The organism is Streptomyces sp. NPDC102274 (assembly GCF_044766385.1).
Taxonomy (GTDB): Bacteria; Actinomycetota; Actinomycetes; order Streptomycetales; family Streptomycetaceae; genus Streptomyces.
In genome coordinates, this window is record NZ_JBIWLW010000013.1 from 170,340 (window position 1) to 212,575 (window position 42,236).

General features: G+C 73.2%; 6 protein-coding genes (1 of these 6 only partly in view). 3 read left to right on the forward strand and 3 right to left on the reverse strand.

The window, feature by feature from the left end; translation table 11 throughout:
- The 3 genes from ACIRQP_RS19935 to ACIRQP_RS19945 all read right to left on the reverse strand — a co-directional run.
- Positions 1-435, reverse strand: partial view of a metallophosphoesterase family protein gene (locus ACIRQP_RS19935; protein ID WP_403891583.1) — the 5' portion only. It extends 414 nt beyond the left edge of the window; 435 of the gene's 849 nt are visible here — the first part of the coding sequence; its start codon is at positions 433-435; its stop codon lies beyond the left edge, outside the window.
- A gap of 64 nt (positions 436-499) precedes the next feature.
- Complete coding sequence (locus ACIRQP_RS19940; RefSeq protein WP_403891586.1) at positions 500-2,374, reverse strand: ABC transporter ATP-binding protein; 1,875 nt, start codon at positions 2,372-2,374, stop codon at positions 500-502.
- Positions 2,343-4,109: an ABC transporter ATP-binding protein gene (locus tag ACIRQP_RS19945; protein ID WP_403891588.1), complete on the reverse strand. Its 1,767-nt coding sequence runs from the start codon at positions 4,107-4,109 to the stop codon at positions 2,343-2,345. Before ACIRQP_RS19945 ends, ACIRQP_RS19940 begins: the two co-directional genes overlap by 32 nt.
- 275 nt (positions 4,110-4,384) lie before the next feature.
- Between ACIRQP_RS19945 and ACIRQP_RS19950 the strand changes: the two genes are divergently transcribed.
- The 3 genes from ACIRQP_RS19950 to ACIRQP_RS19960 all read left to right on the forward strand — a co-directional run.
- Positions 4,385-5,416, forward strand: coding sequence for a GDP-mannose 4,6-dehydratase (locus ACIRQP_RS19950; protein ID WP_382880216.1), 1,032 nt, complete (start codon positions 4,385-4,387; stop codon positions 5,414-5,416).
- A gap of 184 nt (positions 5,417-5,600) precedes the next feature.
- Positions 5,601-34,202 (forward strand): type I polyketide synthase, encoded by a 28,602-nt coding sequence (locus tag ACIRQP_RS19955; protein ID WP_403891591.1) that lies wholly within the window; start codon positions 5,601-5,603, stop codon positions 34,200-34,202.
- A gap of 22 nt (positions 34,203-34,224) precedes the next feature.
- Positions 34,225-42,236, forward strand: an 8,012-nt coding sequence (locus ACIRQP_RS19960; RefSeq protein ID WP_403891594.1) for an SDR family NAD(P)-dependent oxidoreductase, incomplete at its 3' end; no start/stop codon positions are given.

A 42,236-nucleotide genomic window follows, 5' to 3' on the forward strand; every position in this document is an offset into this window, starting at 1 on the left:
ATGGGCCAGCCGCAGCGACTCCTCCGTCGTGGTGGCACCGGGCGCCCGGAACGAGTAGTCGTAGAGCACGAACAGCGGAGCGACCGCCACCGGCCCCCCGGCGCCACGCCAGACGGGATAGGGGTCCTCCGGAGTGGCGATGCCCAGCCCCCGGCACAGCTCCACCAGGTGGAGATAGCGCTTCTCGCCGCGCAGATCGCACGGATCCTGCGGATGGGTCCACAGTTCATGATTGCCCGGAGCCCAGATCACCTTCGCGAACCGCTCACTGAGCAGCCGCAGAGCCCACTCGATATCGGTGTATTTCTCGGCGACATCACCCGCGACGATCAGCCAGTCGTCGTCCGAGGCCGGGCGCAGTTCCTCGACCAGTGCGCGGTTCTCGTCGTACACGACATGCAGATCGCTGACGGCGAGGAGTTTTCCGTCGGGCACAATACCGTCCTTATCGGTCGGGCTCGAACGCCGGTGGTCGGACCGGTGCGCTGACCCTTCGAGACTACGCGGAAGCGGGCGGCGACGAGTCGGCCACCGGCAACCGGCCGCTCACCTTTGGCGGCCGGCCTGGGGAGCCATGGGCGCGGGCGGCGTGCAGCCGCGCGTAGGCGCCCTGTTCCCGGATCAGTTCGTCGTGGGTGCCGCGCTCCACGATGCGCCCCGACTCCATGACGACGATGACGTCGGCGTCGCGGATGGTGGACAGCCGGTGCGCGATGACGAAGCTGGTCCTGCCCGCGCGAAGGGTGTTCATCGCGCGCTGGATCAGTACTTCGGTACGGGTGTCGACGGAGCTCGTCGCCTCGTCGAGCACCAGCACGGCGGGCTGGGCGAGAAACGCCCTGGCGACCGTGATCAGCTGCTTCTCGCCCGCGCTCACGCCGGCCGACTCGTCGTCCAGCACGGTGTCGTAGCCGTCCGGCAGCGTACGGATGAAGCGATCCGCGCAGGTGGCGCTCGCGGCGGCGACGATCTCCGCACGGGTGGCCCCGGCGTGGCCGTACGCGATGTTCTCGGCGATCGTGCCGCCGAACAGCCAGGTGTCCTGGAGCACCAGACCGAACTGCGCGCGCAGATCGTCGCGGGTCATCGTCGCGGTGTCCGTGCCGTCGAGCAGGATCCGGCCCTCGTCCACCTCGTAGAACCGCATGAGGAGATTGCCCAGTGTGGTCTTGCCGGCCCCGGTCGGGCCGACGATCGCGACCGTACTGCCGGGTTCCACGGTCAGGGAGAGATCCTCGATGAGCGGCGTCTCGGGGGAGTAGCGGAAGCTCACACGGTCGAATTCCACCCGTCCGGTGACCCGTTCGGGCCGGACCGGATGCTTCGGGTCGGGCCCCTGTTCCTCCGCGTCGAGCAGGGTGAAGACGCGCGCGGCGGAGGCGATTCCGGACTGCAGACGGCCGGCCACACTGGCGACCTGCACGATCGGCTGGCTGAACTGCCGGGAGTACAGGATGAACGCCTGTACGTCCCCGAGCGTCAGCGTGCCGCTCACCACCTTCCACGCGCCCGCCACCGCCACCGCCACATAGCCGAGGTTGGCGATGAACATCATGGCGGGCTCGATGGTGCCCGAGGCGAACTGGGCCTTGGCGCCCGCCCGGAACAGCGCGTCGTTGTGCGCGTCGAACCGCCGCTCGGCCTGCTCGCGCCTGCCGAAGCCCTTGATCAGTGAGTGGCCCGTATAGACCTCCTCCACCTGCGCGTTCATCGAGCCGGTGGCGGCCCACTGCTCGGTGAACCGGGGCTGGGCGCGCTTGCTTATCCACGCGGCGAGCACCCCCGACACCGGCACACTCGCCAGCATGATCAGCGCCAGGGACGGCGAGATCACCAGCATCAGGATGAGCATGGTGACGATGGAGAACACCGAGGTGATCAGCTCGGCGAGGGTCTGCTGAAGGGTCTGCTGGAGGTTGTCGACATCGTTGGTCGTACGGCTCAGCACCTCGCCCGCCGGATTGCGGTCGAAGTAGCGCAGCGGCAGCCGTCCGAGCTTCTCCTCCGCCCTCTCCCGCAGATCGAAGACCACCCGCTGGACGACGGCCGCGACCAGCCTGCCCTGCGCCAGCATGAACAGTGACGCCGCGACATACAGGACGAGCAGGAGCAGCAGTACCCGCCCGACCGCGCCGAAGTCGACGCCCGCGGTGGCGACCCCCGGCGACGCGTCGCCCGAGCCGTCCAGCAGGCCGTCCACGATCAGGTCCGTGGCCCTGCCGAGCAGGAGCGGACCGAACGCGTTGAGTGTGATCCCGCCGATGCCCACCAGGAGGGCGACGGCGATCCGGGGGCGGTGCGGCCGGAGCAGTCCGAGGAGCCGGCGGCCGGGCCCGCGGGGTTCAGTGGGGCTGGGACTGGCCGGCGAGACCATGAACGGTCTCCTCCTCGGTGAGCTGGGAGAGAGCGATCTCGCGGTAGGTGGCGCTGTCGCGCAGAAGTTCGTCATGGGTGCCGGTGCCGCCGACGCGTCCGCCGTCGAGGACCACGATGCGGTCGGCGTACCGCACGGTGGCGACCCGCTGCGCGACGGTGATCACGGTCGACGCCGCGATCTCCGGCGCCATCGCGGTGCGCAGCGCGGCGTCCGTGGCGTAGTCCAGCGCGGAGAAGCAGTCGTCGAAGAGATAGACGGCGGGACGGCGCAGCAGGGTGCGCGCGATGGCGAGCCGCTGGCGCTGGCCGCCCGAGACATTCGTGCCGCCCTGGGAGATCTCGGCGTCCAGCCCGTCGGGCATACGCGCGACGAACTCGGCGGCCTGGGCGATCCGCAGGGCGTGCCACAGCTCGTCGTCGGTCGCGTCCGGGTTCCCGAAGCGGAGGTTGGTCGCGACGGTCCCGGAGAACAGATACGGCTTCTGCGGTACGAACCCGACGGCCCCGCTGAGGACGTCGGGGTCCAGCCGCCGTACGTCGACGCCGTTGACCCGTACCGACCCCTCGGTGGCGTCGAACAGCCGCAGGACGAGATTGAGCAGCGTCGTCTTGCCGCTGCCGGTGGAGCCGAGGATCGCCACGCTCTCCCCGGGGCCCGCGGTCAGATCGATCCCCTGGAGCACCGGCTTCTCGGCGCCCGGATAGCGGAACTCCGCCCCGCGCAGCTCCAGTCGGCCGACGGCGTCCGGCGCGGCCCCCACCGGCTCGGACGGTGGGGTGACACTCGTCGGCGTCGCCAGGATCTCCTGGATACGCCCGGCTGAGACCTTCGCGCGCGGTACCGACAGGAACACGAACGCGACCATCACGACCGACATGAGAATCAGCGAGAGATAGCTGAGGAAGGCGCTGAGCGCGCCGATCCGCATCGCCCCGCTGTCGATCCGGTGGGCACCGACCCAGAGGATGGCGACCATGAACCCGTTCATCAGCAGCAGCACCACGGGCAGCATCGACGCGATGAGCCGGCCGACCCGCCGCGCGACCTCGAACAGCTCCGTGCTCGTCCGGGCGAACCGCTCGCGCTCGTAGCCGTCCCGTACGAAGGAACGCACCACGCGCACGCCGGTGATCTGCTCCCGCAGCAACCGGCCGAGCCGGTCGAGATACGTCTGCATCCGCTCGTAGAACACGCCCATCCGGGCCAGCAGCAGCCCGAACGCCACGGCGACGACCACGACGAGGACCACCAGGATCAGCGCCAGTGGAACGTCCTGCTGGAGCGCCAGCACGACGCTGCCCAGACACATCAGGGGCGCGGCCACGACGATGCCGAAGCCCGACTGCGTCAGCGTCTGCACCTGCTGCACGTCGTTGACCGTCCGGGTCAGCAGCGACGGCGTACCGAAGCGGCCCACCTCCCGGGCGGAGAAGTCCAGCACCCGGCGGAAGACGACCGAGCGGATGTCGCGTCCCATCGCCATCGCGGTACGGGAGGCCAGGAACGCCGCGCCGATCGCCGCGGCGACCTGGACCAGCGCCACCGCGACCATGACCATCCCGAGCCGCGAGACATAGCCGCTGTCCCGTGCGACGACACCGTTGTCGATCAGGGCGGCGCCGAGCGTCGGCAGCAGCAGTGTGCCGAGGATCTGGATCAGTTGCAGGAGGACCAGCAGGGCAGCGGCTCGCCGGTACGGGCGCACATGGGTACGAAGAAGTCTGAACAGCACGGAAAGACGCTCCGGTTGACAGAGCCGGCCCGAACGCCGACGCACACAGTGCACCGCATCGCGGTCCCGAAAATTACTAGTGTTCCGCCTCTCCGCGCCTTCCTGACGGGTCTCTGACTCGGGAATTCCCTAGTAAGCACGGGTTTTCTTGACACCGTGGTCGGAGGCTTGCGAGCGTGCCGATGTCTATCGTCCGGACAGAAGCGTATTCGATGCAAGGTCGTCGACCGGGCTCTGCGTTTGGGCGGTCTCTCCGTGGTCGAGAAGGGGTTGGTATGACCAAGCGTGCGCTGATCACCGGAATTACCGGGCAGGACGGTTCTTATCTGGCCGAGCATCTCCTGTCACAGGGCTACCAGGTTTGGGGATTGATCCGAGGACAGGCCAACCCGCGAAAGTCCCGGGTCAGCCGGCTCGTCTCCGAACTCTCGTTCGTGGACGGGGACCTGATGGACCAGGGCAGTCTGGTCTCCGCCGTCGACACCGTGCAGCCGGACGAGGTGTACAACCTCGGCGCGATCTCGTTCGTGCCGATGTCCTGGCAGCAGGCCGAACTCGTCACCGAGGTCAACGGCATGGGCGTGCTCCGCGTCCTCGAGGCGATCCGGATGGTGAGCGGCCTGAACAGCTCGCGCACCGCGGGAAACGGCCAGATCCGCTTCTACCAGGCGTCTTCCTCGGAGATGTTCGGCAAGGCCGCCGAGACTCCGCAGCGTGAGACGACGCTGTTCCACCCGCGCAGCCCGTACGGCGCCGCGAAGGCGTACGGGCACTTCATCACCCGCAACTACCGTGAGTCCTTCGGGATGTACGCCGTTTCCGGGATGCTCTTCAACCACGAATCCCCCCGCCGCGGCTCGGAGTTCGTGACCCGGAAGATCTCCCTCGCCGTCGCCCGGATCAAGCTCGGACTCCAGGACAAGCTGCACCTCGGAAACCTCGACGCGGTACGTGACTGGGGCTTCGCCGGCGACTATGTGCGCGCCATGCACCTCATGCTCCAGCCCGACGAGCCGGACGACTACGTGGTGGGCAGCGGCACCATGCACTCGGTGCGGGACGCGGTGCGCATCGCCTTCGAACACGTGGGCCTGGACTGGCAGGACTACGTCGTCATCGACCCCGAGCTGGTCCGCCCCGCCGAGGTGGAGATCCTCTGCGCGGACAGCGAGCACGCCCGTACCAAGCTGGGCTGGAAGCCCAGCGTCGACTTCCCCGAACTGATGCACATGATGGTCGACGCCGATCTGAATCAGGTCTCCCGGGAACACGAATACGGGGACCTTCTGCTGGCCTCCAACTGGTAGTGGAACGAAGGGCCGCGGAGAACTAGGGAATTCCCGTAGCGGTCCGTACGACACTCGCCACATGGCTTCCCGCTAAATGGCTGCGAAGCCATGTGGCTTTCTATTTTTCGCATTGCACGGCGAGCGCGAGATGCCCCGCGTGATTCATGTTCGGCCGCTGGCTGTCGAGATGGGTTGAGTTGAGATGGACAACGAACAGAAGCTCCGGGACTACCTCAAGCTTGCCACCGCCGATCTCCGAAGGACGCGGCAGCGGGTCAATGAGCTGGAGACGGCGGCCCAGGAGCCGATCGCCATCATCGGTATGACCTGTCGCTACCCCGGCGGTGTCAGCAGCCCGGAAGACCTCTGGCGCCTGGTCGAGGCCGGTGAGAACGGCATCACGGCGTTCCCCACCGACCGCGGCTGGGACGCCGAGGCGCTCTCCTCGTCCAGCACCTCGTCCGGCGGATTCCTGCACGACGCCCCCGACTTCGACGCCGACTTCTTCGGTATCTCGCCGCGCGAGGCCGTGGCGATGGACCCGCAGCAGCGCGTCGCACTGGAGTCCGCCTGGGAGGCGTTCGAACGCGCGGGCATCGACCCGACCTCGGTCAAGGGCAGCCAGACCGGTGTGTTCATGGGCGCGATGGCCCAGGACTACCGGGTCGGTCCCGCCGACGGCGCCGAGGGGTTCCAGCTCACCGGCAACACCGGCAGCGTCCTGTCCGGACGTATCTCCTACACCTTCGGTACGGTCGGCCCCGCCGTCACCGTGGACACCGCCTGTTCCTCCTCGCTCGTGGCCGTCCATCTCGCCACCCAGGCGCTGCGCGCGGGGGAGTGCACCCTCGCGCTGGCCGGCGGCGTCACCGTCATGTCGAGCCCCGGCACCTTCATCGAGATGGGCCGTCAGGGCGGCCTCTCCGCGGACGGCCGCTGCCGCTCCTTCGGGGACACCGCCGACGGCACCGGCTGGGCCGAGGGCGTCGGCATCCTCGTCCTGGAACGGCTCTCCGACGCCCGCCGCAACGGCCACGAGATCCTCGCCGTGGTGCGCGGCACCGCCGTCAACCAGGACGGCGCGTCGAACGGACTGACCGCGCCCAACGGCCCCTCCCAGCAGGAGGTCATCCAGCAGGCCCTGATCAACTCCCGGCTCTCCGCCGCCGAGGTCGACGCCGTGGAGGCACACGGCACCGGCACCACGCTCGGTGACCCGGTCGAGGCCCAGGCCCTGCTCGCCACCTACGGCCAGGGCCGCGACAAGGACCGGCCGCTGCTGCTGGGCTCCGTCAAGTCGAACATCAGCCACACCCAGGCCGCCGCCGGTGTCGCGGGTGTCATCAAGATGGTCATGGCGATGCGCCATGGAGTACTGCCCCGGACCCTGCTGGCCGACGAGCCCTCGTCGCATGTCGACTGGTCGCGGGGCGCGGTCCGGATCCTCGACCGGAACGCCCCCTGGCCCGAGACCGGCGCGCCCCGGCGCGCGGGCGTCTCCTCCTTCGGCATCAGCGGCACCAACGCGCACACCATCGTCGAGCAGGCCCCGGCCGCCGACGGGGCCGATGACGCTGCCGACGCCCCCGCGGACGGCGCCGGCATCGAGCCGGGCACCGTACCGCTGCCGGTCTCCGGACGGACCCGTGAGGCGCTGCGCGCCCAGGCCGCCGGGCTGCTGGCCGCGCTGGAGGCCGACCCCGCCGCGAGCGTCCTCGACACCGCCTACTCACTGGCCACCACCCGCGCGGGCTTCGAGCACCGCGCCGTGCTCCTGGCCGCCGACCGCGACGGCGCGCTCGCCGCGCTGACGGCGCTGGCCGAGGACCGGGAGACGGCCGGCCAGGTGCGGGGCGCCGTCCAGGGCGCCACCCAGGGCGACGGCAAGCTGGCGTTCCTCTTCACCGGCCAGGGCTCCCAGCGCCTCGGCGCGGGCCGTGAACTCCACACCAGATTCCCGGTGTTCGCCCAGGCACTGGACGCCGCCTTCGCCGCGCTCGACCCGCTGCTCGACCGGCCGCTGCGTGATGTGCTCTGGGGCGAGGACGCCGACGCGCTGAACCGTACCGAGTACGCGCAGCCCGCGCTGTTCGCCGTCGAGGTCGCGCTGTACCGCCTGGTCGAGTCCTGGGGCGTCAAGCCGGACTATCTGACCGGTCACTCGATCGGCGAGATCACCGCCGCCCATGTCGCCGGAGTGCTGTCGCTGACCGACGCGGCCGCCCTTGTCGCCGCCCGCGGCCGGCTGATGCAGGCGCTGCCCGAGGGCGGCGCGATGATCGCCGTACAGGCCACCGAGGACGAGGTCACCCCGCTGCTGGCCGGCCACGAGGACGCGGTGACGATCGCCGCGGTCAACGGCCCCTCCGCGCTCGTCCTCGCCGGTGAGGAGAGCGCGGTCGCCGGGATCGCCGCCCGCCTGGCGGACGGGGGCCGCAAGACGAAGCGGCTGACGGTCTCGCACGCCTTCCATTCGCCGCTCATGGAGCCGATGCTCGACGAGTTCCGCGCCGTGGTGGCCGGCCTGTCCCTCCAGGCCCCGCTGCTGCCGTTCGTCTCCAACCTCACCGGCGAGCCCGCCACGGTCGCGCAGGTCACCTCCACCGACTACTGGGTGGATCATGTCCGCCGGGCCGTACGGTTCGCCGACGGCGTCGGCTGGCTCGCCGGCCACGGCGTCACCACCTTCCTCGAACTCGGCCCCGACAGCGTCCTGTCCGCGATGGCCGAGGACTGCCTCGACGCGGCGGACGCGGAGGGCCACGCCGCGCTGCCCGCGCTGCGGGCCGGCCGCCCCGAGACCGACACCCTCACCACCGCGCTGGCCGGACTGTACGTACGGGGCGTCACCGTCCGCTGGGCGGAGTACTTCGCGGGCACCGGCGCGCACCGTCACGACCTGCCGACCTACGCCTTCCAGCGCCGCAGGTACTGGCCCAAGGGCGGCGCCCAGAACCAGTCGGCCGATCTGCGGGCCGCCGGGCTCGGCGCGGCGCACCACCCGCTGCTCTCCGCCGCCGTCTCCCTCGCCGACTCCGAGGGCGTGCTCCTCACCGGCCGGCTCTCGCTCCAGTCCCACCCATGGCTCGCCGACCACGCGGTGCGCGCCACCACACTGCTTCCCGGCACCGCCTTCCTCGAACTCGCCCTCCGCGCGGGCGACGAGGTCGGCTGCGACCTGGTCGAGGAACTGACCCTGGCCGCGCCGCTGATCCTCCCGGAGCGGGGCGGTGTCCAGGTCCAGCTGTGGATCGGCAACCCCGACGACTCCGGCCGACGCACCGTCAACGTCTACTCACGCCCCGAGGGCGGCGACGAGACGGCCTGGACGCGGCACGCCACCGGCGTACTGGCCGTCGACGAGCGGGCCGGGGAGCGGGGCGCCGGGTTCGACGCCGCCGTGTGGCCCCCCGCCGGGGCCGAGCCCGTCGCCGTCGAGGGCGTCTACGACCGGCTGGCCGACGACGGCTTCGCCTACGGTCCGGTCTTCCAGGGGCTGCGGGCCGCCTGGCGGCGCGACGGCGACGTGTACGCCGAGGTCGTGCTGCCCGAGGCCGGCGAGGCAGACGCGGACGCGTTCGGTCTGCACCCCGCGCTGCTGGACGCGGCGCTGCACGCGGCGTCCTTCGTCGAACTCGGCGCCGACAGCCGCGGCGGACTGCCCTTCTCGTGGGAGGGCGTGTCGCTGCACGCGAGCGGAGCCTCCGCGCTGCGGGTACGGCTCTCCCCGGCCGCCGAGGACGCGGTCTCGATCACCGTCGCCGACACCTCCGGCGCGCCGGTCGTCTCCGTCGAGTCGCTGGTGCTGCGCGCGGTCGCGGAGCGGGAGCTGGACAGTGCCGCCACGGCCGCCCGCGACGCGCTGTTCGGTCTCGACTGGGTTCCCGTACGGCAGGGTTCGAACGTCCCCGCATCCATTGCCCTGGTGGGACCCGACGCGTTCGGACTCGCCGGGCACGAGGCCCTGGCGGGCACGGTCGTGGTCCATCCGGATCTGGCGGCGCTGGCGGCGGGCGAGGATCCGGTGCCCGCTGTCGTCCTGGTGACGGTCGGCGGTACGGGCGACGCGGACGCGGCGCGCTCCGCCCACGCGCTCACCGCCGAGGTCCTGGCGGCGGCGCAGGGCCGGCTCGCCGAGGAGCGGTTCGCCGGATCACGGCTGGTGTTCGTGACACGCGGCGCCGTGGGCGGCGCCGATGTGGCGTCGGCCGCGGCGTGGGGTCTGGTGCGCTCCGCGCAGTCGGAGAACCCCGGCAGCTTCGGACTGGTCGACCTGGACCCCTCGGGGCCCGTCACGCTCCCGCTCCGGGCCCTGGGCACGGACGAGCCCCAGCTGATCATCCGGGACGGCGAGATCAGGGCCGGGCGGCTGGTGCGCAGGGCGCTCGGCGAGATCGGGGCCGGGCCGGTCTGGGACGCCGACGGCAGCGTGCTGATCACCGGTGGTACGGGCGGTCTGGGCGCGGTCGTGGCGCGGCATCTGGTGGTCGGGCTCGGCGTGCGCCGGCTGCTGCTGGTGAGCCGCCGGGGCCCGGACGCCGAGGGCGCCGGGGCGCTGACGGACGAGCTGACGGAGCTGGGCGCCGAGGTCACGGTCGAGGCGTGCGACGCGGCCGACCGCGACGCGCTGGCCGGGCTGCTGGCCCGCCACACCGTCTCCGCCGTGATCCATGCGGCGGGTGTGCTGGACGACGGACTGGTCGGTTCGCTCACTCCGGAACGGCTGGACACGGTCCTGCGTCCCAAGGCGGACGCGGCCTGGAACCTGCATGAACTGACGCGCGGTCAGAAGCTCGCCGCCTTCGTGGTCTTCTCCTCGGTCGCCGGAGTCATCGGCAGCGCGGGACAGGGCAACTACGCGGCCGGAAACGCCTTCCTGGACGCGCTCATGGCGCGCCGCCGCTCCGAGGGCCTGCCGGGCGTGTCCCTCGCCTGGGGCCCCTGGGACCGTACCGGCGGTATGACGGGCTCCCTGGCGGAGGACGAGGCGGAGCGGCACGCGCGCTCGGGGGTACCCGCGCTCCCGGTCGAGCAGGGCGTGGCGCTGTTCGACGCGGCGCTGACCACGGGCGAGGCCGCCGTCGTACCCGTACGGCTGGACCTGCCGGTGCTCCGTGCCCAGGGAGAAGTACCGCCGCTGCTGCGGTCGTTGATCCGCACCCGCGTCCGCCGCGCGTCGTCCGTCGCGGGGTCGGGCACGGCCGGCGGTCTCGTCCAGCGGCTGAGCAGGCTGGACGCGGCCGAGCGTGCCGAACTGCTGCTCGATCTCGTACGCGGACAGGTCGCCCTCGTCCTGGGCCACGCCAGTGGTGCGGACATCGACGCCGGGCGCGCCTTCCGTGAGCTGGGCTTCGACTCGCTGACGGCGGTGGAGCTGCGCAACCGGCTGGGCACCGTCACCGGACTGCGGCTGCCCGCCACACTGGTCTTCGACTACCCGACCGTGCGCGCCCTGGCCGCCTACCTCCTCGACGAACTGCTCGGCTCCGACGCGGCGGTGGCCGTTCCGGCCGCCACGCGGACCGCCGCGGTGGCCGACGAGCCGATCGTGGTCGTGGGGATGAGCTGTCGGTATCCGGGCGGGGTGGCCTCGCCGGAGGATCTCTGGCGGTTGGTCACCGAGGGCGCCGACGCCATCTCCGGCTTCCCCACCAACCGCGGCTGGGACGTCGAGTCGCTCTACCACCCGGACCCGGACCACGCCGGTACGGCGTACACCCGCTCGGGCGGATTCCTGCACGAGGCGGGCGAGTTCGACCCCGCCTTCTTCGGGATGAGCCCGCGTGAGGCGCTCGCCACCGACTCGCAGCAGCGGCTGCTGCTGGAGGCCTCCTGGGAGGCCGTGGAACGGGCGGGCATGGACCCGACGACGCTGCGCGGCAGCGCGACCGGTGTGTTCGCCGGAGTGATGTACAGCGACTACGGCGCGGTGCTGGCCGGCCCGGAGTTCGAGGGCTTCCGGGGCGGTGGCAGCTCGGCGAGCCTGGCATCCGGCCGGGTCTCCTACACGCTGGGCCTGGAGGGCCCGGCGGTGACGGTGGACACGGCGTGCTCGTCGTCGCTCGTCGCGATGCACTGGGCGATGCAGGCACTGCGCAGCGGTGAGTGCTCGCTCGCGCTGGCCGGCGGTGTGACGGTGATGTCGACCCCGTCGGTGTTCGTGGACTTCGCCCGCCAGCGCGGACTGTCGCCTGACGGCCGCTGCAAGGCGTTCTCCGACTCCGCCGACGGCGTCGGGTGGTCCGAGGGCGTCGGCATGCTGGTCCTGGAACGCCTCTCGGACGCCAGGCGCAACGGCCACGAGATCCTCGCGGTGGTCCGGGGCTCCGCCGTCAACCAGGACGGCGCCTCCAACGGTCTGACCGCCCCCAACGGCCCGTCGCAGCAGCGCGTCATCCGTCAGGCGCTCGCCAGCGGCGGACTCGCGGCCGACGACGTCGATGTGGTGGAGGCGCACGGCACCGGCACCACGCTCGGCGACCCGATCGAGGCGCAGGCCCTGCTCGCCGCGTACGGGCGTGACCGCGACCCGGAGCGTCCGCTGCTGCTCGGTTCGGTGAAGTCGAACATCGGTCACACCCAGGCCGCCGCCGGTGTGGCGGGCGTGATCAAGATGATCATGGCGATGCGCCATGGAGTACTGCCGCGGACGCTGCACGTCGACGCCCCGTCCTCGCATGTGGACTGGTCGGAAGGCGCGGTGGAGCTGCTGACCGAGCAGACCGCCTGGCCCGAGACCGGCCGCCCGCGCCGGGCCGGTGTCTCCTCGTTCGGTATCAGCGGCACCAACGTCCACACCATCATCGAGCAGGCCCCGCGCACCACGGTCCCCGCGCGCACCGCCCCGCGCCGCGAGCCCGGAGCCGTGCCCTGGCTGATCTCGGGCCGGACCCGGGACGCCCTGCGCGGCCAGGCCGCCCGGCTGCTCTCCTACGTACAGGCGCGGCCCGGACTCGACCTGGTGGACACGGCGTACTCGCTCGCCACCACCCGTACCCGGTTCGATCAGCGCGCCGCCGTGGTGGCGGGGGACCGTACCGTGCTGCTGCGGTCGCTCACCGCGCTGGCCACCGACCGCCCCGACGCCGGACTGATCGAGGGCGAGGCGGCGCGGCGCGGCAGGACCGCCCTGCTCTTCACCGGCCAGGGCAGCCAGCGGCCCGCCATGGGACGCGAACTGTACGAGCGGTTCCCGGTGTTCGCCGAGGCGCTCGACACGGTGTTCGCCGAGCTGGACCCGATGCTCGACCGGCCGCTGCGCGAGGTGCTGTTCGCCGGCGAAGGCACGGCCGAGGCCGCGCTGCTGGACGAGACCCGCTGGACCCAGCCCGCGCTGTTCGCGGTCGAGGTCGCGCTGTTCCGTCTCGTACGGTCCTGGGGCGTCACACCGGACTTCGTCGCCGGGCACTCGATCGGTGAACTCGCGGCGGCCCATGTCGCGGGCGTGCTGTCGCTCGCGGACGCCTGCGCGCTGGTCGCGGCCCGCGGCCGGCTGATGCAGGCGCTGCCCACCGGCGGCGTGATGGTCGCGGTACAGGCGGCCGAGGACGAGGTCACCCCGTTGCTGGCCGACCGCGAGGACACCGTCTCGATCGCCGCGGTCAACGGCCCCGACTCGGTCGTCGTCTCCGGTGACGAGGACGCGGTCCTGGAGATCGCCGCCGCGTTCGAGGCGCGCGGGCGCAAGACCAAGCGCCTGCGGGTGAGCCATGCCTTCCACTCGCCGCGCATGGCCGGGATGCTCGACGCGTTCCGAGCCGTCGCCGAAGGACTCACCTACAGCGCGCCGCGGATCCCGCTGGTCTCGAACCTGACCGGCGCCCTCGCCACCGACGAGCAGGTGTGCTCGGCGGAGTACTGGGTCGCGCATGTCCGCGACGCGGTCCGCTTCGCCGACTGCGTCCGCACGCTGCGCGACGCCGGCACGACCACCTTCCTGGAACTGGGCCCCGACGCACCGCTCTCCGCCATGGCCCAGGACACCCTGGGCGACACCTACGAAGCCGAACTCGTCCCGCTCTGCCGCGCCGGCCGCGGGGAGGAGGCGTCCGTCACCGCCGCGCTGGCCCGGCTCCAGGTGCGGGGCGGCACGGTCGACTGGCCGGCCTACTTCGCGGGCAGCGGCGCCCGCCGCGTCGATCTGCCGACCTACGCCTTCCAGCACACGTTCTACTGGCCCGAGCTGCCCGCGGCCTCCGTCGCGGCGAGCGCCGACCCGGGGGACCAGCGGCTGTGGGCCGCCGTGGAGCGCGGCGACGCCGATGAGCTGGCCGCCATCCTCGGTCTGGGCGAACAGGAACACGATTCCCTCGGCTCCCTGCTGCCCGCGCTGACGTCCTGGCGCCGCGGCAAGCAGGAGAAGACCCTGCTGGACTCGTTGCGCTACCGCGTCGAATGGACCAGGCTCAACAAGCTGGCCGCCCCGGTCCTGGACGGCACCTGGCTGCTCGTCACCAGCGAGACCAGCGAGACCGGTGAGACGAGCGACACGAGCGACACCAGCGAGATCAGCGGCGCCGAAGACACCGAGGCGGGCGTCGGCGATCTCGCCGAACGGCTGGCGGCCGCGCTCAGCGCCCACGGCGCGCGGGTACGCCGCCTCGTCCTGGACCCCTCGTGCGCCGACCGGCGGACGCTGGCCGCGCGGCTCGCATCCACCAAGTCCACCGAGTCCAGCGACAGCGCCGCCCATGTGCTCTCCCTGCTCCCGCTGGACGAGCGCCCGAGCGACAGCCACGCGCCGCTCACCCAGGGCCTCGCCCTGACGCTCGCGCTCGTCCAGGCACTCGACGACACCGGATCACGGGGACGGCTGTGGACGGCCACCCGGGGCGCCGTGTCCACCGGCCCCGCCGACCCGGTCACCCACCCCGCCCAGGCCGCCGCCTGGGGCCTCGGCCGGACCGTGGCCCTGGAGTACCCGCGGCTCTGGGGCGGACTGATCGACCTGCCCGGCACACTCGACCAGCAGGCCGCGCAGCGGCTCGCGGGCGTGCTCGCCACGAAGGACGCCCCCGACGGCGAGGACCAGGTCGCGCTGCGCGCCTCCGGAGTCTCCGGCCGTCGGCTCGTCCGGTACACCGTCGACGCGGTCCCCGCCGCCGAGGAGTTCACCGCCCGGGGCACCGTACTGGTCACCGGCGGCACCGGTGGCCTCGGCGCCGAGGTCGGCCGCTGGCTGGCCCGCTCCGGCGCCGAGAACCTCGTCCTCACGTCCCGGCGCGGCCCCGACGCCCCCGGCGCCGCCGAACTCCGCGCCGAGCTGGAGGAACTGGGCGCGCGCGTCGAGATCGTCGCCTGCGACGCCGCCGACCGCGACGCGCTCGCCGCCGTACTCGCCGGCATCCCGGCCGAACTGCCGCTGACCGGGGTCGTGCACACCGCGGGCGTCGGACAGTACGGCCCCCTGGCCGAGCTGACCCCCGCCGAGTTCGCCGGGCTGACCTCCGCGAAGCTGGCCGGAGCCGCCCATCTCGACGCCCTGCTCGGGGACCGCGAACTCGACCTGTTCGTCCTCTTCGGCTCCATCGCGGGTGTGTGGGGGAGCGGCGGCCAGAGCGCCTACGGCGCCGCCAACGCCTATCTCGACGCCCTCGCCGAGCACCGGCGCGCCCGGGGCCTGACCGCCACCTCCGTCGCCTGGGGCCCCTGGGCCGAAGCCGGCATGGCCACCGACGAGGCGGTCTCCGGCGCCCTGAAGCGCCAGGGACTCGGCTTCCTGGAGCCGGGCCCGGCCATGGCCGAACTGCGCCGCGCCGTCGTCCAGCGGGACATCACCGTCACGGTCGCCGACGTCGACTGGGACCGCTACGGGCCGGTGTTCACGTCGGTACGCCCCAGCGCGCTGCTCGCCGACCTGCCCGAGGTACGGGCGCTCGCCGGCGCCGGCGCACCGGACGACACCGGCAGCGCCTCCCAGTTCGTCACGCGCGTACGCGCCCTGGACGGGCCCGAGCAGGACCGGTTCCTCTCCGACCTCGTACGGAGCGAGGCCGCCGCGGTCCTCGGCCACGGCTCCGCCGACGGTGTCGCGGAAGGACGTGCCTTCCGCGACATCGGCTTCGACTCGCTGACCGCCGTCGAACTGCGCAAGCGGCTCTCCGGCGTCACCGGCCTCACCCTGCCCAGCACCATGGTCTTCGACTATCCGACCCCGGTGGAGCTGGCGCGGTATCTGCGGGCCGAGATCCTCGGCTCCGTCCTGGAGGTGGCGGGCCCGGTCGCCACCGGCGCGGCCGACGACGAGCCCATCGCGATCATCGGCATGAGCTGCCGCTTCCCCGGCGGCGCCGACTCCCCGGAACAGCTGTGGGACCTGGTCACCAACGGCGCGGACGCGGTGACGGAATTCCCCGTCAACCGCGGCTGGGACGCCCAGGGGCTCTTCGACCCCGACCCCGACCGGCAGGGCAAGACCTACTCGACGCTCGGCGGATTCCTGCACGAGGCCGACGCGTTCGACCCCACATTCTTCGGCATCTCCCCGCGCGAGGCGCTGGTGATGGACCCCCAGCAGCGGCTGCTGCTGGAGACCACCTGGGAGAGCTTCGAGCGCGCCGGGATCAACCCCGCCGAGGCACGCGGCAGCCTGACCGGAACCTTCATCGGCTCCAGCTACCAGGACTACGGCCTCGGCGCGGGCGACGGCGCCGAGGGCCACATGGTCACCGGGAGCAGCCCCAGCGTCCTGTCCGGACGTATCTCGTACGTCTTCGGTCTCGAAGGCCCCGCCGTCACCGTCGACACGGCCTGCTCGTCCTCGCTGGTCGCGCTCCATCTGGCCTGCCAGTCACTGCGCAACGGCGAGTCCACGCTCGCCGTCGCGGGCGGCGCCACGATCATGACCACGCCCGCCCCCTTCGTCGCGTTCAGCCGGCAGCGGGCCCTCGCGCAGGACGGACGCTGCAAGGCGTTCTCCGACGACGCGGACGGCATGACGCTCGCCGAGGGCGTCGGCGTCCTGCTGGTCGAGCGGCTCTCCGACGCCCGGCGCAACGGACACCCCGTCCTCGCGGTGATCCGCGGTTCGGCCATCAACCAGGACGGCGCGTCCAACGGGCTCACCGCCCCCAACGGCCCCTCGCAGCAGCGCGTGATGCGCCAGGCGCTGGCCAACGCGCGCCTCGCCCCCTCCGACATCGACGCCCTGGAGGCGCACGGCACCGGTACGCCGCTCGGCGACCCGATCGAGGCGCAGGCACTGCTGGCGACCTACGGCCGGGACCGCGACCCGGAGCGCTCCCTGCTGCTCGGCTCGGTCAAGTCCAACATCGGGCACACCCAGTCCGCCGCCGGTGTCGCGAGCGTCATCAAGATGGTGATGGCGCTGCGTCACGGCGTGCTGCCGAGGACGCTGCACGCCGAGAACCCGTCCTCGCACGTGGACTGGTCCTCCGGCACGGTGCGGCTGCTGCACGAGGCCGTCGAGTGGCCCGAGACCGGCCGCCCGCGCCGGGCCGCCGTCTCGTCGTTCGGCATCAGCGGCACCAACGCCCATACCCTGCTGGAGCAGGCGCCGGTGGCCGACCACGTGTGCCCGATGCCGACCGCTCCCGCGCTCCCGCCGGTGCCCGTCGCGGGCGGTGTCGTCCCGTGGGCCGTCTCGGCCAGGACCGGCGCCGCGCTGCGCGAGCAGGCGGCCCGGCTGGTCTCGTACGTCGAGAACGCGGACCCCGCGCCGCGCCCGCTCGATCTGGGCTTCTCGCTCGTCGCGTCCCGCTCGGTCTTCGAGCACCGCGCCGTGGTGGTCCCCACCGAGGACACCGACCCGCTGGAGGCCCTGCGCGCCGTCGCGGCCGACGGACCGTCGTCCGTGGTGGCCCGGGGCGTGGCCGACGTCGAGGGCAAGACGGTCTTCGTCTTCCCCGGACAGGGCTCGCAGTGGGCCGGGATGGGCGCCCAACTGCTGTCGGAGTCTCCGGTCTTCGCCGAGCGGATCGGCGAATGCGCCGCCGCTCTCGGCGAGTTCGTGGACTGGTCCCTCCTCGATGTGCTGCGGGAGACGGAGGGCGCGCCCACGCTGGAACGCGTCGATGTCGTCCAGCCCGCCTCGTTCGCGGTCATGGTGTCGCTCGCGGCCCTCTGGCGCTCGCGGGGCGTGGAGCCCGCCGCGGTCGTGGGCCACTCGCAGGGCGAGATCGCGGCGGCCGTCGTGTCCGGCGCGCTGTCCCTGCGGGACGGCGCCCGGGTCGTGGCGCTGCGCAGCCAGGCGATCGGCCGCACGCTGGCCGGTCACGGCGGAATGATGTCCGTGGCACTGCCGGTGGACCAGCTGGAGAACCGGCTGGACGCGTGGTCGGGCCGGGTCTCCGTGGCCGCCGTCAACGGGCCGCGCTCGGTCGTCGTCTCCGGCGAACCGGACGCGCTGGACGAACTGTCGGCGGAGCTGACGGCCGAGGAGGTACGGGTCCGCCGGGTCGCGGTGGACTACGCCTCGCACTCCGCGCAGGTCGAGAATCTGCACGACGAACTCCTCGATGTGCTCGCGCCGGTCACCCCGCGCGCCTCCGACGTCCCGTTCTTCTCGACGATGACCGGCGACTGGCTGGACACCGAGGAGATGGACGCGGGCTACTGGTTCCGCAATCTGCGCCGGCGGGTCCTCTTCGCCGACGGCGTACGCGCCCTGCTGGACGCCGGGCACCGCGCCTTCATCGAGGTCAGCTCGCATCCCGTACTGACCATGTCGGTGCAGGACATGATCGACGAGACGGCCGAACCGGCCGTCGCCACCGGCACGTTGCGCCGTGACCAGGGCAGCGTCTCCCGCTTCCTGCTCTCGGTCGCCGAGGTCTCCGTACGCGGCGTCGAGGCCGACTGGGCCGGACTCTTCGCGGGCACGGACGCCCGGCGGGTCGATCTGCCGACCTACGCCTTCCAGCACGAGAAGCTCTGGGCCATACCGCCCGCCCCCGAGCACGCCCTCGCCGCCGACCCCGTCGACGAGGAGTTCTGGACGGCGGTGGAGCGGGAAGACCTCTCCGCGCTGACGTCCACCCTGGGCACGGACGAGGACTCCGTGGCCGCCGTACTGCCCGCGCTGTCGTCGTGGCGCAGGTCCCGCAAGGACCGCAGCACCGTCGACTCCTGGCGCTACCGGGTGTCCTGGGCACCGGTGGGCACCGTCCCGCAGCCGTCGCTGACCGGCAGTTGGCTCGTCGTCTCCGCCGACGGGCACGACACCGCCGAGGTGGCCGACGCGCTCGGCGGCCAGGGCGCCGAGGTGATCCGGCTGGTGCTGGACGAGCCCTGCGCGGACCGCGCCGTCCTCGCCGAACGGCTCGCCGGAATCGGTGAGTTCGCCGGGATCGTCTCGACGCTCGCCGCCGCCGAGGAGCCCGGCGGGCTCAACCCGGGACTGACGCTCGGCCTCGCGCTGACCGTCTCGCTGGTCCAGGCCCTGGGCGACGCCGGAATCGAGACGCCCCTGTGGTTCCTCACCCGGGGCGCGGTCTCCACCGGCCGCTCCGACGAGGTCACCTCCCCCGTCCAGGCACTGGTGTCCGGCGTGGGCTGGACCGCCGCGCTGGAGCACCCGCAGCGCTGGGGCGGCGTCATCGACCTGCCGCACACGCTCGACCGGCGGGCGGCCGGACGGCTCGCCTCCGCGCTCTCGGGCGCGCTCGGCGAGGACGACCAGCTCGCCATCCGCTCCTCCGGGGTCTTCACCCGCCGTATCGTCCGCGCCGAAGCCGGGGAGCGGGGGATCTCCCGCGACTGGACGCCGCGCGGCACCACGCTCATCACCGGCGGCTCCGGCACCCTCGCCCCGCATCTCGCCCGCTGGCTGGCCGGAGAGGGCGCCGAGCACCTGGTGCTCATGAGCCGCCGGGGCATCGACGCCCCGGGCGCGGCCGAACTGGTCGCGGAACTGGCCGCGTCGGGTGCGGAAGCCACCGCCGTCGCCTGCGATGTGACCGACCGCGACGCCGTCGCCGCGCTCCTCGCGGACCTCAAGGCCGCGGGCCGTACCGTACGCACGGTCGTCCACACCGCCGCCCTCATCGAGCTGTACTCACTGGCCGAGACCACCATGGACGCCTTCTCCCGCGTCCTGCACGCGAAGGTGACCGGCGCCCAGGTCCTGGACGAACTCCTCGACAACGACGACCTGGACGACCTGATCCTCTACTCGTCCACCGCCGGCATGTGGGGCAGCGGAGCGCACGCCGCCTATGTGGCGGGCAACGCCTATCTCGCCGCGCTCGCCGCCCACCGGCGCGCCCGCGGTCTGCGCGCCACCTCCCTGTCCTGGGGCATCTGGGCCGACGACATCAAGGCCGGCCGCGTCGACCCGAAGATGATCCGCCGCAGCGGTCTGGAGTTCATGGACCCGCAGCTGGCGCTGACCGGACTGAAGCGGGCCCTGGACGACGACGAGACCGTCGTCGCCGTCGCCGACGTCGACTGGGAGACGTACTACCCCGTCTACACCTCCGGCCGCCCCACGGCCCTCTTCACCGAGATCCCCGAGGTCCGCGCCCTCACCGAGGCCGCGGAACAGACCACCGGCACCGTCGTGGAGGGCGAGTTCACCGCCCGGCTGCGCGCGCTGTCCGCCGCCGAGCAGGAGCGGCTGGTGCTGGAGGTCGTCCGTACCGAAGCCATGGCCGTCCTGGGCCTCTCGTCCCCCGACGCCCTGCCCGACCAACGGGCCTTCCGTGACGTCGGCTTCGACTCGCTCACCGCTGTCGGACTGCGCAACCGACTCGCGTCCGTCATGGGGCTGACGCTGCCGACGACCATGGTCTTCGACTACCCGAGCCCCGCCGCGCTCGCCGGCTTCCTCCGCTCCGAACTGGCCGGCGCGCGGAGCGCCACCGGCACGGCCGCGCTCCCCGCGTCCCTCTCCGCCGACGACGACCCGATCGCCATCGTCGGCATGAGCTGCCGCTACCCCGGCGGGGTCACCTCGCCCGAGGAGCTGTGGAAGCTCGTCCTGAACGGTACGGACGCCATCTCCGGCTTCCCCGCCGACCGCGGCTGGGACGCCGAGGGGCTCTACGACCCCGACCCGGACCGCTCCGGGCGGACCTACTCCGTCCAGGGCGGATTCCTGCGGGACGTCGCCGAGTTCGACCCCGGCTTCTTCGGCATCTCGCCGCGTGAGGCCATGTCGATGGACCCGCAGCAGCGCCTGCTGCTGGAGACGGCCTGGGAGGCCTTCGAGCACGCCGGGATCGACATCGTCGCCCAGCGCTCCAGCCTCACCGGCACCTTCATCGGCGCCAGCTACCAGGACTACGCCTCCAGCGTGGTCAACTCCGCCGAGGGCTCGGAAGGCCACATGATCACCGGCACGCTCTCCAGCGTGCTGTCGGGCCGGGTCTCCTACCTCTTCGGCTTCGAGGGACCGGCCGTCACCCTCGACACCGCCTGCTCCTCCTCGCTGGTCGCACTGCATCTGGCCTGCCAGTCGCTGCGCAACGGCGAGAGCTCCCTCGCGCTCGCGGGCGGCGTCAGCATCATGTCCACCCCCAGCGCCTTCGTCGGCTTCAGCCGGCAGCGGGCCCTCGCGGTCGACGGCCGCTGCAAGGCGTACGCCGAGGCCGCCGACGGCATGACGCTCGCCGAGGGCGTCGGGCTGGTCCTGCTGGAGCGCCTCTCCGACGCCCGGCGTAACGGCCACACCGTGCTGGCGGTCGTACGCGGCTCCGCCGTCAACCAGGACGGCGCCTCCAACGGACTCACCGCCCCCAACGGCCCCTCGCAGCAGCGGGTCATCCGCCAGGCCCTGGCCAACGCCGGACTCGAATCCCGCGAAGTCGACGTCATCGAGGGCCACGGCACCGGCACCGCGCTGGGCGACCCCATCGAGGCACAGGCCCTGCTCACCACCTACGGCCAGGACCGGGAGACCGAACGACCCCTGCTCCTCGGCTCGGTGAAGAGCAACATCGGCCACACCCAGATGGCCTCCGGCGTCGCCAGCGTGATCAAGATGGTGCACGCACTCCAGCAGGGCATCGTGCCGAAGACCCTGCACATCGACACCCCGTCCTCGCACGTGGACTGGTCCTCCGGCGCCATCGGTCTGCTGACCGAGCAGACCGACTGGCCCGAGACCGGCCGCCCGCGCCGCGGCGCCGTCTCCTCCTTCGGACTCAGCGGCACCAACGTGCACACCATCCTCGAACAGGCCCCCGCCGAGGAGCCCGCCGGGGAACCGGCACCCGACAGCGAGCCCCGCCCCGGCACCCTGCCGCTGGTGGTCTCCGCCAGGAGCGAGGCCGCGCTGCGCGCCCAGGCGGGCCGGCTGCTCTCGCTGGTGGAGGAGCGCCCGGACGCGCGCCTCACCGACCTCGCCTTCTCCCTGGCCACCTCCCGGGCCGGTCTGGAGCGCCGCGCCGCCGTGGTGGCGGGGGAGCGCGACGAAGTGCTGCGGGGCCTGCTGGCCCTGCGCGACGGACTGCCGGGCCCCGGGGTCGTCCAGGGCGGTACGGGTCGCGGCCGTACGGCGTTCCTCTTCACCGGCCAGGGCAGCCAGCGCCCCGGCATGGGCCGGGAACTGTACGAGCGGTTCCCCGTCTTCGCCGACGCGCTCGACGCCGTACTGGCGCGGGTGGACGGTGCGCTGGACCGGCCGCTGCGCGAGATCCTCTTCTCCGCCGAGGACTCGCCGGAGGCGCCCCTGCTCGACCGGACCGAGTACGCGCAGCCCGCCCTCTTCGCCATCGAGGTCGCGCTGTTCCGGCTCGCCACGTCCTGGGGCATCACGCCGGACTATCTCGCCGGGCACTCCATCGGCGAACTCGCCGCGGCGCACGTCGCCGGGGTGTTCTCCCTGGAGGACGCGTGCGCCCTGGTGGTGGCGCGCGGCCGGCTGATGCAGGCGCTGCCCGAGGGCGGCGCGATGATCTCCCTCCAGGCCGCCGAGGACGAGGTCCTGCCGCTGCTCGCCGGACGCGAGGACCAGGTGTCCATCGCCGCCGTCAACGGCCCGGCGTCGCTCGTCGTCGCGGGCGCCGAGGAGGCCGTCCTCGACATCGCCGCGACGATCGGGGCCGACGGGCGCAAGACCAGGCGACTGCGGGTGAGCCATGCCTTCCACTCGCCGCTCATGGACGCCATGCTCGACGACTTCGCCCGGGTCGCGCGGGGCATCACGTACCACCCGCCGGTGATCCCCCTCGTCTCCAACGTCACCGGTTCGCTCGCCACCGACGACCAGGTGAGCACCCCGGAGTACTGGGTCACGCACGTGCGGCAGGCCGTCCGCTTCGCCGACGGGATCAACTGGCTCTCGGCACAGGGCGGGGTCCGTACCTTCCTGGAGACCGGCCCCGACGGCGTGCTCTGCGGCATGGCCAGGGAGAGCCTCACCGACGCCCCGCGCACCGGACTGCTGCCTCTGCTGAGGGCCGGCCGGCCCGAGGAGCAGGCGGTCGTCACCGCGCTGGCCGGGGCGTACGCCCACGGCGTGGACGTCGACTGGTCCGCGTACTTCGCGGACACCGGCGCACACCGGATCGAACTGCCGACCTACGCCTTCCAGCGCGAGCGGTACTGGCCCGACACCCTCGCCGTCACGGCCCCGCCGGCGAGCGCGGGCAGCGCGGCGGACGCAGAGTTCTGGTCGGCCGTGGAGCGCGACGACATCAGCTCGCTCGCCACCTCGCTCGGTCTGGACGACGCGACCGTCACCGCGATGGTCCCGGCGCTCACCGCCTGGCGCCGCCGCCGCGACGAGCAGTCCGAGGTGGACGCCTGGCGCTACCGGGTCAGCTGGAAGCCGCAGACCGGATCCACCGCGCCGACCGCGCTGACCGGCCGCTGGCTCGTCCTCACGCCGTCCCGTACGGAGGACCCCGAGTGGTCCGCCGAGGTCGTCCGCGCCCTCGCCACCCGGACCGTCCTGTGCGAGGTCACCGCCGCCGACCGGAACGCGCTCGCCGCACGGCTGGCCGGACTCCACGCCGAACACGGGGAGTTCGCCGGAGTCCTGTCGCTGCTCGGCCTCGCCGGCTGCCAGAGCGCCGCACGCACCGGCGTACCGGACTCCCTCCTCCTCACCACCGTCGCCGTACAGGCGCTCGGCGACGCCGGGATCGGCGCGCCGCTGTGGACCGTCACCCGCGGCGCGGTCTCCGTGGGCCGCTCCGAGCCGGTGGTCGGACTCGACCAGGCCGCCGTATGGGGCCTCGGCCGTGTCATCGCGCTCGAACAGCCCGACCGCTGGGGCGGCTGCGTCGACCTGCCCGAGCAGCTCGACACGCACACCGCGCGCAGGCTGCGCGGCGTCCTGGCCGGGACCGTCGGCGAGAGCGAGTCGGCCGTACGCGCCTCCGGCGTCTTCGTACGCCGGCTCGCCCACAGCCCCGCCGCGCGGAGCGACGGGCGCCCCTTCGACCCGTCCGGCACCACCCTGATCACCGGCGGCACCGGCGGCCTCGGCGGACATGTCGCCCGAGGTCTCGCCCGCGCCGGCGCCGAACACCTGCTGCTCGTCAGCAGGCGCGGCGAGAACACCCCCGGCGCGGACGCGCTGCGCACCGAACTGACCGGACTCGGCGCCCGGGTCACCATCGCGGCCTGCGATGTCGCCGACCGCGAGGCGCTGGCCGCCCTGCTCGGCTCCGTCCCCGAGGACACCCCGCTCAGCGCGGTCGTCCACACGGCCGGTGTCGTGGAGGACAGCGTGGTGGACGCGCTGACCCAGGACAGCTTCAGGACCGTCCTGGACGCGAAGGTCGCCTCCGCGCGTCATCTGCACGAACTGACCGCCGGGCTGCCGCTGTCCGCGTTCGTCCTCTTCTCCTCCACGGCGGGCGTCTTCGGCGCCGCCGGACAGGGCAACTACGCCGCTGCCAACGCCTACTTGGACGCCCTCGCCGAATACCGGCGGGCGCACGGACAGACCGCGCTCTCGGTCGCCTGGGGCCCCTGGGCCGGATCCGGCATGGTCGCCGACGCGGCCGAGATCGAGACCCGCGTACGGCGCGGCGGATTCGAGCCGCTCGCCCCGGAACCCGCCGTCCGCGCCCTGCTCCGGGCGATCGAGCAGGACGACGCCGTCCTCGCGCTCGCCGACATCGACTGGACCCGCTTCCTCCGCGCCTTCGCCGCGACCCGCCCCCTGCCGCTCGTCGGCGACCTGCCCGAGGTACGGCAGTCCGCCACCGCCCCGTCCGGCGCCACCGGAGGGGAGCCGGAGCTGCGGCAGCGGCTCGCGGAACTCCCCGCGGCGGAGCGCGGCGGATACGTACTGGACCTGCTGCGCGGCCAAGTGGCCGCCGTACTCGGCCACTCCGACGCGGGCGCCATCGAGGACGACCGGGCCTTCCGCGACCTCGGCTTCGACTCACTGACCACACTCGAACTGCGCAACGGGCTCGCCGCCGCCACCGGGCTCAGCCTCCCCGTCTCCCTCGTTTACGACCAGCCGACCCCGCGCGAGATGGCCGCGTTCCTGCTCGCCGAACTCCTCGGCTCGCTGCCGGGACCGGCCGCCGCCGCACCCGTGGCAGCGGGACGCCCGCTCGACGACGACCCGATCGCCGTCGTCGGCATCAGCTGCCGCTTCCCCGGCGGGGTCTCCTCGCCGGAGGAGCTGTGGCAGCTGCTCGACGAGGGCAGGGACGGCATCACCCGCTTCCCGGACGACCGGGGCTGGGACATCGAGGCCCTCGGCGCGGGCGCCTCCGACACCCTCGAAGGCGGATTCCTCACCGGGGTCGCCGACTTCGACGCCCGCTTCTTCGGCATCTCGCCGCGTGAGGCACTGGCGATGGACCCGCAGCAGCGCCTGCTGCTCGAAGCGACCTGGGAGGCGCTGGAGCGCGCCGGGATCGATCCGTCCGCTCTGCGCGGCTCCACCACCGGCGTCTTCGTCGGCACCAATGGCCAGGACTACCCCAACCTGCTGCGCCGGTCCGTCTCCGACGTCCAGGGGTATGTGGCCACCGGCAACACCGCCAGCGTCATGTCCGGCCGCCTCTCCTACGCCCTCGGCCTGGAGGGCCCGGCGGTCACCATCGACACCGCCTGCTCCTCCTCGCTGGTCGCGCTGCACTGGGCCGGCAAGGCACTGAGCGCCGGTGAATGCTCGCTGGTGATCGCGGGCGGCGTCTCCGTGATGTCGAGCCCCGACTCCTTCGTCGAGTTCTCCACCCAGGGCGGACTGGCCCCCGACGGCCGCTGCAAGGCGTTCTCCGACTCCGCCGACGGCACCGCCTGGTCCGAGGGCGTCGGCATCCTGGTTCTGGAACGGCTCTCCGACGCGGTACGCAACGGACACGAGGTCCGCGGCATCATCCGCTCCACCGCCGTCAACCAGGACGGCGCCTCCAACGGACTCACCGCCCCCAACGGCCCCTCGCAGCAGCGGGTCATCCGGCAGGCGCTCGCCGACGCCGGACTGACCCCCGCCGACATCGACGCCGTCGAGGCCCATGGCACCGGCACCACCCTGGGCGACCCGATCGAGGCCCAGGCCCTGCTCACCACCTACGGCCGGGACCGGGAGCGTCCACTGCTCCTCGGTACCGTCAAGTCCAACATCGGCCACACCCAGGCCGCCGCCGGCGTCGCGGGCGTCATCAAGATGCTGCTGGCGATGCGGCACGGCACCCTGCCCAAGTCGCTGCACATCGGCACCCCCTCGGCGCATGTGGACTGGACGGCGGGCGACGTACGGCTGCTCACCGAGCCGGAGGCGTGGCCGGAGACCGGCCGCCCGCGCCGCGCCGGAGTCTCGGCGTTCGGCGTCAGCGGTACGAACGCGCATGTCATCGTCGAGCAGGCACCGGCCGTCGAGGCACCGGCGGCGGAGACCGCCGAGCCCGTCGCCACCCCGGCCGTCGTGCCGTGGATCGTCTCCGGCAGGACCCGCGAGGCGCTCCAGGCCCAGATCGACCGGGTCACCTCCTTCGCCGCGGCGCACAGCGGCCTGTCCGCGCTGGACATCGGCCGCTCGCTCGCCACGGACCGTACGGTCTTCCCGCACCGCGCGGTGCTGCTGACCGGCGCCGACGGTGTACGGGAGAGCGGGCGCGGCGTCGCGAGCCGCGCCCCCGGCAGGACCGCGTTCCTCTTCTCCGGCCAGGGCAGCCAGCGCGGCGCCATGGGCCGTGAGCTGTACGAGCGGTTCCCGGTCTTCGCCGAAGCCCTGGACGCGGTCCTCGCCCATCTGGACACGGAGCTCGAATTCCCGCTCAGGGAAGTGCTGTTCGCCGACCCGGGCACCTTCGAGGCGGAGCTGCTCGACGAGACGGGCTGGACCCAGCCCGCGCTGTTCGCGATCGAGGTCGCGCTGTTCCGGCTGGCCGAGTCCTGGGGCCTCACCCCGGACTTCGTGGCCGGGCACTCCATCGGTGAGATCGCCGCCGCGCATGTGGCGGGGGTGTTCTCCCTGGCGGACGCCTGCCGGCTGGTCGCGGCCCGCGCCTCGCTCATGCAGGCGCTCCCGCAGGGCGGCGCGATGGTCGCCCTCCAGGCCACCGAGGACGAAGTCGCCCCGCTGCTGGACGGCGATGTCTCCATCGCGGCCGTCAACGGCCCCCGCGCGCTGGTCATCGCGGGCACGGAGGACGCCGTCCTGGAGGTCGCCGAACTGTTCGCCTCCGACGGCCGCCGCACCACGCGGCTGCGGGTCTCGCACGCCTTCCACTCGCCGCTGATGGACCCGATGCTCGCGGACTTCGCCCGGGTCACCGAGGCACTCACCTACGAGGAGCCCCGTATCCCGGTGGTCTCCAACCTGACCGGCGTCCTGGCGGCGGCGGACGAACTGTGCTCGCCCGCCTACTGGGTGCGGCACGTACGCGAAGCCGTTCGGTTCGCCGACGGCGTGCGCACCCTGCGCGACGCCGGGGTCGGGACGTTCGTGGAACTGGGCCCCGACGGTGCGTTCGCCGCGATGGCGCAGCAGAGCCTGGACGGTGTCGAGCCCGCACCCGTGGTGGTGCCGCTCCTGCGCAAGGACCAGGGCGAGGAGGCGGCCGTGGTCGCCGCGCTGGCCGCGCTGCACACGCATGGCACGGGACCGCGCTGGGCCGCGTTCTTCGAGGGCCTGCGCGCGCGCCGGGTCGAGCTGCCGACCTACGCCTTCCAGCGCGAGCGGTACTGGCCCGAGCCCGCCGCACCCGCCGCCGGTGCGTCCGACCCGGTGGACGCCGAGTTCTGGTCGGCGGTGGAGCGCGAGGACCTGGAGTCGCTGGCCGCCTCGCTTGACCTGGACGGCGACACCGTCACCACGATGGTGCCCGCGCTCTCCGCCTGGCGCCGCCGCCGGGGCGAGCGGTCCGCGGGCGCCAACTGGCGCTACCACGAGACCTGGACACCGCTTGCCGCGCGGGCCGCGACCGCGCCGTCCGGCGACTGGCTGGTGATCGTGGCGGCCGGCGCCGACTCGCCGTGGCTCTCCGCCGCCGTCGAGGCGCTGCGTACGGGCACGGCACGGCTGGACACGGTCGCGGTCGACCCCGCCGACCCCAGCGGACTGGTGGGAGCGCTGGCCATGGCGCGCGCGGACCGGGACGGAGCCCCCCGCACCGGCGTCGTCTCGCTGCTCGCCACGGGCGCCACGGGCGCCCTGGACCTGCCGGCGGACGCGGCCTGGCCCGACACGCTGCTGACCGCGCTGGACGCGGCGGGGATCGACGCGCCGCTGTGGTGCGTCACCCGCGGCGCCGTCTCCGTGGCTCCCTCCGAGCCGCCGCTCAGCGCCGGACAGGCCGCCGTATGGGGCCGGGGCCGGGTCACCGCCCTGGAGCACCCCGACCGCTGGGGCGGCCTGATCGATCTCCCCGAAACGATCGACGACCGCACGGGCGCCGCCTTCGCGGCCGTCCTGACGGACCGTCAAGGCGGCGACGGGGAGGACCAGATCGCGGTCCGCACCGGCGCGACCCTCGGCCGCAGGCTGGTCCGTACGACCACCACACCGGCCAACCCGTCCGGCGCCTCCTGGCGGCCCACCGGCACCGTGCTCATCACCGGCGGTACGGGAACGATGGGCGGCCGGGCCGCCCGCCGGCTGGCCCGCGAGGGCGCCGGGCACCTCGTACTGACCGGCCGTCACGCCTCCGACCTCGCCGGATCCGACGCGCTCGAAGCCGAACTGAAGCGGCTCGGCGCCACCGTCACCTTCGCCGTCTGCGACCTCGCCGACCACGACGCGCTGACCGCGCTGCTCGCCGCGCTCCCCGAGGAGGCGCCGCTGACCGCGGTGATCCACGCGGAGGAGGCCACCGGCACCGCCGGCTCCCCGTCCGCGGGCCTCGCCGCCGCGCTGGCCGGAGCCGTCCGGCTCGACACCGTCCTCGGCGACCGGCCGCTCGACGCGTTCGTCCTCTTCGGCACGATCGCCGGGGTCTGGGGCGTCCGGGGCCAGGCGGACGAGGCGGCGCTCGGCGCGTATCTCGACGCCTTCGCCCGGCAGCGCCGCGCCCGGGGAGCCACCGCGCTCTCCGTCTCCTGGAGCGCCTGGTCGGACGTGGTCGACACCACCATGGCCGCGCATCTGCGGATGAACGGACTGCCCGTACTGGACGCCGACGCGGCGCTCGCCGCGCTCGGCAGGGCCGTCGCCGACGACGAGGCCGCCGTGACCGTGGCCGACGTGCGCTGGGAGACCTTCGCACCGGCCTTCACCGAAGCACGCCGCGGCGCCCTGCTCGTGGACCTGCCCGAAGCACGCGAGGCCATCGACGCGGCCGAACGCGACCGCGGCGACGAGCGCTCGGCGGCCGGCGGCTACCGGCGGCGGCTGCTGGAACTGCCCGAGGCGGAGCGCGCCGACGCCCTGCTCACCCTCGTCACCGACAAGGTCGCCGCGGTCCTCGGACACCCGGACACCGCGGTGGTCGAGTCCGATCTGCCCTTCCGCGACCTCGGGTTCGACTCGCTGACCGCCGTCGATCTGCGCAACCAGCTCACGGCGAGCACCGGCGTCACCCTGCCCGCCACCCTGGTCTTCGACCACCCGACCCCGGCCGAACTCGCGGAGTATCTGCGCGGCCTGCTGCTCGGCGAACTGCCGGACGCCGCGGCCCCCGTGGCGGCCTCGGCCCGGTCCGGCGACGACCCCGTCGTCATCGTCGGCATGGCCTGCCGCTACCCGGGGGGAGTCGGCTCGCCCGAGGAGCTGTGGCAGCTCGTCATGGACGAGACCGATGCCGTGGGGGAGTTCCCCACCGACCGCGGCTGGGACCTCGACACCCTGCTCGGCGGCCCGCCGGAGGGCGGACGCGGACGCAGCACCACCGGAAACGGCGGCTTTCTCCACGACGCCGCCGACTTCGACCCCGGAGTCTTCGGCATCTCGCCGCGCGAGGCCATCGTGATGGACCCGCAGCAGCGCATCGTGCTCGAAGCGGCCTGGGAGGCGCTGGAGCGGGCGGGCATCGACGCGGCGACCCTGCGGGGCAGCACCACCGGCGTCTACGTCGGCGGCGGCAGCGGCGACTACCGGCCGCCGGCCGAGGCGGGCCAGTGGGAGACGGCCCAGTCGGCGAGCCTTCTGTCCGGCCGCCTCGCGTACTCCTTCGGCCTCCAGGGGCCGACGGTCTCCGTGGACACCGCCTGCTCCTCGTCGCTGGTCGCGCTCCATCTGGCGGCCCAGGCACTGCGCTCGGGCGAGTGCTCCCTCGCGCTGGCCGGCGGTGTGACCGTGATGGCCACCCCGGCGGGCTTCGTCGAATTCAGCGCCCAGGGCGCGCTGTCGCCCGACGGCCGCTGCAAGGCGTTCTCCGAGGACGCGGACGGCACCGGCTGGTCCGAGGGCGTGGGCATGCTCGTCGTCGAGCGGCTCTCCGACGCCCGGCGAAACGGCCACCACATCCTGGCCGTCCTGCGCGGCTCCGCGATCAACCAGGACGGCGCCTCCAACGGACTGACCGCGCCCAGCGGACCCGCCCAGCAGCGGGTGATCCGGCAGGCGCTCGCCAACTCCGCCCTGACCGCCGCCGAGGTGGACGCCATCGAGGCCCACGGCACCGGCACCAAGCTCGGCGACCCGATCGAGGCGCAGGCGCTGCTGGCGACCTACGGCCAGGACCGCGACCCGGAGCGCCCGGTGCTGCTCGGTTCGCTGAAGTCCAACATCGGTCACACTCAGGCCGCCTCCGGTGTCGCGGGCGTGATCAAGATGGTGATGGCGATGCGGCACGGCACCCTGCCGAGGTCGCTCTACGCCGAGACTCCGACCTCGCACGTGGACTGGACGGCGGGCGCCGCCCAGCTGCTCACCGAGCAGGTCGCCTGGCCCGAGTCGGGCCGCCCGCGCCGCGCCGGAGTCTCCTCGTTCGGTGCCAGTGGTACGAACGCCCACGTCATCCTGGAGCAGGCGCCCGCCGCCGCCCCGGCATCCACCGCGCCCGCGGCGCCCATTCGCGAGGCGGAGACGCTGCCGGTCCTGCTCTCCGGGAAGTCCGGGAACGCGCTGCGGGCCCAGGCCCGGGGGCTGCTCGCCCATGTCACGGCGCGGCCCGACGCCCCGCTGACCGACCTGGCGTTCTCGCTCGCGACGACCCGCGTGGTCTTCGAGCACCGGGCCGCCCTGACCGTCACCGGCCGGGACGGTCTGCTCGCGGGACTCGCTGCCCTGGCCGAGGGCGGTACCGCCTCGGACCTGGTCGAGCACCACATGGAGCGGGTCGGAAAGCGCGCGTTCCTCTTCTCGGGCCAGGGCTCGCAGCGGATCGGCATGGGCCGCGAACTGTACGAGGCCTTCCCGGTGTTCGCGGAGGCGCTCGATACCGTACTGACCGCGCTGGAGGCCCGGCTGGGGTGTTCGCTGCGTGAGGTGATGTGGGGCGAGGACGCGGACGCGCTGAACGAGACGGGCCGCGCCCAGCCCGCGCTGTTCGCCATCGAGGTGGCGCTCTTCCGGCTGGTGGAGTCCTGGGACCTGAGGCCGGACTTCGTGGCCGGCCACTCGATCGGTGAGATCGCCGCGGCCCATGTGGCGGGGGTGTTCTCGCTGGAGGACGCGGCCCGGCTGGTGGTCGCGCGGGCCCGGCTGATGCAGGCCCTGCCGTCCGGTGGCGCGATGGTCGCCGTCCAGGCCACCGAGGAGGAGGTCCTGCCGCTGCTGTCGGAGCGGGTCTCCGTGGCGGCGGTCAACGGCCCGACGTCGCTGGTGATCTCCGGTGACGAGAACACGGTCCTGGAGGTCGCGGCCCGACTGGAGGCCCAGGGCCGCAAGACGAACAGGCTGCGCGTCTCGCACGCCTTCCACTCGCCGCTGATGGACCCGATGCTGGACGAGTTCCGCGCCGTCGTCGCAGGGCTGTCGCTCCGGGCGCCCCGTATCCCGGTGGTGTCCAACCTGACCGGCGCCCGCGCCACGGCCGACGAACTGGGCTCGCCGGAGTACTGGGTACGCCACGTCCGCGAGGCCGTCCGCTTCGCCGACGGCGTACGGACCATGACGGAGCGCGGCGTGACCACGTTCCTGGAGCTGGGGCCGGACGGGATCCTCTCCGCGCTGGCCCAGGAGACGGCGCCGCGCGGCGCCGTGGCCGTACCGGTCCTGCGCAAGGGCAGGGGCGAGGAGACCACGCTCGTCACCGCGTTGGCCCGGCTGCATGTCCATGGGGTGAGCCCCCGGTGGTCCGCGTTCTTCGCGGGCACCGGAGCCCAGTGGCTGGACCTGCCCACGTACGCTTTCCAGCGCGGCCGGTTCTGGCCGGACGTCATGCCCGGCGCCACCGCCACCGGCGGCGCCGCGCAGCAGACGGAGGCCACCGACCGTGCGTTCTGGGACGCCGTGGAACAGCAGGACTTCGCCTCGCTGGAGTCCACCCTGGACGTCGAGGGCGACGCCCTGTCGAAGGTGCTGCCCGCCCTGCTGGACTGGCGCAGGCAGCGGAACGACGAATCGGTCGTCGAAGGCTGGCGCCACCGGATCGTCTGGAAGGCACTGGCCGGCGCGTCCCTCGCCCACCGCAAGCCGCTGACGGGCACCTGGCTCGCGGTGGTCCCCGCCGAACTGACCGGGGACGCCTGGGTGTCCGACGCGCTCGCCGCGCTCGGCACCAAGGTCGTACGGCTGGCGGCGGGCAGCCCCGACCGGGCCGGACTGGCCGGGGAACTGCGCGACCTCGCCCGGAGCACGCACGCCGGGGACGGCACGCGCTTCGCCGGTGTCCTCTCGCTCCTGGCGCTGCGCGAGACCCTCGCGGGCAGCGTGCCCGAGGGGGCCGCCCTCACCGCCGTACTGCTCCAGGCACTCGGCGACGCGGGGATCGACGCGCCACTGTGGTGCGCCACCCGGGGCGCCGTGTCCGTGAACCGCGCGGACGGCGCGCACCGCCCGCTCCAGGCCGCCGTATGGGGCCTCGGCCGGGTAGCCGCGCTGGAGTACCCGGAGCGCTGGGGCGGTCTGATCGACCTCCCCGAGACGCTGGACGAGCGCGCCGCCGCGGGCTTCGCGGGGGTGCTGGCGGGCCTCGACGGCGAGGACCAGGTGGCGGTACGCACCTCCGCGGTCCTCGCCCGGCGCCTGGTACGGGCGCCCGGCAAGCGGTCCGGCCGCGCGTGGGACCCGGACGGTACCGTGCTGATCACCGGCGGCACCGGCGCCCTCGGCGACCATGTCGCCCGCCGGCTCGCCAAGGACGGCGTCCAGCACCTGGTGCTGCTCAGCCGAAGCGGCCCCGAGGCACCGGGCGCCGACGCCCTGCGCGCCGAACTCGACGGCCTCGGCACGGCCGTCACGATCGCGGCCTGCGATGTCGCCGACCGCGCCCAACTGGCCGCCGTACTGGCCCGCATCCCGGCGGAGCACCCGCTCACCGGTGTGGTCCACGCGTCCGGCGTCCTGGACGACGGTGTGCTCGACCGGCTCACCCCGGAGCGGTTCGAGGCGGTCTTCCGCTCGAAGGTCACCCCGGCCCTCCTGCTCGACGGACTGACCCGTGAGCTGGACCTCGCGGCGTTCGTACTCTTCTCCTCCGCCTCCGCGGCCGTGGGCAACCTCGGCCAGGCCAACTACGCCGCCGCCAACGCGATCCTGGACGCCCTGGCCGAACGGCGCCGGGCCGAGGACCTGCCGGCGACCTCCATCGCCTGGGGTGCCTGGGGCGGCGGCGGAATGGCCGGCGGCGCCGGGGCCGACGAGGCCGCCAAGCGCGCCGGAATCGGCGCCATGGACCCGGAGCTGGCCTGCGAGGCGCTGCTCCGGCTGGTCATGGAGCCCGAGCCGACGGCGGTCGTCGCCGAAGTCGCCCTGGACCGCTTCGTCGGAGCCTTCGGCGCGGCCAGGCCGAGCGCGCTGCTCCGCGAATTCCCCGGCTACGGCGAGATGGTGGCCGCCACGGCGGCGGCGCCCGGCAGCGTCGCGGCCGAGGGCGGTCTGCGGGACCGGCTCGCGGGTCTGCCGGCGAACCGGCGGCTGGAGACGGTCGTGGACCTCGTCCGGACCCGGGCCGCGCAGGTGCTCGGCTACCCGGACACGGACGCCGTCGGCGCCGAACGGTCCTTCCGGGACCTCGGGGTGGACTCGCTCGGAGCCATCGAGCTGCGCAACCAGCTCAACACGGCCACCGGCCTCAGCCTCTCCGCGACGCTCGTCTTCGACCACCCCACGCCCACGGCCCTCGCCGAGTACGTACTCGGCGAGCTGATCCCCGACGACGCGGACGCGGCCGGGGCCGACGGCGAGGAGGCGGAGATCCGGGCCCTGCTGGCGTCCGTACCGCTCGCGCGGTTGCGGGACATCGGCGTGCTGGAACCGCTTCTCCAACTGGCGGGACGGGGCGAGACCACCCCGGCGCAGGACGAGGAAACCGACGAGTCCATCGACTCGATGGCAGTGGCAGACCTGGTGCGGGCCGCGCTCAACGGCCAGTCCGACCTGTAGCGCGAGAGTGATGGAGCAGACCATGAACGCCCCGACCGACAAAGCCCCCGACGCCAACGTCGTGGAAGCGCTGCGCGCCGCGATGAAGGAGGCGGAGCGGCTGCGGCGGCAGAACAGAATGTTCGTCGCCGCCGCCAAGGAACCCATCGCCATCGTGGGAATGAGCTGCCGGTTCCCCGGCGGGGCGCATTCCCCGGAAGGACTCTGGGATCTCGTCGCCTCCGGCACCGACGCCATCTCCGGATTCCCCGCCGACCGGGGCTGGGACCTGGACGCGCTGCGCGACAGCACCACCGACGAGCGCGACACCTCCGTCAGCCAGCAGGGCGGATTCCTCAGCACCGTCGCCGACTTCGACCCGGGCTTCTTCGGGATCTCGCCCCGCGAGGCCGTCACCATGGACCCCCAGCAGCGGCTGCTGCTGGAGACCGCCTGGGAGGCCATCGAGCGGTCCGGGATCGACGCCACCCGGCTGCGCGGGACCCGTACCGGCGCGTTCATCGGCACCAACGGCCAGGACTACGCCTACCTGCTGGTCAGGTCGTTGGACGACGCGACCGGCGATGTGGGCACCGGCATCGCGGCCAGCGCCGTGTCCGGCCGGCTCTCCTACACCCTCGGGCTCGAAGGCCCCGCCATCACCGTCGACACCGCCTGCTCGTCCTCCCTGGTAGCCCTCCACCTCGCCGTGCAGTCGCTGCGCAACGGCGAGTGCGGACTGGCGCTCGCCGGCGGCGTCAATGTGATGTCCACCCCCGGCTCGCTCATCGAGTTCAGCCGGCAGGGCGGACTCGCCAGGGACGGCCGCTGCAAGGCGTTCTCCGAGTCGGCCGACGGCACCGGCTGGTCCGAGGGCGCGGGCGTCCTGATGCTGGAGCGGCTGTCGGACGCGCAGCGCGAAGGGCACCCGGTCCTCGCCGTCATCAGGGGCTCCGCCGTCAACCAGGACGGTGCCTCCAACGGCTTCACCGCGCCCAACGGGCCCTCGCAGCAGCGGGTGATCCGGCAGGCCCTCGCCAACGCCGGACTCACCCCGGCCGACGTGGACGCCGTGGAGGCACACGGCACGGGCACCCCGCTGGGCGACCCCATCGAGGCGCAGAGCCTGCTCGCGAGCTACGGCCAGGACCGGGAACACCCGCTGCTGCTCGGCTCCGTCAAGTCCAACATCGGTCACACCCAGGCCGCTTCGGGTGTCGCGGGTGTCATCAAGATGGTCATGGCGATGCGGCACGGCGTGGTGCCGAAGACGCTGCACGCGGACGAGCCGTCGTCGCATGTCGACTGGTCGGCGGGCAAGGTCGAACTGCTCACCGAGGCGCGCCCCTGGCCGGACGCGGGCCGTCCGCGCCGTACGGGTGTCTCCTCGTTCGGAGTCAGCGGCACCAACGCGCATGTGATCATCGAGCAGGCGCCGAGCGCCGGGGAGACCCCCGCCCAGAAGGACGCGACCGCCCCCGCACGCCGCGCGACCGCGCTGCCGTGGGTCGTCTCGGGGCGGACCGCCGAGGCGCTGCGCGACCAGGCCGCCGCGCTGCTGAACAGGCTGGAGGCCGAGCCCGGCACACGCGCTCTGGACACCGCGCTCTCCCTCGCGACGTCCAGGGCGAGCCTGGAACACCGCCTCGCCGTCGTCGCGGACGAGGACGGCGGGGCGGGACGCGCGGCGCTGAAGAGCTGGATCGAGAACGGCGCGGCGGCCGGCGCGGTCGAGGGAACGGTCGCGGGACGCGTGAAGAGCGCGGTGCTCTTCTCCGGCCAGGGCAGCCAGCGGCTCGGGATGGGTCGTGAACTGTACGAGCGCTTCCCGGTGTTCGCCGAGGCGCTGGACACCGTACTCGCCCATCTGGACGCCGGGCTCGACCGGCCGCTCCGCGAGGTCATCTGGGGCGACGACGCGGAGCCGCTGAACGACACCGGCTTCACCCAGCCCGCGCTGTTCGCGGTCGAGGTGGCGCTGTTCCGGCTGGTGGAGTCGTGGGGTGTGGTCCCGGACTTCGTGGCGGGGCATTCGATCGGTGAGATCGCGGCGGCGCAGGTGGCGGGGGTGTTCTCGCTGGAGGACGCCTGCACGCTCGTGCTCGCGCGGGCGCGGCTGATGCGGGCGCTGCCCTCGGGCGGCGCGATGGTCGCCGTCCAGGCCTCCGAGGACGAGGTACTGCCGCTGCTGTCCGGCGACGTGTCCATCGCCGCCGTCAACGGTCCCGCCTCCCTGGTGATCTCCGGTGACGAGGACGCCGTCCTCAAGGCCGCGGCGCGGTTGGGGGAGCAGGGCCGCAGGACGAGCAGGCTCCGGGTCTCGCACGCGTTCCACTCGCCGCTGATGGACCCGATGCTGGACGAGTTCCGCGCCGTCGCGCGGGGCCTCGCCTACGCCGAGCCGGTCATCCCCGTCGTCTCGAACCTGACAGGTGATCTGGCGTCGGCCGAGCAGCTGTGCTCGGCCGAGTACTGGGTACGGCATGTCCGCGAGGCGGTCCGGTTCGGCGACGGCGTACGGACGCTCGGCGAGCAGGGCGTGAGCACGTTCCTGGAGCTGGGCCCGGACGGGGTGCTGTCGGCCATGGCGCAGGAGTCCGTGCCGGACGGCGCCGTGACCGTACCGGTGCTCCGCAAGGACCGCCCCGAGGAGACCTCGGCCGTCACCGCGCTGGCGCGGCTGCATGTCCAGGGCGTGCGCGTGGACTGGCCCGCGTTCTTCGCGGGCACCGGCGCCCGGCTGGTGGATCTGCCGACCTACGTGTTCCAGCACGAGCGCTTCTGGCCGAAGACGACCTTCCGGCCGGCCGACGCGACCGGTCTCGGACTGGCCTCCGCCGACCACCCGCTGCTGGGCGCCGCCATGTCCGTGGCGGGCTCCGACGAACTCCTGCTGACCGGCACCCTCTCGCTGGCCACCCATCCGTGGCTGGCCGACCATGTCGTCAGCGGGATGGTCTTCTTCCCCGGCACCGGATTCCTCGAACTGGCGATCAGGGCCGCCGACCAGGCAGGCTGCGAGTGCGTCGAGGAACTGATGCTGGCCGCCCCGCTCATCCTGCCCCGCACCGGCGCCGTCCAGGTACAGATCTCCGTCGGCGGCGCGGACGACGAGGGCCGCCGCGAGCTGCGCTTCTACAGCCGCCCCGCCGACGCGTCCGACGACGAGTGGACCCTGCACGCCTCCGGCCGGATCGGCGGCGGCGAGCGGATCCTCGGCTTCGACGGGACCGTATGGCCGCCCAAGGGCGCGACCGTGGTGGACATCGAGGGGCTGTACGACCGTTACGCGGGCAACGGACTCGACTACGGTCCGGTCTTCCGCGGCCTGCGCGCGGTCTGGCGCCGGGGCGAGGAGATCTTCGCCGAGGTCGCCCTCGATCGGGGTGTCGGCGACGCGAACGAATTCGGCGTGCACCCGGCGCTGCTCGACTCCGTCCTGCACAGCACCGTGTTCGCCAGCGCGGACGGCGACGACCGCAGCCTGCTGCCCTTCGCCTGGAACGGGGTCTCCCTGCACGCCTCCGGGGCGTCGGCCCTGCGCGTCCGGATCACCGGCAACGGCCAGGACTCCGTCCAGCTGGCCGCCGTCGACGTCCAGGGCGAACCGGTCATCTCGGTGGACTCGCTGCTCCTGCGGGCGGCGGGCCCCCGGGCGGCCGACAGCGGACGCCGGGACGAACTGAACTCGCTCTTCCGCGTCGACTGGGTGCCCGGCACCCCGGAGAAGGTCTCCGAGGACACCGAATGGGTGGTGCTCGGCACGGACGGCCTGGGCCTGACGGCCGCCCTCGCCTCGACCGGCGCCGCCACGCTCGGCGCCCCGGCGCGTACGCTCGCCGAGCTGACCGCCCGTGACGAGGCGGCGATGCCGGGCATCGTGGTCGTACCGCTCCGGGGCGACAGCGCGCGTGGTGCCGAGTCGGCACACGAACTCGCCCACTACGCAATGACGTTGGTACAGGAGTGGCTGGCCGAGGAGCGCTTCGCGGACTCGCGGCTGGTGTTCGTCACCCGGGGCGCGGTCGAGGACGGCGCCACGGACGTCACCGATGTCGCCGCCGCCCCCGTATGGGGCCTGGTGCGCTCGGCGCAGGCCGAGAACCCCGGCCGGTTCCTGCTGGTGGACGCCGACGACGCCGCCGACTCGGCGGCCGTACTCCCCGCGCTGCCGGGGCTGGTGGCCGCCGACGAGCCGCAGGCCGTGGTCCGCGCGGGCGCGCTGCGCGTCGGCCGGCTCGCCCGCCTGGAGTCGGGTACCGGACTGGTGCCGCCGGCCGGTGTGCCCTGGCGGCTGGGCAGCCGGGCCAAGGGCAGTCTCGACGGGCTGACCCTGGCCCCGTTCCCCGAGGTTCTCGAACCGCTGACCGGCCGCGAGGTACGGATCGAGGTCCGCGCGGCCGGAGTGAACTTCCGCGATGTGCTCAACGCCCTGGGCATGTACCCGGGCGACGCGGGGCTGTTCGGCTCCGAGGCCGCCGGTGTCGTGGTCGAGACCGGGCCAGAGGCGACCGGTCTTCGGGTCGGCGACCGGGTCATGGGCATGCTCTTCGGCGGCTTCGGCACCCATGTGGTGGGCGACGAGCGCATGATGACCCCCGTACCGGACGGCTGGTCGTGGGAGACGGCGGCGTCGATGCCGCTCGTCTTCCTGACCGCGTACTACGCGCTGGTGGAGCTGGGTGGGCTGCGGCGCTGTGAGAAGGTGCTGATCCATGCCGGTGCGGGTGGTGTGGGGATGGCGGCGATTCAGGTGGCGAATCATCTGGGCGCCGAGGTGTTCGCGACGGCGAGTGAGGGTAAGTGGGATGTTCTGCGGTCGCTGGGGGTGGCCGGGGATCACCTCGCCTCGTCGCGGACGACGGACTTCGAGGCGGCGTTCGCGGGGGTCACGGGCGGCCGGGGGGTCGATGTCGTACTGAACTCGCTGGCCGGTGAGTTCGTGGACGCGTCACTGCGTTTGGTCGGTCCTGGCGGCCGGTTCCTGGAGATGGGCAAGACCGATATCCGGGAAGCCGCCGATCTGCCGGACGGTGTGGACTACCAGGCCTTCGACCTCGGCTGGGTCGGCCCCGAGGGCATCCAGCGCATGCTGGTCACCTTGGGAGAGCTGTTCGACCGGGGCGTACTGGAGCCGCTGCCGGTGCGGTCGTGGGACGTACGCCGGGCGCGCGACGCGTTCCGCTTCATGAGCATGGCCAAGCACATCGGCAAGATCGTGCTCACCCTGCCCCGGGCCTGGGACGCCGAGGGTACGGTCCTGATCACCGGTGGTACGGGCGGTCTCGGCGGCGTGCTGGCACGGCACTTGGTGGCCGAGCGCGGCGTACGGCACCTGGTGCTCACCAGCAGGCGCGGAGTGGAGGCCCCCGGAGCCGCCGAGCTGGCCGCGGAGCTGAGAACCCGGGGCGCCGAGGTGTCGGTCGCCGCCTGCGACGTGGCGGACCGGGAAGCGCTGGCGGGGCTGCTGGCGTCCGTGCCCGCCGCGCACCCGCTGACGGCCGTGGTGCACACGGCGGGTGTGCTGGACGACGGCGTCGTCGGTTCGCTGACCCCCGAACGCCTGGCCGGTGTGCTGCGTCCCAAGGTCGACGCGGCGTGGAATCTGCATGAGCTCACCCGCGATCTCGATCTGGCCGCGTTCGTGGTGTATTCGTCCACCGCCGGGGTCATGGGCAGCCCCGGACAGGCCAACTACGCGGGAGGCAACACCTTCCTCGACGCCCTGGCCGCGCACCGCCGCGCCCAGGGGCTGCCCGCGCTCTCGCTGGCCTGGGGCGCCTGGGAGCAGGGCGTGGGCATGACCAGCACGCTGGAGGACCACGACGTACGCCGGGTCAGCGGTGGCTCCGGAATGCCGCTGCTCCCGGTGGAACAGGGCCTGGCGCTGTTCGACGCCGCCACCGCGAGCGACGAGGCACTGATCGTGCCGCTCTCCATCGGCGGCGGCGCGCTCCCCTCGGCGGCCGGCGTCCCGGCCCTCCTGCGCGGACTCGTACGGACCGGCCGCCGCGCCGCGAAGAGCGGAGCCGCCGGAGTCTCCCGCGCGGGCCTCGTCGAGCGGCTGGCCGCGCTGCGCGAGAACGAGCGGCCCCGGCTGCTGACCGATCTCGTCCGCGCCGAGGCGGCGGTGGTGCTCGCGCACTCCTCGCCCGAGGCCATCGCCGTGGAACGGGAGTTCAGGCAGCTCGGCTTCGACTCCCTGACCGCCGTCGAACTCCGCAACCGGCTGGCCTCCGCCACCGGACTGACGCTGCCCGCGACCCTCATCTTCGACTACCCGACACCGGCCAGGCTCGCCGCGTATCTCCTCGACGAACTGGTCGGTGAGGACGATGCCGCGGCCGTCACCGCGCGCGAGTCGCGCGACAGCGCCGACGCCACCGACGATCCGATCGCGATCGTCGGTATGAGCTGCCGCTTCCCCGGCGGTGTGGAGTCCCCCGAAGGGCTCTGGGAGCTGGTGCTCTCCGGCGGCGACGCCATCTCCGGCTTCCCCGACGACCGGGGCTGGGAGGCCGACGCGTCCATCGGCGCCGTCGAGGGCCAGGGCGGATTCCTGCGGGACGTCGCCGACTTCGACGCCGGATTCTTCGGCATCTCGCCGCGCGAGGCCCTCGCCATGGACCCGCAGCAGCGCGTCCTGCTCGAAGTCTCCTGGGAGGCGGCGGAACGCGCGGGCATCGACCCGGCCACCCTGCGCGGCAGCCGCACCGGCGTCTTCGTCGGCGTCAGCGGCCAGGACTACGTCGGTCTCGTCATGCGGTCGAAGGACGACATGGCGGGCCACGCCACCACCGGCCTCGCGGTCAGCGTCGTCTCCGGGCGGCTGGCGTACGCGCTGGGGCTGGAAGGCCCGGCGATGTCGGTCGACACGGCCTGCTCGTCGTCCCTCGTCTCGCTGCACCTCGCCGCCCAGGCGCTGCGCGGCGGTGAGTGCTCGCTCGCCCTCGCGGGCGGCGTGACGGTGATGACCACCTCCGCGAACTTCGCCGGCTTCTCCCGGATGGGCGGACTGGCCGGCGACGGCCGGTGCAAGGCGTTCTCCGACTCCGCCGACGGCACCGGCTGGTCCGAGGGCGCGGCCGTGCTGGTCCTGGAGCGGCTGTCGGACGCGCGGCGCAACGGACACCAGGTCCTGGCGGTCGTACGGGGGAGCGCCGTCAACCAGGACGGCGCCTCGAACGGTCTGACGGCCCCCAACGGCCCCGCGCAGCAGCGGGTGATCCGGCAGGCGCTCGCCAACGCCGGGCTCTCCCCGGCCGAGGTGGACGCGGTGGAGGCGCACGGCACCGGTACGCCCCTCGGTGACCCGATCGAGGCACAGGCACTGCTGGCCACCTACGGCCAGGACCGCGACCAGGACCTGCCGCTGCTGCTGGGCTCCGTGAAGTCCAACATCGGTCACACCCAGGCCGCGGCGGGCGCCGCCGGTCTGGTGAAGATGGTGATGGCGCTGCGGCACGGGACGCTCCCGAGGACGCTGCACCTGACCGAGCCGTCAAGCCATGTCGACTGGTCGGCGGGGGCCGTGGAGCTGCTCTCCGACACCACCGTGTGGCCGGAGACCGGACGAGCCCGCCGGGCGGGCGTCTCGTCCTTCGGGATCAGCGGCACGAACGCGCATGTGGTGCTGGAGCAGGCCGACCCGGAGCGGGACACCGCCGACAGCGAGCCGCTCGCGCCCGGGATCGCCCCGCGTGCCGTGCCGTGGCTCGTCTCGGCCAGGAGCGAAGCGGCGCTGGACGGACAGATCGACCGGCTCAGGACCTACGCGCGGGAGCACCCCGAGTGCCCCGCCGTCGACGTCGGCCACTCGCTGGCGGCGGGCCGTTCGCTCTTCGAGCACCGCGCGGTACTGCTGGCGACCGACGGGGGTGTCTCGGACGTCGCCCGTGGCCTCGCCACCGAGCGGTCATCGGCGGTGCTGTTCTCGGGTCAGGGTTCGCAGCGGTTGGGGATGGGCCGTGAGTTGTACGGGCGGTTCCCGGTGTTCGCGGAGGCGCTGGACTCGGTACTCGCTGTGCTGGATGTCGAGTTGGGGCGTTCGCTGGG

Bases quoted from the DNA above. Each gene is read 5' to 3' on its own strand.
- ACIRQP_RS19940 (WP_403891586.1), bottom strand. From the start codon at position 2,374: ATGGTCTCGCCGGCCAGTCCCAGCCCCACTGAACCCCGCGGGCCCGGC.
- ACIRQP_RS19950 (WP_382880216.1), top strand. From the start codon at position 4,385: ATGACCAAGCGTGCGCTGATCACCGGAATTACCGGGCAGGACGGTTCT.
- ACIRQP_RS19955 (WP_403891591.1), top strand. From the start codon at position 5,601: ATGGACAACGAACAGAAGCTCCGGGACTACCTCAAGCTTGCCACCGCC.